This is a genomic window from Flavobacterium sp. 140616W15 (assembly GCF_003668995.1).
Lineage (GTDB): Bacteria > Bacteroidota > Bacteroidia > Flavobacteriales > Flavobacteriaceae > Flavobacterium.
This window is the reverse complement of sequence record NZ_CP033068.1, coordinates 2,768,226-2,825,896: the sequence shown is the minus strand read 5'-3', so window position 1 is coordinate 2,825,896 and position 57,671 is coordinate 2,768,226. Positions and strand designations below refer to the sequence as shown.

Below are 57,671 nucleotides of genomic sequence, written 5' to 3'. Positions count from 1 at the left end.
GTTTGACTAAAAAAGCTAAGCTGATTTTAGAAGAATTAATTCCAAATGTAGGTGAGGGGTTTTATATAGAGCCACCCTTTCATTGTGATTATGGATATAATATTTCTTGTGGTGACAATGTGTATTTTAATGTAAACTGCGTTGTTCTAGATTGCGCTCCAGTTCATATTGGATCAAATGTGTTTTTCGCACCTAATGTTCAAATTTATACTGCTACGCATCCGCTTAACGCCGAATTAAGAAAAACACTCGAAAATGCGTTACCAATTTCTATAGGAGATGATTGCTGGATTGGAGGAAACTCAGTAATATGTCCAGGAGTGACTATTGGAAAAGGTTGTGTAATAGGAGCAGGATCTGTTGTGACAAAAGATATTCCAGATAATTCTCTGGCAGTTGGAAATCCAGCTAAAGTGATTAGAAAATTAAATCTTAAATCTGAAGAATAGAAAATCAATTAATTATCAATACTATATACAATTATATTGCCTTATTATGAAAACTGAAAGAGAAAAAATGATCGCAGGAGAATACTACATTGCAGGCCATCCTGACCTGAGAAAAGACAGAACAAATGCAAAAAAACTATTACATCGCTTAAATATTACTGAGTATCGTGTTACCAAAAAAGCAAGAAAAATAATTGCTGAATTAATTCCTAATACTGGCGAAAATTTTTACATAGAACCGCCTTTTTTTGTGACTATGGCTATAATATTAATTGTGGAGATAACGTTTATTTTAATGTAAATTGTGTTATTTTAGATTGTGCTCCTATAAATATTGGTTCAAATGTGATGTTGGCTCCAAATGTTCAAATTTATACAGCCACCCATCCGCTTGATGCTGAAACAAGAAAAACACTGCACTTTGCAGAAGGAGTTACAATTGGGGATGATTGCTGGATTGGAGGAAACTCGGTAATTTGCCCTGGAGTAACCATTGGAAATGGATGTGTTATTGGTGCTGGCTCGGTTGTTACAAAAGACATTCCTGATAATTCACTTGCAGTTGGAAATCCGGCAAAAGTTATCCGAAAATTAAATCAAGAATCAGAAAATAATAACTAATGCTTTTACTAAATAAAGTCCATCATATTGCCATCATTTGTAGTGATTATGACAAGTCCAAATTGTTTTATACAGAGATTCTAGGTTTAACTATAATCAGAGAAGTTTATCGTGAAGAACGTCAGTCGTATAAGCTTGATTTAGCTTTAAACGGAAATTATGTTATTGAACTATTTTCGTTTCCAAATCCACCAGCACGGACTTCGAGACCAGAAGCAACTGGCTTACGGCATTTGGCTTTTGAAGTTTCGAATTTAGATGAGACTGTATCATTTTTAATATCAAAAAATATTGATTGTGAAGCAATTCGAGTGGATGAATTTACAGATAAACGGTTTACTTTTATAGCAGATCCAGATGATTTACCAATAGAGTTTTACGAAAGGTAATTTTCTTACGTTACTGTTAAAAAAAGCAATATTGCTATAATTTAAAACGATTATGGTTCTATTTCTTTAAATTTGCAAACCACTTATTAAAAGTGAGTTTAAACTTCAAACTTCTGATGAACAAAACGGCGAAAATCAAAAAGAATCATCAATTTATTAAATTTCGAAAATTAGTTATTGTTTCTATTTTAATTGGTTTTCTCTCTGCATTTTTAGGAATTTCTCTCAAGAAAATAACGGAGTATTACGAAGAAATATTTTTTCATCAAGCTACTGTAAATCCAATTTTTTATGTTGTTTTTCCAGTTTTTGGACTTTCGATAATTTATTTTCTTCGTCAATATTTATTCAAGAAAAAAGAAAACAAAGGGATTAAAGAAGTTTTTGAAAGCACGCAATCTAAGTCTAAAAACTTACCGATTTATAAAATTCCATCGCACTTTATTAATGGTTTATTGACAGTTATTTTTGGAGGATCAACAGGGATTGAAGTTTCTACAGTCGTGGCAACTGCAGCTATTGGTTCGGTAGCGCAACAAAAAGAAAATGTTTTTCGTCAGTACAAAACCGAATTAATTTGTGCGGGAGTTGCAGCAGGAGTTACAGCATTATTTAGTAGCCCGATTGCAGGGATTTTATTTGCAATCGAAGTAATTTCAAGAAAAGTAACGAGAGCTTTTTTAATCTCCAATTTAATTGCAGTTTCGATAGCTTTTGGGTTAATAACAGTTTTAAATGAAGGACCATTATTTGCTGTAACAATCACAACTTGGCATTTAAAAGCGATTCCATATTTTATCCTTTTAGGTATTTTGGCAGGAATCAATTCGGTTTATTTGACCCGTTGTGTCTTATTTTTTAAAGGACAGTTCTCTAAAATAGAAACACATTATTATAAAATCATTTTAGGCTCAATTGTATTGAGTGTTTCCTTATTTGTATTTCCACAGCTTTATGGAGAAGGCTATCACGCCATAAATGGAATTTTTAGAAATTCGGCAATTCCGTTAACACTTACATTGACATTAACGTTTATTAGTATTCTGATCTTAAAACCGATTGTTACTTCTATAACTTTAGCTTCTGGTGGCGATGGTGGTGTTTTTGCACCGAGCCTTTTTATAGGAGCCTTTTTAGGATTGCTTTTAGCATCTGTTTTAAATACATTTTTTAATGCACAGGTTATTCCTTTAAATTTTATGGTAATTGGTATGGCTGCTGTTTTAAGTGCTAGTATTCATGCACCATTTACTGCAATCTTCTTAGTTTGCGGACTAACGAATGATTACACATTATTTTTACCAATCTTAGTTGTTTGCTTGATCTCTAAGTACACAGCAAAAATGATTTATCCGCATACTGTTTATACATTTTTACCAAGCATATCAAAATAAATAATTTATGGGTGTTGACAAAATAAAAAGAAGCTACCGCAAAACAAGATACATACTTTACAAAGAAACTTTAATTAATTCTAAGGAGATATTCTGGTCATTTGTAGGCTCATTTGTTGGTATCGGATTAATTGCTTTTGTGCAAACACAACATTTTACAGGTTCAGATTTAGTGTATTTAATCGGATCATTTGGAGCTTCGAGTGTTTTGGTTTATGGAGAAGTTAGAAGCCCGTTTTCGCAACCACGTAACCTTGTTGGCGGTCATGTTATTTCAGCATTTATAGGAGTAACAGTACAGCAATTAGCACCAGATATTATCTGGATTACTGCGCCTTTGGCCGTATCGCTTTCTATTGTTTGTATGCAAATAACCAAAACATTACATCCACCAGGAGGGGCAACCGCACTTATAGCAGTGACTGGCTCTAGCCAGATGAAAGACATGGGATATTGGTATGTTTTCTCACCAGTATTAACAGGAGTTATAATATTACTTGTTGTGGCCCTAATCTTTAATAACCTTACTTCCTATCGTAAATATCCAAGCCACAATAAATACCATAATACGTATCATAAATTCAGAAAAAGATTAAGCAAGAAAATATCTCCAAATAATTAAAAAATAGATGGACGTTGATAACTATTTAGTACTAAATAGTAACAGCAAAATATAACTTCCGTAATTTTGTGAAGCTATGAAATTACGAAGCTTAGATAACGACGATACAACCTTAGAATTTTACATTCCTGATTATTCATCAAAATTAGAAATTCCTTTTTTTGATGTGGGAATTAGTGCTGGATTTCCATCTCCAGCAGATGATTTTATTGAGTTAACAATAGATCTCAATAAAGAATTTATTAAAAACAAAGACACTACTTTTTTGCCAAAGTAAAAGGGCATTCTATGAAAGATGTCGGAATCAATGATGGTGATTTATTGATTATAGATAAAAGTCTAGAACCTCAAAATAATAAAATTGCAGTTTGTCAAGTTGATGGAAAATTTACTGTAAAACGTATTAAAATTGAAAAAGATACGGTTTGGCTTATTGCCGAAAATGAAGATTATGAACCGATAAAGGTAACCTCAGAAAATGAACTTTTAATTTGGGGAATCGTAATTCATTCGATAAAATCGTTTTAATTTTTCTTAGAATGACAAGTTTATGGATTACAATCTTTGTCAAAGTTAAAAACTTTGACAAAGATATATTAGTGAAAATTCGTAGTTAAGAAAAATACATAATCTAGGAATTGTAGAGACGCTCTGCAGTATGTCTAGACACAAACAGAGGTTCTGCAAAAAAAAAAATAATCTCATATAATATAAAATGTTCGCTTTAGTCGATTGTAATAATTTTTATGCCTCTTGCCAAAGGGTATTTGAACCACATTTGATAGGAAAACCAGTAGTTATCCTTTCTAATAATGATGGTTGTGTTATTGCGCGTTCTGATGAAGCTAAATTAGCAGGAGTTCCGATGGGAGCGCCCGCATTTAAATTTGAAGCACTTTTCAAAGAGAAGAATATTTTTGTGTATTCATCTAATTATGCATTGTATGGAGACATGAGTAATCGGGTAATGAATTTGCTTAGAACTTATACTCCCGATATCGAATTATATAGCATCGATGAAGCTTTTTTAAAATTTACTGGTTTTGAATTGTTCGATTTTAATGAGATGGGAATCAGTATTCGAAAAAAAGTTACAAAAGGCACTGGGATCCCTGTAAGTATAGGTTTTGCACCAACAAAAGCTTTGGCTAAAGTAGCTAATAAAATTGCAAGAAAATTTGCCGAAAGAACTCAGAATGTTTACATAATCGATACTGAAGAAAAAAGAATCAAAGCATTAAAGTGGACAAAAATAGAAGATGTTTGGGGAATAGGTAGAAAGCACGCAAAACGCTTGAAACAAAAAAACATCTTAACAGCATATCAATTCACACAATTATCTGATGCTTGGGTACGTAAAGAAATGGCAGTGGTAGGGCTTCGCCTAAAACATGATTTAGAGGGGAAACCAACACTTGATTTAGAAGGGCCTCGAAACAAAAAAATGATTGCAACCACGCGTTCGTTCGAAACTAAATATGCCACTTACGACGAAATTTCAGAACGAGTAAGCACTTTTACAGCTTCGTGTGCTGAGAAATTGAGACGCCAGAACTGTCATTGCAATATGGTAACCGTTTTTATCCAAACGAATTATTTAGCAAATGATCAATCGCAATATTCCCGTAGTATTACTATAAATACAGATTTCCCAACGAATTCAACAATCGAGTTGAATCAAGCAGCTCAAAAGGGATTAAAGGAGATTTATAAAACAGGATATTCATATAAAAGAGCAGGAGTTGTTGTTATGGGCTTAACGCCAAATGATGAAACCCAACTTAATTTATTTAATACATCCAATCCAAAACATCAGCCATTGATGAGTGTTATTGATAAAATGAATTTGAGTTTTGGAGATAACAAAGTTAAATTTGGAGTACAATCATTAGGGCGACAATGGAAAATGAAACAGGATAGATTATCTCCAAAATTTTCAACAAAACTCAAAGACGTTATCACAATTGAAGTGTGATTTTTGTTAGTATAAATTGGGTTTATCTTTGATTGTATAGAAAAAGGGAACGTGGATGACGCAGATTCGCTATCGCGAAAACGCTGATAAATACGGATTTCCTTAAATGAGTCAATCAAAATATAACCATAATATTGTCTTTCTGAGGAACAGCTCGACAATCTAGAGCTACTTTGTTTTAGTTTCTTGCGAAGATTGCTTCGCCAGTTCGCTATCGCTCGTGTCTTCGTTCCTCAGAAAGACAAGTTTGTGAGAAAAAAACCGTTTTTATCCGAGTCTTTACTTTGGTAAATCCGTGTTATCCGCGCTCCATTTTCACAGAACTACATAATTTGATCATTAAAAAAAATATATTGTATCTTTGGTTTTCAAAATTTTAGATGATTTCAAAAACTCACATATTCTTTTTTATTTTCTTGTTTGGTCTCTTTTTGATGCCAATACAAGCAGAAGCGTGTGGTATGAAATCTGAAAAAAAGAAACATACAACCGAAAAATCGCAGACAAAGTCAACTGATGGATGTTGTGGTTCTCAATCCAATAAAAAAGGAAAAGAAGGTTGTGGTGATAAATGCAGCCATTCTAATTGCCGTTGTGTTACGGTTATTTCGGTACTTAGTTCTGAAAAACAAGAGGAAATTACATTGAATTGTTTTAATTTTTCTAATAAGAAACAATTTTTCAATGCTCATGAAGATGCTTTATCTTCAGGTTTTTATACGATTTGGTCTCCGCCAAAAATAAGCTAAAAGTTTTCCGTGACAGCCATAAGTGCGTCTACTAGAAAACGTTAACTTTAGGTATTCAAAAAAAAACAATATTAAATAACGTACAAGAGTTTGCGAACTCTTGTTATATAAATCATAGAAAAATGAAATCAATAAAAACTTTATTGGTAGCAGTCGTTGCATTGCTATCATTCACTGTATGTGATGCAAAAATAAAAAATGCAAAAACTGAAACAGTAAAAATATTTGGTAACTGCGAGATGTGTAAAAAAGTAATTGAAAAGGCAGGGAACTTAAAAAATATTGCCGAAGTAGATTGGAATGAAAATACTAAAATGGCAACGCTTACCTACGATACAACCAAAACAAATAAAGAGGAGATTTTAAAGCGTGTTGCGTTAGCAGGGTATGACAGCAATGAATTTTTAGCACCAAATGATGTTTATGCAAAACTTCCTGAATGCTGTCAATATGAGCGAAATACTAAAAAAATGGCAATGGTTCCTCCTGCAAAGAAAATGAATCATGATATGCATTCAAACCACAATATGACTTCTTCAGATGTTGATTTAAAAGAGAAAGCTTTAAACCCAGTTTTTGAGGCTTATTTTGGAATCAAAGATGCATTGGTAAAAACAGATGGAGCTACAGCTTCGGCGAAAGCTAAAACATTAGTTGCAGCTATAAATGGAGTAAAAATGGAAAGTTTACCAATGGAAGTACATATGGTTTGGATGAAAGTTTTAAAAAGTTTAAAAGAAGATGCCGAACATATTGCTGATACTAAAGACACAACGCATCAAAGAGATCATTTTGGAACATTATCTAAAAACGTATATGCTTTATTAAAAGTTTCAAAAGAAGAAACACCAACCTATTATCAGTTTTGCCCAATGGCAAATAATGGTAAAGGAGCCAACTGGTTGAGTAAAGAAAGTGCTATTAAGAATCCATATTATGGTTCGAAAATGCTGAGCTGTGGAAGTACTGTAGAAACTATCAAATAATGAAGTTATACATTAAAAACATGGTTTGTAGTCGCTGTAAAATGGTTGTGAAGTCGGAGTTGGAAAAACTCGGGCTTCATCCAGTTACAGTAGAATTAGGAGAAGTAGAAATACAAGAAACAGAAATAGATTCTTTAAAAGAGAATTTGGTAGAAGTCTTGCATTCTTTAGGATTTGAACTTATTGGTGATAAAAAAAATAAAATTATCGAGAAAACTAAAGTCTTGATTATCGATTTGGTACATCATAGGAATAATGATCTTACTACCAATTTATCTCATTATTTATCAAATGAATTGCAACACGATTATAACTCGTTAAGCAATCTTTTTACAGAAGTAGAAGGGACAACTATTGAAAAATATTTTATTTCTCAAAAAATAGAAAAGGTAAAAGAGTTGCTTATATACAATGAGCAAAGCTTAAGCGAAATTGCTTTTCAGCTTCAATATAGTAGTGTGGCACATTTGAGTAATCAATTCAAAAAAGTAACTGGATTTTCTCCAAGTTATTATAAACAGTTAAAGAATAAAAAACGCAAACAAATAGAGGATTTGTAAATCTTATAAATCATTACCAAAATTGTACAAGCTTATAAAAGCAATATTTTAGAAATTTGTTAAAATAAAATTCATAAAAAAATAAAGCAATGACTCATACTTATACAATTACAGGAATGACTTGCGATGGATGCCGGACTAAAGTAGAAAAAACATTAAATGCAATCGAAGGAATCGAGGCAAATGTTACTTTGAATCCTCCATTAGCAACGATTACGATGGAAAAGCATATTCCGACGGAAGAACTGCAAGAAGCATTAACTGCGGTTGGAAAGTACACCATTGAAATGAATATGAATCATGGACATGAAAAACCTGCAACGAAATCATGTTGTAGTGCTGACGGACATGATCACAAGCATGATCATAAAAAAGTAGCTATACCGCATAATCATGCTGGAGGTAAGTATTATTGTCCAATGCATTGTGAAGGCGATAAAATGTATGATAAGGCAGGAAATTGCCCAGTATGTGGGATGGATTTAGTACAAGAACCTGCAGCTGTTCAGATTCAGCAATATACATGCCCAATGCATCCGGAAGTCGTAACAAATGGACCTGGTGCGTGTCCAATCTGCGGAATGGATTTAGTACCAATGGAGCCAACCGACACCGAAGAGAATAAGGTATATAAAGAGTTATTGCAAAAAATGAAAATTGCAATACTCTTTACTGTTCCTATCTTTTTTATTGCTATGATTGAGATGATGCACGACAATCCGTTGTTAAAAATAATGGATGTTGGAAAATGGAATTGGGTACAGTTAATTTTCTCGCTTCCAGTGATATTTTACGCAGGTTGGATGTTTTTTGTTCGCGGATGGAAATCAATCGTAACTTGGAATTTAAATATGTTTACCCTTATCGCGATTGGTACGGGAATGGCATTTTTATTTAGTATTGTAGGAATGTTTTTTCCAGAGGTTTTTCCAGAAGAATTTAAATCAGGGCACGGAACAATTCATCTTTATTTTGAAGCAGCAACGGTAATTATTACACTAGTTTTATTAGGGCAATTGTTAGAAGCAAGAGCGCATAGTCAGACTAGTGTAGCGATAAAAGAATTATTGAAATTGGCACCAACAGAAGCAACTCTTGTAATAGATGGAGTTGATAAAGTAATTGCGATTCATGATATTAAAAAAGGAGATTTATTACGAGTAAAACCAGGAGATAAAATTCCTGTAGATGGAAAAATCACAGATGGTGAAAGCACAATAGACGAATCGATGATTACTGGAGAGCCTATTCCTGTAGATAAAAAGATAGGAGATGCGGTATCTTCAGGAACTATTAATGGAAATAAATCATTTGTTATGATTGCTGAGAAAGTAGGTTCAGAAACTTTGCTTTCTCAAATTATACAAATGGTTAATAATGCAAGTCGCTCCAGAGCACCAATTCAAAAACTAGCGGATAGTATTGCTAAATATTTTGTACCAATTGTAGTTGTTATTTCTATACTTACCTTTTTCATTTGGGCAAAATTTGGTCCAGAACCAGCTATGGTTTACGGATTTATTAATGCGATTGCTGTATTGATAATTGCTTGCCCTTGTGCATTAGGTTTAGCTACACCAATGTCTGTTATGGTTGGAGTTGGAAAAGGGGCTCAATCAGGAATTTTGATAAAAAATGCTGAAGCTTTAGAGAACATGAATAAAGTAAATGTTCTAATTACTGATAAAACGGGAACAATCACGGAGGGAAAACCTTCAGTAGAAAAGATTGTTGCGCTACAATATTCAGAGGATGAACTACTACAATACATTGCATCTTTAAATCAATATAGCGAGCATCCTTTGGCAGAAGCCGTAGTAAAATTTGCTAAGACTAAAAATGTTTCTTTGACGAAAGTCGATGATTTTGAAAACGTCGCAGGAAAAGGAGTTATTGGAACTGCTATTGGTAAAAAGGTTGCGTTAGGGAATAAAAAATTAATGGAACAGGTAGGAGCAATTGTTTCTGGCGCTATCGAAGAGAGAATTATTACCGAACAAAAATTAGGAAAAACAGTTTCGTACATCGCAGTAGATAAAAATGTAGTGGGATTTGTAACGATAACTGACGCGATAAAAACGACGAGTGCAGCAGCTATAAAAGAATTAATGCGCCAAGGAGTTGAAGTAATCATGCTTACAGGAGATAATGTAAATACAGCTAAAGCAGTAGCCGACGAGTTGCATTTAACTTCTTTTCAAGCAGGTTGTTTGCCAGAAGACAAATTAAAAGTTATCGAGAAATTACAAGCTGAAGGAAAAATTGTAGCTATGGCAGGTGATGGTATAAATGATGCGCCAGCTTTGGCACAATCGGATATTGGGATTGCGATGGGAACAGGAACAGATGTAGCGATAGAGAGTGCCAAGATAACTTTGGTAAAAGGAGATTTGCAAGGAATTGTAAAAGCAAAAAACCTGAGCCACGCAGTAATGAGCAATATCAAACAAAACCTATTCTTTGCTTTTATTTACAATGTGTTAGGTGTACCTGTCGCTGCGGGAGTTTTATATCCGTTCTTCGGAATATTGCTTTCTCCTATGATTGCAGCTTTGGCAATGAGTTTTAGTTCGGTATCAGTTATTGTGAATGCATTGCGATTAAGAAGTTTAAAACTTTAAAAGCTAAAAGATGAAAATTTATTCAACACTTATATTATTGCTATTCGCGATAAGTACAACCGCACAAAAAATCGTAAGGTATAATTTATATGTAAAAGATACGCTGGTAAATTTTACAGGAAAATCCAAAAGAGCAATTGCTGTTAATGGACAAATTCCGATGCCAACGCTCACTTTTACCGAAGGAGATATTGCCGAAATACATGTGCATAATCAGTTAAAAGAAAGTACATCTTTGCATTGGCACGGTATATTTTTGCCAAATCAGGAAGATGGTGTTCCTTTCCTGACACAAATGCCAATAAAACCTGGAGAGACGTATGTGTATAAATTTCCAGTTATCCAAAATGGAACACATTGGTACCATAGCCATAGCGGAATGCAAGAGCAAATTGGAATGTATGGTTCATTGATAATGAAGAAAAAAACGGATGATCCTGATTTTAGAAAAGGGATTGATGATTTGCCTACAATTCCTGTTATGCTAAGTGAATGGACAGATTATAATCCAGATAATGTGCATAGAATGTTGCACAATGCTTCAGATTGGTTTGCGATTAAAAAAGGAACAACTCAAAGTTATACCGAAGCTATAAAGGCAGGTCATTTTAAAACCAAAGTCAATAACGAATGGAAACGTATGATGGCAATGGATGTAAGTGATGTCTATTATGATGCATTTTTAATTAACGGAAAAAAAGAAAATGAATTTCCGGGACCATTTAAAGCGGGAGATAAAGTACGATTGCGAATTTCTAATGGAGGAGCTTCGTCTTATTTTTGGCTAACATATGCTGGAGGAAAAATTACGGTTGTTGCCAATGATGGAAATGACGTAGTTCCTGTAGAGGTAGACAGACTGATTATTGGAGTATCTGAAACGTATGATGTTGTGGTAACAATCCCAGCTGATGATACAGCATTTGAGTTTTTGACTACGCCAGAAGACCGAACAAAATCGACTTCAATTTATCTAGGAAAGGGAATAAAACAATTAACAAGCCCTTTGCCAAAACTCGATTATTTTGAGGGAATGAAAATGATGAACGGCATGATGAACATGGACGGAACCATGAACGAAATGGGAATGGGGATGAGCTTGCAAAAGATGGATATGAATGCTGTAATGTATCCTGAAATTACAGGAAGTGGATCTAAAGAAATGAAACATACACCCAAAGAATCAATGAAAATGAATGATGGAGAAAAAATGGATCATTCAAACCATAATATGGGAACAGGTTCTGAAGCTATTGTAACATTAAATTACAGCATGCTTAAATCGCCAACGGTAACTACATTACCCAAAGATGCTCCAGTTAGAGAACTACGTTTTGAGTTAACGGGAAACATGAATCGCTATTTGTGGAGTATGGATAATAAAGTATTATCGGAATCGGATAAGATTTTAATAAAAAAAGGAGAAACATTACGAATCGTATTGTACAATAATTCGATGATGCGTCACCCGATGCATTTACACGGGCATGACTTTAGAGTATTAAACGGACAAGGTGAATATGCTCCATTAAAAAATGTATTGGATATTATGCCAATGGAAACAGATACAATTGAGTTTAGCGCTAATGCTGATGGAGATTGGTTTTTTCATTGTCATATTTTATATCATATGATGGCGGGAATGAATCGTGTTTTTAGTTACGAAAATTCAGCACCAAATCCGTTATTACCCAACAAAGAATGGGCATATCGACAATTGCAGAAAGAAAGTAATATGAGCCATCTTATGGCCGAGAATGATTTTGCTACCAATGGGAATGATGGTAGAGCAATGGTACAAAATGCACGTTGGAGTTTTGGTACCGAGTGGAGATTAGGGTATAATGATAAACACGGTTATGAAACCGAAACACACATTGGGCGCTATATAGGAAAAAACCAATGGTTCATGCCGTTTATAGGATTTGATTGGCGTTATAGAAAATTTGGACATGATGAGATCGAAAAAAACGTTTTTGGGCAAAAAAACACCAAAGACAATCGTTCCGTATTAAGTATAGGTGCCGATTATACACTGCCTTGGTTAGTAATCGCTCAAGCTGAGGTTTTTACAGATGGTAATGTCAGATTCCAGCTATCTAGAGAAGATATTCCAATTTCGCCAAGAATACGAATGGCTTTTATGGTAAATACGGATAAAGAATATATGGGAGGCTTAAAATATATTCTAACCAAAAACTCAGGAATTTCTATGCATTACGATAGCGATATGGGTTGGGGATTTGGTTTAACGCTTAATTATTGATTCTTGTGAAATGTAAAATATAAGAAGTGATTAGTTTGTTTAGAATTTAAATAAAAACGACATTCAGAAATTAAGTTTTCTAAATGTCGTTTTTTACTTTAGTAGCTGTAAATACTATAAATTATACAGGTAACTTTTCTTGCGAATAATTTTTCCGTTTTCAGTCTCTTTAAATTGAGGAACAAAAACAATTTCTTTAGGTTTTTGATATTTATCTAGACTATTAAAAATGGAATCGTCGATAGGATGTTTTTCACCTTCGATAACCAAAACTAATTTTTCTCCAAGAGCAGTATCAGGAACGCCAGTAACAAAATAGCGAGCATTAATTTTTCCAGAAAGTTTTCCTTCAATTTGCTCTGGAATCAATTTTATACCACCACTGTTAATAACGTTGTCAATTCTTCCTAAAAAGACAAACTGGTGATCGTTTACAAGTTCAACGATATCATTGGTTACGATCGTTTCATTAGAAATTGTTGGAGCATTAATAACAAGACAATTTCTGTCGTCTTGAGTTATTTTTACATGAGGTAAAACTGTAAAAGCTTTTTCACCAACTTGTTTAGCTGCGATATGTGTAATAGTTTCGGTCATGCCGTAAGTTTCATACACTTTAGTTTTTAGTTTTGATACACTTTCTATGAGCGTTGCATCCATTGCTGCGCCACCTATAATAAGTTTTTTTACATTTTTAAGTGCAGTTAAAGAGTTTTGAACCTGCAAAGGAACCATTGCTACAAAATCGTATTTAGTATTGTTGTTTGTAAGCGGATGGAGGCTAGGCGCAACAAAATCAACATCTAATCCTAGAATTAAACTTCTTACGATCATCATTTTTCCAGCAATATACTGAGTAGGTAAGCAATGTAATGCTTTGTTTCCAGGATGTAAATCAAAGAAATCTCCCGTAGCAAGAGCCGACTCAATCATGGCTTGCTTTTGTAGCTGAATTACTTTTGGAGCTCCAGTTGTTCCCGAAGTCGTTATCTCGATATAAGACTTATTATCAAACCAATCTAAAATAAATTCTCCTATAGCTCTTTCATAGGCTTGACCTTCTTTGACGAAGCTATAGGCTATTTGTGACAAGTCTTCTCCATTAAAATGGTCTCCATTTAATTTGAAGAAATTGTGGACGTTTTTATATGTTATTTTTGACATTTGAGTTTGGTTATAGTTTAATTGTTTTAGACTTAATTTTTAATTGTGATCTCACCAGTTAGTTTTTCTTTCCAATTTGTCCAGTTGTATTTTTTGCTAAAAATAAATAGCATGATAGGATAAATAACAATTACAGGTAAAATAACATCGACACCAGCAGAAGGTTCGGAAATATCTTTAAAAACAGAATGTGTTTGGAATACCGACCAATCCGAGGTGACCAATAGCGCCCCTACTAAATTATTGGCAGCATGAAAACCAAGGGCAAGTTCTATGCCTTCGTCCATTAAAGTGATGATTCCTAAAAATAGGCCCGTGCCAATGTAATAGATCATAATAATATATCCCATTTTAGAAACTTCGGGATTAAAAATATGCATCACTCCAAATATAACAGAAGTCATTAGGAGTGGAAACCATTTGTTTCTAGCCAAATTTGCAAATCCTTGCATTAAATAACCACGAAAAACATATTCTTCAGTACTCGTCTGAATAGGAATTAAAATAGTTGCGATTACAAATAAAATAGCAAATGGAATAGGTTTGAAATTAATTATAAAATCTTCAGGATTCAGATAATAGAACAAAACGGTAAGTATAGCAGTAAAAATGCCCCAAAGTCCAAATGAAAACAAGATACGATTCCAATCGACTTTTTGCCTGGAGGTGGTTACCGATAAAAAAGTTTGATGATGTATATAGCGTACTGCAAAGTAAACTCCTGCCAAAGCAAATACAAATGAAATCAAGATAAGAAATAAGGTTACATTAGATTCAAAAATTGTCATTATTCCAGCTTCGCTAGTCGGATACGGGATTTTATTAACAAGAGTTTCGTATGCTATAGCAAGCGTAAGCGGAATTTGACCAACAAAGGATGCTGTTATTATAAAAACAGAACCTAGTAAATATTTCCAAAATTTATTTTCGTTTTTAACTCCTTGCTCTAGAAACATGTATTTAAATTTAAAATAGTACTTCGATTTATTGCATAAACCTTATTTTTGCTTGCACTAATTTACCTTTTTTTATTCCAAATATCTTTACTTCTTTAAAAAAATAAAAATGATAAAAATATATCACAACCCACGTTGCGGGAAATCAAGAAATTGTCTGGCTTTTATTGAAAACACAAAACAAGACTTTGAGATAATTCCTTACCTTATCGATACGCCTTCATTTGATGCGTTAAAAGAATTGCTTCAAAAATTAAGTTTAAAGCCAATAGAATTAGTTCGAACCAAAGAAAAAATCTGGATAGATAATTTCAAAAATAAAACAATGACTGATGCCGAAATTATTCAGGCAATGGTCGATAATCCTATTTTAATCGAAAGACCAATTGTAGTTAAAGACGGTAAAGCTATCATAGGAAGAGATTTAGAATTGGTAAAGCCTTTTTTAGAAACGTTATAAAGAAGCTTATTAACATATTATTATGATTTTTCATTTTAAACCACCAGTTACATTTGCAGTCTAAAAGCCAAATAGAAACTACCCAAAATGAAAAAGAATCAATTAATCATGCTTGTATTATTTTTTACAAGTATTTTCAGTTTTGCCCAACAACCTGGAGCAGAAAGGCTGAAAGTTAAAGTTACCGGTAAAGTTGTCGAAAAAACAACTAACCAACCACTTGAATATGCTACAATTACTTTGGTGAATACCAAAAATCCCAAAGCACTTGCAGGAGGAATTACCAATAATAAAGGAGAATTTAGTGTAGATGCCACCCCAGGCGTTTATGATATTAAAATTGAGTTTATTTCATTTAAGGTAATCGAAATTAAACAAAAGAAAATTACAGAGAATACCAACCTAGGACAGCTAGCATTATCAGAAGATGCAAATCAGCTAAACGAAGTTGTAATTCGTGCTGAGAAATCTACAGTTGAAATTAAGCTAGACAAAAAAGTATATAACGTAGGTCAGGATATGATTGTAAAGGGCGGAACAGTAAGTGATGTTCTTGATAATGTACCGTCAGTTTCTGTTGATACAGAAGGAAATGTAAGTTTAAGAGGAAGTGATAACATTCGAATTTTAATTGATGGAAGACCATCAAATGCGATAAATGTAGCCGAAGCATTACGACAAATTCCAGCCGATGCAATCGACAAAGTTGAGGTGATTACAAATCCATCAGCGCGTTACGATGCTGAAGGAGGCTCAGGATTAATAAATATTGTTCTTAAAAAGGAAAAAATCAAGGATTTAACGGAACTTTTATTGCTTCAACAGGAATTCCAGAAACCTACGGAGTAAGTGCAAATGCAAATTATAAAACCGAAAAAGTAAATTATTTCACTACAGCTGGTTATAACTACAGAACCAATGAAGGGGGAGGTTTAACTAATTCAGAGTATTTTAACCCTGATGGGACAACTAAAAGTTTTCTAGATGAAACTAGAGATACCGAAAGAATTAGGAAAAATTTCAACGGAAGAGCAGGAGTAGAGTGGATAATTAATCCAACCACTTTTTGGACAAATGCTATAAATTACCAGAAAAATTCAGGAGACGATACAGATTTAATTAATTATAATGAATTTGATGCTAATCGTAATTTTACAAAAGCAACATACCGTTTAAATGATGGTGTTTCGGCTAGTGAAAACGTAGAGTATACATCAAATTTGATAAAGAACTTCAATGATAAAGGACATAAACTTACTGTAGATGCATCGATTTCAAGAAATACGGATGATAATAATAGTATAATCACGGGAAATCGTGGGTTTAACAACACCTTAAATGATCAGGTTCAAAAACAAGTACAATTACAAGCAGATTATGTACTTCCGATAAGTGAAGGAAGTAGATTTGAGGCTGGATATAAAGGAAGCTTTGGTGATCTAAATAATAAATATTTTGTTTTAGATGAGTTAGGTGACAGAATAAATAGTTTATCAAACACTTTAGAATATAAAGAAAATATAAATGCAATATACACACAATTTGGATCGAAAATTAAAGACACAAAATTTTCATACCTTTTAGGATTGCGTTGGGAAGATACTGATATTCAGGTTAATTTGTTAGATACTAAAGAGTTCAATACAAAGAAATACAATAACTTTTTTCCAAGCGCATTTCTTAGTTATGAAATATCAGATCAAAGTAACTTTACAGCTAGTTACAGCAAACGTTTATCAAGACCAAGAGGGCGTTTTATGAACCCAGCTTCAAATTTCTCAAGTAATATTAATATTTTTCAAGGGAATCCAGATTTAGATCCATCACTAACAGATAAATATGATATCGGATATATCAAACGTTGGGATAAAGTAACATTTAATACTTCAGCTTATTTTGAAGATACAAAAGACGTATTTGCGTTTGTGCGATCTCCAACAGGTAGATTTGAAAATGGAATACCAGTTATTTTAAGTAAACCGATTAACTTAGGAAAAGAGCAAAAATTTGGTTTCGAATTTACGCTTAATTACACGCCGTTTAAATGGTGGAGAATAAACAGTAACTTTAATCTTTATAACGTAGAAACTACGGGTGAGCACAGTTATACAGATGCAAACAATGTTGTTGTTACACAAAATCTGGATAACAAAGCAAATTCTTGGTATGCAAGAATCAATTCAAAATTAACTTTACCATATAAAATTGATTGGCAGTTAACAGGAATGTATAACGGAGAACAAAAAACGGCTCAAGGAAAAAACTTGGCTATGTTTGGTATGAATACTGCTTTTAGTAAAGACATTCTTAAAGATAAAGCAACAGTAGCATTTAACATAAGTGATATTTTTAATTCTAGAATAATGAAGTCATATACTTATTTAGAGAATCAAACTTCATATGGAGAAATGCAATTTCGCAAGCGACAATTTAATCTTTCATTTACTTATAGATTCAATAAGCCTAAAAATGAAAGAGAAAAAGGACCTAAAGGAGAGAATAATGATGGCGGAGGAGAATTTCCTGGATAGGCAAATACAGTAGATAAAAAAGGACTCGTGAAAACGGGTCCTTTTTTTTATGAAGTAATCAAATTAATTTTAGATACGTATACTGATGTAAATAATGTGTTGTGCAAGAATCAATTCAAAGTTGATTGTACCACAGAAAATCAATTGGTAGTTAAAAAGAACCTAAGGGGGAGAATAATGATGGCGTATGAGAATTTCTTGGATAAGGAAGTATCATAAATAAAAAAAAGGACTCGTAAAAACGGGCCCTTTTTTTATGTAGTAATCAAATTAATTTTAAATTGATTGCTCTTTCTTTGCTTTTCTTTCTTTGTACATTTCCCATAAAGCTCCACCAATCCAATATTGAACGAAACCTACAAGAAAAAACATTAACCAAAACCCTATAGTTAGAATGGTTAAGAAAAGTAAAAAGCCTAAATACTGTGAAAATTCAAACATGTTTTCCGGAATTTTTGAATGTAGGCACAAATGTAGGCCTAATATTTTTTCTTACCAATAAAAAACTAAATCAATTTTTATAAAATAGTAATTATCCGTATTTTTGAGGTCAATTTAAAATGAATATGCCTAGAATTTACTTCTGGAGCAATTACCAGCTGTTCGTTATATCTTTTTTAGGCTAAAATGCCCTAAAAAAGGATGCCACTTCCATCTGGGCTATAGAATATTATTATCAAACATCAGATTTTTATATAATAACACACATAAATACACTAAAATGAAATTTAGAATAGAAAAAGACACCATGGGAGAGGTGCAAGTTCCAGCAGAAAAATATTGGGGTGCACAAACAGAACGTTCTCGTAATAATTTTAAAATTGGAGCAGCAGCATCAATGCCAAAAGAAATTGTTGAAGGATTTGCTTACTTAAAAAAAGCAGCTGCTTTTGCAAATCATGATTTAGGTGTTTTGCCAGTAGAAAAAAGAGATGCAATTGCTGCAGTATGTGACGAAATATTAGCAGGTAAATTAGATGATCAATTTCCGTTGGTAATTTGGCAAACAGGTTCAGGTACTCAAAGTAACATGAACGTAAACGAAGTAATTGCAAACCGCGCACAAGTTCTTAAAGGATTTGAAATTGGAGAAGGAGAGCAATTCATAAAAGCAAATGATGATGTAAATAAATCACAATCATCAAACGATACTTTTCCAACAGGAATGCACATTGCAGCTTACAAAGCAGTTGTGGAGATTACTATTCCAGGAGTTGAAAAATTAAGAGATACACTTCATGCAAAAGCAGTTGAATATAAAAATGTTGTAAAGATCGGACGTACGCACCTTATGGATGCAACACCGCTTACTTTAGGACAAGAACTTTCAGGATATGCAGCTCAATTAACTTATGGACTAAAAGCAGTTAAAAATACCTTAGCGCACTTATCTGAAGTTGCTTTAGGAGGAACGGCAGTAGGAACAGGTTTAAACACACCAGCTGGATACGATGTAAAAGTAGCTGAGTATATTGCTGAGTTTACAGGACATCCGTTTGTAACAGCAGAAAATAAATTTGAAGCGCTTGCAGCTCACGATGCAATTGTTGAATCTCATGGAGCATTAAAACAATTGGCAGTTTCTTTAAATAAAATTGCTAATGATGTTCGTATGTTAGCTTCAGGACCACGTTCAGGAATTGGAGAAATTATTATTCCAGAAAATGAGCCAGGTTCATCTATTATGCCAGGAAAAGTAAACCCAACACAATGCGAAGCATTAACAATGGTTTGTGCACAGGTTATGGGTAACGATGTGGCTATTTCAGTAGGAGGAATGCAAGGTCATTACGAATTGAATGTTTTTAAACCAGTAATGGCAGCTAACTTCTTGCAATCAGCACGCTTATTAGGAGATGCTTGTGTTTCGTTTGATGAGCATTGTGCACAAGGTATCGAGCCAAACTATAAACGTATTAAAGAATTAGTAGATAATTCATTAATGTTAGTAACAGCTTTAAATACTAAAATTGGATATTACAAATCGGCAGAAATAGCTCAAACAGCACACAAAAACGGAACGACACTTAAAGAAGAAGCTGTTCGTTTAGGATACGTATCAGCAGAAGATTTTGATGCTTGGGTAAAACCAGAAGATATGGTTGGAAGCCTTAAATAATTAATTGTTAATTATGGATTGTTAATTGTTAATGATGCGTAATAAATGAAAAACCCTGCAATGTAGTAACATTGCAGGGTTTTGTTTTTTATGTCATCTATTGTCATCCTGAGCGGAGTCGAAGAGCTTTAATCATCAACAATTAATTGTTAATTATGGATTGTTAATTGTTAATGATGCGTAATAAATGAAAAACCCTGCAATGTAGTAACATTGCAGGGTTTTGTTTTTTATGTCATCTATTGTCATCCTGAGAGGAGTCGAAGAGCTTTAATGATCATTATTGTAATCTTAGCAGGTAGTAATTAATAATTTATTAATCAATAATTACTGTCACCCTGAGCGTAGTCGAAGAGCTTTAATTATCAACAATTAATAATTAAATTACTTTCCATCTACATAATCTTGTAAATAGCTAAAACGTGGCGTTAGCTTACCGTTTTCTGTTATTTTGGCTCTGTGTAAGATTCCATCTTTATCACCGTTAAAAAAGGCAGGAATTACGTGTTCCATAAAAAGTTCCCCAAAACCTTCACTAGCATCTTTTGGAATTTCGCAAGGCAAATTATCTACAGCCATTACCACAATTGCAGCAGGATGAAAAACATCAACCTCTTTGTCTTCACCAGGGAAATAACCATATAAAGGCTCTTCGATAGTCGATGAGCGAAGTGTGCAGGCAATAGGGCCATTTATATCACATGAAATATCGGCAACGACTTTTATTTTACAATCTTTAGACTGAAGCATTTCTCTAGACAAAATCATTGGTGCCGCATTTGCATGAAAGTGCCCAGCAAAATAAACATCAGTTACTCGAGTGAATCTTTCAAAATCAGAAACGTACTCCTGTGGGTGTTCGTAAAAATCGGTATAATCTAAAAGCTGACCATCTTTACGTTTGTTATAATCCAAAACATCAAGTTGAACATAAACTGCTTGAGTATAATTTTTAGTTAGGTAATTGTCAATAGTTACCTCTTTTATTTTAATGGCGTCAAGGATTTCTTTAGCACCGCTACCTACTTTTCCAGTTCCAGTAATAACAAATTTTAAAGGAGGAAGTGTAATGCGTTTTAAATGAGCAATTAAAGCCTCTTTGCCAGATAAAGTTTCTGCTTTAGGCAATTTAAACAATTCAAATTTAATTCCGAATGCACGAATACCATTATATACACCAACAATACCTGCGTATCTTCCAAAGCCAATAAGCCTTTGGTTGTGAGAGTTTACGATAGTTTCATGATCGTATAATTCGATGTTTTTTTCTAAGATTGCTTGTAACAATTTTCGATTATAAGGTTGTTTCTTGATGGTATGAGAAAAAAAGAAATAAGCCTTATCAGGAATTAAATTCTCAATAGGAACTTCTTTTACTCCAAATAATACATCACAATCCGAAACATCATCGGTAACAGTTATACCTAAGCTTTTGTATTGAATATCGGTAAAAATTCGAATATCAGAACTTTCTACAGCTACAGTAGCTTCATGATAAAGTTGTTTCAATCGAGCCAGTTCGTTAGGAGCAAATACAACTCTTCTGTCTGGTGGGTTTTTTCTCTCTTTTATAATTCCAAATTTCATTTATTGGTGTTTAGGTTTGTATAAATATAACTTTATTGGTTAAATTTGTTTTAAATATAACAAATATAGTTAAAGTTTTGTTGTTTTTTTTGAAAAATATCCAAGCCCATTTTATTATGTGCTGATGTTCAATGGACTGATAAAAATCAAGCTTAAAACTGTGTTAAATTATGAGAATTCATCTCAAAAAGGCAAATAAACAAAAGTATTCAATTCTATATATTTGTTTCCCTAGAATCCAACTCATGAATTTCATTAAAAAAGCAAATATAGCACAAATCCTTTTCCTTATTTTAGTTTTAAGCTCTTGTGGAAAAGATAAAAGTTCAAATGCAGCTCTTGCTGAAACTGTAGAAGATACACTCCCTAAGATGAAGCCTTTGCTTCATGAAAAAAAGTTACCTGCCAGCTATGTAGCTACAATAAAAAACAAAGTTGATTCTTTTTATAATAAGAACTGGCCTAATAATTCCATGAATGGAGGATTTTTAGTAGCAAGAAACGGCGAGATTATCTATGAAAAATATGAAGGCTATGCGAATAAAAATCAAAAAACGGAAATAGATAGGAATACACCGTTGCATATAGCATCGGTTAGTAAAGTACTTACTGCAACAGCTGTTTTAAAGTTGGTAAATGCAGGGAAATTTGATTTAGATCAAAAAGTAAATACCATTTTGAAAACATTTCCTTATGAAGATATTACAGTAAGGATGTTATTAAATCACAGAAGTGGAATGCGTAATTATGCTTATTTTACAGATAAGGACAAAACAATTTGGGACAGGCACAATCAATTAACCAATCAGGATATTTTAAATATCATGGCTACAAAAGATATTGGTTTAGAGTATAAACCCAATACTCGTTTTACCTATTGTAATACTAATTATGCGATGTTAGCATTAATTATAGAGAAAATAACAGGACTTAGTTATAAAGAGGCAATGACTCAAATGATTTTTAAGCCTTTGGGAATGACGCATACTTATGTTTTTGATATCGATAAAGACAGAAAAACAGCTGTTCCATCATATAAAGGAAATAATGTTGAAATTGGAATAGATTATCTGGATGCTGTTTATGGGGATAAAAATGTTTATTCAACTCCTCGTGATTTATTAAAATTTGATAGAGCAAGAAATGCTCCTAATTTTTTAAAACCTGAATTGCTAAAACAAGTTTATGAAGGATATAGTAATGAGCGCAAGGGAGAAAAAAATTATGGACTTGGTATTCGAATGATTAATTGGTATTCGGGACAACATTTTTATTTCCATAACGGATGGTGGCATGGAAATACGTCATCTTATATAACGCTTCAAAAAGAAAATGTTACTATCATTGCGTTGTCTAATAAATTTACCCGTAAAACATATGCGGTTCGTAAATTGGCACCCATCTTTGGAGATTATCCTTTTGTTTTTAAAGATCTCGACTAATATATGGGGTATAAATTGAGGAGCTAAAATTAAATCGAATATTTTTTTGAAATTAATTTCGATTGGTGGCTCAAAAAGCGTAATTTTGCAATCTCAATTTTTTATTGAAAAGAAATGGGGTCGACTGGTTTTGACAGCAAGTCGAATTGAACAGTAAGCACGTCGAGCATTGAGACCTTGCTCGTAAATATAAGATCTCAACACTTTTACACGGCGAAAATAACTACGCTTTAGCTGCATAATCCGAATTATAGTACGATTAAGCCACGTTCCTATCAGATAGGAAAGCTGGATTCTCCTTGAAAGCCTTGGTTTGTGGCGGTCAATACAGGGGAACCGTAAAAATAAACCTAGATTTCCATGAGCTTCGGGTGGATTTCGAAATTAAGAAGATAAGTATTGTGTGGCTGTTCCTGGCCGAGCACAATATCGAAAATCTAATCAGGAAATAAGCGTGTAGAAAGCTCTTTAGTTGCTTGTTTGGACCCGAGTTCGATTCTCGGCGACTCCACAAAAAAAGCCTGTAAACTTAATGTTTACAGGCTTTTTTGTTTTTCATAGGGATTCAAAAATTTAATTTTTTGTCCTGTTTTTAATTAAAATATGCATCTGACATAGATTTATATATGCCAGATGCCGTTACAAATCAACCTTCAATTAAATTTTTATTTTACTGTATACGTCATACGGTTTGCTTCACAAAGCCTGAAATAGCCTAAAGCAAAATTATTAGAATCAGTTGTATTGATTATATTTCCTCTAATATTACCAGGTATTGCAGCAAAAGGGTTTGAATTTGTAACCTCTAAAATTAGATTCATATAATTATAAAAGTTCTTAGTAATACCACGATGTGTTATATTAAGTGTTATTCCCGGTTTTAAATCTGAATCTGAAAATTTTTCAGCTAATTCATTTCCATTAGTAAATTCATCACTTGTAGATGTGTATTCTGGAAAAGGAGATAAAACACTTTTATAATCTGTCAGATAGTAATTAGTCTGATCAGCTGGGTCTTTATAATAAAATGCTACTACAATAAGATCAGGTCCTGTTATATCTGGCATAAATTCCTGTTCTATTCTGTCAATTTGCGGCACAGAAACTAATTTTTCAATAGCAGTTAAACTTTGTCCATCGACTTGTGCAAATAATTTATATTCCATATTAATTACAGGAACAAAATTAGTACAGATATATATTCCTGGCTCAGATTCATTAAATGTAAAAACAACTCCATCACTATTTTCGACCCTTACTTGTGCTCCTGAAACCTTTGGTGTAGTGGCACTGTAATAAGGAGCCATTCTGCTTATTTTTATTGTCTGTTTATTGCCGCTAGTTCCTTTTTCCCAAATTATCTCAGCATCGATTACTATTTTAGGTTCTCCAGTTTCTAATTCAAGCTCAACAACCTTGTCACAAGACAGAAAAAGTAAAACAAAAAGAAAACTAAATAAAGTAAATCCTTTACTTTTAAAATTGTATTTTTTTAATCTTAGCATGCTATTAAAATTTAAAATTATAAGAAACACCAGGTACTAATCCGTAAATAGAGAGTTGTTTGGACTCATTAACTCCTGTATTATTATTTTGTGAAAACATCATCGATGCGGCATTTTGTCTGTTATAAAGATTATAAATACTAAATACCCAATAGCTTTGCCATCCTTTCTTTTTATCTGGTTTAGGGGTGTAGGTTGCGCCAATATCCAAATGATGATATGCAGGGAGTCTGCTTGAATTTCTCAACGTATAATTAGGTACATATCTTTCCCCAAATTCATAATATCCGTTAGGATATGTTACTGGCTGACCTGATTGTAAAGTAAAATTAGCATTAAAGGACCATTTAGCGTTGAATTCATAATTTGCAGTAATATTCAGATTATGTAATTTATCATATCCTGATAAATACCAATCACCATTAGCAATACCTGGTTCTTGAGGAGTTCTGCCAGGCGTTCTTTGTTCTGCCTTAGACAAAGTATAAGCAACCCATCCTGTAAAGCGGCCCGTATTTTTTCTGTATAATAGTTCCATACCATACGATCTTGCTTCTCCATTCAGGATATCCTGCTCTATATTATTGTTACCCAATAAATTTGCACCATCGATATAATCGATACGGTTTTTAATTTTTTTATAAAATAATTCCCCCTCAAAAGAGTACTCACGTTCCTTAAAATTTTTGAAAAATCCTACTGCATATTGATCCAGCATTTGTGGTTTTGTAAAAGGACCGCTTGGTGTCCAGATAGTCATAGGCAACGGAGCTCGGGTATTAGACAACATATGGATATATTGCGCCATTCTGTTGTAGCTTGCCTTTACTGAGGTTTCGTCATTAAAAGCATATGATAATGCCAATCTTGGTTCAAGGTTATTAAACTTACTAATGGTTTTTCCTTTTCCGTAGTATGTACTTCCAGTTGGAGTTGCTTCTTCATAAATATGATATAACGGATTGTATACTACTGCTTCTCCATTTTCGTACGTACTGATACTTTCGCCTCCTAAACGATAAAAGGTACTGTAACGAAGTCCATAACGAAGATTCAGCTTTTCTGTAATCTGATTCTCGACATCTAAATATGCAGACGTTTCTAAAGCATATTTTTTATCTAATTGATTGTAATTATACTGCGAATTAACACCATACGGGCGTACAGTTCCTGGATTAAAATCATAATATAAACCATCAATACCATAGTTAAGTTTAAAATTGTCTGATATGGTGTGATTCCAATTGTATTTAAGCCCGTAGTTGGTAATCTTACTGTCCCATTCAAATTTTTGAAATGGTATTTGCAGATTAAATTTATAATCACTGTAAAAAACAGAAAGGTTTGTATTTAACTTTTCAGAAAATTTATGTTTCCAGCTAAACGTTCCCATAGTATTACCGTAGGTACTGGCAAAAAAGTTATTAATATCAAATATATCATTCCCAAGGTAACCAGAAAAAGCAATTGTATTATTGGTTCCTAAACGATAATTAAGTTTGGCATTAATATCATAAAACATTACAGAACTCTTAATATCAGTAAGTTTCAGGAATAAATGCGCATAAGAAGCACGCCCAGCAACAATAAACGAACCAACATCTTTTTTTAAAGGGCCTTGTACTAAAAGCCTACTTGATATAAGACCAATACCTCCGTTTATTTTATACTCATTAAGATCTCCCGTTTGCTGTGTTACATCCAGAACAGAGGAAACGCGTCCTCCAAATTTAGACGGAATTCCACCTTTGTATAAATCTAATCCGCTAACAACGTCTGCATTAAAAATAGAAAAGAAACCAAACATATGAGAATCTCCGTATACTGGAGCACCATCTAAAAGAATCAAATTCTGATCAGCGGCACCACCGCGAACATTAAAACCAGACGAAGCTTCACCAGCATTTGTAACACCAGGTAAAGTCAATAATGATTTTAAAGGATCTGGTTCACCCATTGCCGTAGGCAATCTTTTAATCTCGGCCATCGAAAGCTTATTAACGCTCATCTGAGTGTTTTTCACATCAACTGCCTTACTTGTAGTTATGACTATCTGTTCTAATTCGTGACTGTCTGATTCCATGCTGAAATCAATTTTAGTATCATCAGAAACTGTGACTTGCTTTTTTTTATTCTTGTAGCCTACATAACTAACTAAAACAGTATAAGTTCCGTTGTCTAAATCGATAGTGTACTTTCCATTTTTATCAGTTGTAGCGCCTGTTTCGATTTCTGAGATATAAACATTTGCGCCAATAACAGGTTCCCTGTTCTCATCAATAAGTTGCCCTGTTAGCTTATTTTTTTGGGCTCCTTTTGTAACTTTTTGTTTTACAAAAATATTATTACCCACTACTGAAAACTGAATTGTACCAGTCTTATTAAGTTCATTTATGAGTTGTTTTATCTCAATATTTTTATAAGTCTTTTTATGTGTAAAATATTTTTGACTGATATTAATTTGATCAGTATAGGCGAATTTAAAATCGGTTTGATTCTCAATTTGCTTAAAAAAATCTTTTAAGGTCACAGTTTGGTCTACAGTCACGTTTATGTTTTGGGAGAACACACACCAACTGAATAAAAAAAAGCATGTTGAAATTATATGCTTCATGAATTTTTGTATTTTTGAATATTATTAAATGGATAGTTTTATGCTATCTTAACTATGGGAAGGATGTTTAGTTTCGCGGCTAGGACATCCTTTTCTTTTCTACTGAAAAGTAATCTGTTTTAATTTTTCATTTACTTCAAAGTTTAGGTTATACATTTCTGATATTAATTGGACAATTGTTTTTAAATCTTCTTTTTTATTGATTCGAACTGTAATTCTTTGATTATAGTATTCCTGTGGGATAGTTACTTTATAACCATAATTTGACTCGATATAGGTACTGATTGTGCTCAGTTTTTCATTATCAAAATCTAAAAATCTATTAAATTCAGTTACAGAAGCGATTTCGTTTCCGTAGATGAATTTTTCACCAGGTTTAAGTATCCATTTTTTATCTTGGTTTTTCACACTCATCTCAACGCTTCCTTCATAAAGTTCTACCGCCACTTCTTTTTTAGGATAGCCTTTAACTGTAAAAGCGGTACCTAATACTGTAGTTGTGGTTTCGTTACAAAACACCTGAAAAGGATGTTTTTTATCTTTTTTTACTTTAAAATAAGCTTCTCCACTAATTTCTACTTTTCTATTAACAGCAAAATTAGTAGCATACATAATTTTGGAATTTGGACTCAACTCTACTTTTGTACTATCTGGTAGGGCTACAATTTTAATTATAGAAGTGGTGTTTTCTATCGTATTTTCCACAATTTCAATATTGTTACTTATTGGGTCATTAGTAAAGTACAGACCTACCCCGATAAGAGTAAAAATTAAAATAGCGGCTGCGGCTGCATAATGGCGCCATGAACCAAATTTTTGTTTTTTGGATGGGAATGTCTTCGATTGGAATTGTTCCCAAGAAGCCTCTTTTTCAGAGTCAGAATGAGGAATAGGAGTTTCATTCCATAATTTTTTTAATTCTTCTTCTAATTTCTTTTCGTCCATATCTTTTGTGCGTTAAAGTTTTTGGCAATAAAATCCTTGTTTGTTAAAAACACCATAAACCATTTCTTTAATATCTCTATTAGTTTCGATTCTTAGAATATGGTCACTATTATCCAAATCAAAATTCATTATACAATCAGAAATGATAAACTGCAGAAGTACTACAATGAAGCTTGCATCTTCTTTGGTTGTAACATCTGTTTTATAAGATTCAGTACGCATTTTATGTTTCCGTTTATATCTATAACAAACGAGAACATAAAAGTTCCTAATGCTCTTCTATTTTTTTTCGAATAAATTTACTGGCAAGATAAATATGATTGGCAATCGTTTTTTCAGAAAGATCTGTAATTGATGCAATCTCTTTATAACTAAGGTTTTCCAGTTTGTGTAAAGTGAATATTTTTTGTTGTTGTTCGGGAAGTAGATTTATGAAGTTGTATAATTTTTCTCTTCTTTCTTCAAAAATATCTGTTTCAGTATCTTCTTGCTCCATTTGAAATTCTAGAGGATCAAGCTGAATTAGTTTGTTTTCTCTATTAAGATGATTTATAATGATGTTTTTGCATATTGTAAACAATTGTTTATCAAATAAAACATCTTCATTGAGTAATTCTCTTTTATTATATAATCGTAAAAAAGTCTCCTGAACGAAATCCTGTGGGCTAAGAACAGTAAAATTAAATCGCTTGGCAATGTTTATTAGTTTATCGTAGTAATTTAGATAAGCTTCCTTAAAAGAAGCTTCATTACCTTTTTTTAAACTTAATATAAACTTTTTATTGTCCATAACGTAAATATGATGACTGATTTTAGTTCAATTTTCAAAAAAATATTGAGTTCTAAATTTGACCATTAAGGTTAGCTTATTCAATTTTTAATAAACTTTGCGGTGCAAATAACAGCAATTTTATTTGAAAATTTATTCAAGAGAAAAAGATAGTTATAAAATAGTATACACCAATCTGTAAGATTTGCTTTGTGAGTAGTAGTTGTTTGTACATTATTTATTTGTTGGAAAACTAAAAAAGGATATAATATTTATAAGCAAACAGTTGGTTTTGGGTAGGTAATATCTGAGGAAGTTTTTATTATTAACAAAAAATCCTGTAAACAATGTTTACAGGATTTTTTTGTTTTGCTAATGTCGTGAGTGATTTGTAGGGTTTTATTATTGAGGAGTGTATCGAATAGTATTCTTTATCTTCATATTTAAACCAATAGGCAATCGTAATTAATGCAATTTTTGATGTTGTTAGTATTAAACTACTGTAACTTCAACTGCATTTTTGCCTTTCTTTCCGTCAACTATTTCAAATTGAACAGAGTCATTTTCACTAATTTGCTCTTTTAAGCCTGATGCATGAACAAATACGTCTTGTCCTGTACCTTCTTCTGTAATGAATCCAAATCCTTTTGCTTCATTGTAAAATTTTACTACTCCTGTTTTCATAATTTATATTAAATTTATTAGTAAATGTAGTCGAAAAATAAATTTAACTTATTGATTATTAGTTTTTATTTTAAAAAATAATTCTATATATTTTAACGTTTCGTTAAGGATTGATAAAGTTAGTGTCCAATTTGGTTAGTTATGCGATAATATAAGAGAGAGATCTAGCCGAGATCGTAGTGGCATCCTTTTTATCTTCCTTTTTTTGGAGATAAAAAGATAAAGCGGAGAGCTGGAAAATGCTCCAAAAAATAAAACCACCCGAAATGAGTGGTTTTGATCTTCTAAGAAATATTTTATTAAACAGTTTGGTCATCTATTGTTGCGGCAGGTGCATTGTTTTTTACCGATTCGATTCCGTTATCTCTTGCTGAGACGCTTTCATACATTTCGCTAGTTCCAATAATCTGACCATTGGTAGCTTTTAGATTAAAATAAGGCTTTCCGTTAGTTGATGTTTTTCTGTCAAATTTTGAATCATCTTGCGAATTGGTTCTTACTGATTCGATTCCGTTTAAACAGCCTGCTTTTGCTGAATATCCTTCGCTTGCAAGAATTGTTTGTCCGTTGTTAGCTTTTAAATTAAATTGAAACTCTCCGTTTGTTCTTTTTGTGATAACAAATTTTCCCATTCTAAATATTGGTTAAGGTTAAAAATAGTTTTTAATAGTTGTTTTATTTCATAAAAATACAAAAGAAAAATATTAGAAGATAGTGGGAAACAGTAAAATGTTTAAATAAATAATTTTAAAAAAAAACGAGAACTTAATTTTTAATTAGGTTCTCGTTTTTTATATGATAAAATTGTTTTCTAGAATTTAAATCCTAAGCTAATATTTGAAACAGCAGTTTTTACTTTTAAATTAGAAGCATCAATATCTGTAACACCTGCTAAATATCTATAGTCTAGTGTGAATTTCCATAAATCAACACCAACTCCACCAAGGAGACTGTTGTTGTTTTTTACAACGTCGATATAGTTTAAATTGTTGTTTCTGTCTATATTTGAGTAGTTTTTCCAGTTGTAACCGCCAAATATTCTAACATTTCCGAGTTTACCTAAAGGAACAATTTTGTAACCTACAATTAATGTCGCTTCAGTTCCAGATAATTTATAATCTGTATTAGCGATACCAGATTCAGATACAGTAAATTTAGATTGTGCATATCCAAATTCAGCTTGTCCATAAAGCATTAATAAATTTACTCTTGCAAAACCACCAAAACCTATTGAATTACCTGAACTATCAGAATTGTAATCATTTGTTGAGATTGAAGTTATGTTAGAAGAAACGATAGGACCGAATTGTAGTAATTGGGCAAATGAATTTGCACTGATACATAATAGTGTGATTAAAAAAAGCTTTTTCATAGGGAGGGTTATTTAGGGGGTATACTATTTAGCAATTAAAATTAATTATTATATGTCAGAATCGAAAGACATATCTTCTTTATTTTTTTATTGATTTTATTGGTGTTGCCATTATTTCTTTGAATTTTAATAGAATAAGATTTCTTTAGGTGGATTTTAAAAAGAGAAATATATTATGGAATCGGATTTTAGTATAGGTTAATTCTGTAAAAAAAAATAAGCAAAAGAATAGGTTTACTTGAGGGGGTGTATTGTTATGAGAGGGTTAAAATAATTAATTCTAAATTTGAATCCTTAGCCAATTAAAAAAGTAATTATGACAATCAAAGAAATTCCTGCCTCTGAAACATGGGCAATTCGGCATAAAGTAATGTGGCCAGCAATGTCTTTAGAATTTGTACAATTAAAAGAAGATGATTTAGGTATTCATTTTGGAGTATATAATGAATCCAAACTAGTTGCGATTGTTTCTTGTTTTGAAGATAATAACGAAATGCAATTTAGAAAATTAGCTACTTTGACAGAAGAGCAAGGAAAAGGTTTTGCAACAATACTGCTAAATTATGTTTTTCAACAAGCTAAGGATAAGGGAGTAAAGCGTATTTGGTGCAATGCTAGAGTAAACAAAAAATCTTTTTATGAGAAATTTGGATTAGTAGATACAGAGAATACTTTTTTTAAATCGGGGCAAGAGTTTACAATAATGGAGCTGCGTTTTTAAAATTAGATTCTAAAATCAAGAATAGTATATCTGGTTCATATATAGTTGTTTAATGATTTTTGAATGCTATTTGTGTATATTAAAGCTTAAATTTCTGTGAGTTATAAATTTTTATTAATAAATTATCATTTATACTTCACTAAAAAAACTATTTTTGGATTCTGTATAAATTAAGATTGAAATGCATAAAAATCAGCACATAATACTATTTTTTTTATTTTTTATTTTTTTAGGATGGAGTGGAAGTGCTCAAGAAAAATCGCGATATCCTAAAAACGAATTTAGAGGAGTTTGGATTGCTACCGTTGTTAATATTGACTGGCCGAAAAGTAAAGTTGATAATGTTGAAAAGCAAAAAGCAGATTATCTTGAAATTTTAGAGACTTATAAAAAATTGAATTTTAATGCAGTAATTGTACAGATCCGAAGTGTGGGTGATGCTATTTACCCTACAAAGTTAGCTCCTTGGTCGCGTTATTTGACCGGAAAAGAAGGACAGGAACCAAAACCATATTATGATGTTTTAGCTTGGATGATCGAGCAAGCGCATAACAGAGGATTTGAGTTTCATGCTTGGATGAATCCATACAGAGCAACATTTGACTTAAAAAAAGATAGTTTATACTCTAACCATGACGTTATTAAACATCCAGAATGGATGATTGAATACGGAGGTAAATTATATTACGATCCTGCTTTGCCAGAAGTACAGGAGCATTTAACAACTATTGTAGAAGAAGTTGTTGAGAATTACGATATCGATGCGATACATTTTGATGATTATTTTTATCCTTATACTATTCCCGGAAAACAATTTAACGATACAGCCTCTTATAAAAAATATGGTAGTGGACTTAGTTTAGCCGATTGGCGTAGAGCAAACGTAAGTAATTTTGTTCAAACTATTTCGACTACAATAAAGAGCTGTAAACCTTGGGTACAATTTGGCATTAGCCCTTTTGGCGTTTGGCGTAATAAATCAAAAGACCCTAAAGGTTCAGATACTCAATCAACGTCTAATTATGATGATTTATATGCAGATCCTATTCTATGGATGGATCAGAAATGGATTGATTACATTATACCTCAATTGTATTGGAGTATGAATAATCCGAGAGCTAATTATTCGAAACTGGTAAAATGGTGGTCCGAGAATTCTAATAACACAGCTATCTATATTGGGCACAGTCCATATAAGATTAGAGCTGATAGTGATAAAAGCTGGAATCTTGCAACCGAAATACCAAATCAGGTTGATTATGCCAGAAGTTTTAAGAATGTAACAGGAAGTGCTTATTTTAGTGCCAAATTATTGATTAATAAAAATCAAGATGTCGTACGTCTTTTAGCCGAAAACCAATATAAATATCCAGCACTTCCATCTGCAGTTCCTAATCTTAAAAAGATTGTTGTTGATGTTCCTGTGGTAAATGAATTTGCAAAAGACAGTATAAATTATTCATTTAATGTTAAATATCCGTTGAATACTAAGGTGCGTTACGTTGTTGTTTATGGTGCAGAAAGTGAGGCAAAAATTGATATTAATGATCCATCTCAAATTATTGATAAATTGACAGTTCACGAAATAGATGGTTCTATTTACTTTGTTCTTTCAGAAAAAACAATGAAAAAATACAAAGCGTGTGCAATCACTTTTATTGATTACTATGCAAACGAAAGTACTCCAACTAGTATCGATTTAAAAAAAGGATTTAAAGTAAACGTAGCTGAAATAACAGATGAAAACAGAAAATAATAAACCTTGGTTGTGGATTCCATTATTGAATTTTGCATCAGGCTTTCCTTATATAGTAATTATTTCAGTTTCGGTACTGATGTACAAAAATCTAGGAATTACCAATGAAGACATTGGTCTTTATACTAGTTTGTTATATCTGCCTTGGGTTATTAAACCTTTGTGGAGTCCTTTTATCGATTTGCACGGTACAAAGCGAAAATGGTTTTTGGCAATGCAATTCGTTATCTCAATTGCTTTTTTAATTGTAGGACTTACTATTCCCCTGAATAATTTCTTCATACTAACTTTAGCTATATTTTGGGTTGCCGCATTTGCTTCGGCTTCTAATGATATTGCCAGCGATGGATTCTATTTGTTAGTTTTACCAAAAGAGCAACAATCTTTTTTCTTAGGAATTAGAAGTACGTTTTACAGAATCTCAATGCTTGCCGGAAATGGATTAATCGTGCTTTTGGCAGGATATCTGGAGCATAAATTTGGAGATAATCGAAAAGCATGGTCATATACCATGATTTTTGTGGGATTGCTAATGGCTCTTATTACAGCATATAATTATTTTTCTACACCTAAAACAGAAAATACTACTCCAGGAACAGCCAAAGAAATTGCAAATCAAAGTTTTGCTTCCGTTTTTGCAAGTTTCTTTAGAAAGAAACAAATTGTTTTAGTACTTACTTTTATCTTGTTATTTCGATTAGGAGAATCACAACTAATGAAAATGCTAACTCCGTTTTTAGTAGATCCGATAAAATATGAATTAGTCGAATCAGGTTCTGATGAAAGTCAGGCGAAAGCATTAGCGGTTTATAATTCAAAAGTTGCCAAAGGAGATAAATTATCTGATTCAGAGTTACAATTACTGTATTCAAAATTGCCAATATCGGCAGAAATGGCAAATGCTAAAAAACCTTTACTAGAAGTTGAAAATAAAGATCCAAAAGAATATAAGAATCTAAACAAAGCTAGAATAAACTTTGTAAATCAATTGGTTTCAACTAAAGGAACTCAAAAAGAGGTTTTAAAAGGAGGAATGGGACTTGATACAGAAGATATTGGTCTAATTTATGGAACCTTCGGATTAATTGCTTTAATGCTTGGAGGAGTTTTAGGAGGAATTGCAATATCGAGACATGGTCTTACTAAATGGATGCTTCCGATGATTCTAACCATGCACTTGCCAATTATTGGATTTATCTTGTTGTCTTACTTTCACCCTTCATCAGTATTTTATATTTATGCAGTGGTAATTGTAGAGCAGTTTGGTTATGGTTTTGGTTTTGCAGCCTTTATGATGTATTTAATTTATGTTGCCGAAGGGGAATCAAAAACTTCACATTATGCCATTGCTACAGGATTTATGGCTTTGGGAATGATGTTGCCTGGAATGGTAAGTGGATATATTCAGGAATATTTAGGATATGGAAATTTCTTTATTTGGGTATTTTTAGCCACAATTCCAGGAGTAATTCTTTCCAGATTTTTAATTTTCCCACAAGATTTCGGTAAGAAGATAGAATAAGATTTAATTAGAATATAACGCCCATGGAAATCAATGAAAACATCCAGGTTGAACGAAACCTGAAAGCAATTGAATTTGAAAAAGCAGGAGAGATTGAGAAAGCAATTGCGTTATACGAAGAAAATAGTAATGAAGGTTTTAAAGGAAATCACTCTTATGACCGACTGGCTACTATTTATAAAAATCAAAATGATGTCGATAATGAAATTCGAATATTAGAAAAAGCAATTTTAATTTACGAAGTAATTACACTTGAAGATAGAATAGAAGGAATGCCTAAACTCTTTCGATTTAAAAACAGACTTGAAAAAGCCTTGCATACTAAAAGTCAGCTAGCCAAGCAAAAGAAGGCTAAACTTAAGTAAAAATAATTTTTTATAGTATCTGGTATTATGATTACATTAAAAAGAACAAATTCAGAAGATATCGACTTTATAAACTTGGTGGTTTTATTAAATCAGGATTTAAAAATTAGAGATGGAGCCGATCATGATTTTTATAATCAGTTTAATGGTATAGACACAATAAAGCATGCAATAGTACTTTATGAAGGCGAAGTAGCAATTGGCTGTGGCGCTTTTAGAGAAAAGGAAAATGATGTTGCCGAAATCAAACGTATGTTTGTGCATCCTGATTATCGTAAAAGAGGAATCGCATCAGCTGTTTTAAAGGAGTTAGAATTATGGGCAGCTGAAGTAAAATATAAATATACCATTTTAGAAACAGGAGTTAACCAGCCAGAAGCAATTGCTTTATATCAAAAACAAGAATATGTTATAATTTCAAATTATCCACCTTATGATGTGATGGATAATAGTGTATGCATGAAAAAAAAGCTATAACCAAATGAATAAAATACCACAAACAGTAGAACAAAAAGTAGGACAGTTTTTTTTTCCTGCAGTTTTTATAAACGATACCGAAGAAAATATTCAGGAAACCGAACGTTTAATTCGAGAATATAATATTGGCGGACTTACTTTTTTTCATAGTCGTGCAAGTGCAGCCACAAATTACGAAGGCAATAAAAAAATTGTCTTCAATGATGATAGTTACAAACAGTTAAAAGAGCGTATCGAACGATTCCAGAAATGTGCAACAACTCCGCTTTTAATTAGTATCGATGCGGAATGGGGATTAGCAATGCGTGTTGAAAAAACGCCACAATATCCTTATGCAATTACACTAGGTGCTTTACCAGAAAGTGAATCAGATTTGGTTTACGAAGTAGGGAAACAAATAGGTTTGGATTTAAAATCGGCTGGAATTCAATATAATCTTTCGCCATTGGCGGATATTAATAATAATCCTAACAATCCAGTTATTGGTTACCGTTCTTTTGGAGAGAATAAAGAAAAGGTAGCGCATTTTGCATTAGAATATTTAAGAGGAATGTCGGATGTAGGTGTTTTAGGTTGTTTGAAACATTTTCCGGGACACGGAAATACCAATGTCGATTCGCATTTAGGATTACCTGTTTTAAAAGAAACTCTGGAAGAATTACTAGAAAACGAATTATACCCATTTATAAAAGGTATCGAAGATAATGTCGATTCGATTATGATTGGTCACCTAGCAGTTCCAGCTTTAAATTCAGGAAAAGATACTTCAGCTACCTTATCAAAATCAATTATTCAAACTTTGTTGCGTGAGCAATTAGGTTATGATGGTTTAGTTATTTCGGATGCCTTAAATATGCATAGCGTATCTAAACTGTATGATGTAAAAGGGCAATTAGAATGGGAAGCTTTTAATGCAGGAAATGATGTATTGTGTTTTGCAGAAAATGTACCAGAAGGAATTCAGACGATTATAGAAAAGGCATCGCCAGCACGTATAGAAGAGAGCTTTAATAGAATATGGAAATGTAAAGAAAAAGCAGGAATTCTTAATCAAGCAGCAATAAGTTCAGGAGTTTTAGACTTTGAAAGAACTGCACTATTAAATGATAAAATTGCTCAAAAGAGTATCACCAAACTAATTGATAACTCCAATTCTGAAATTGTTTTTGAGGCACATAAAAATAATACACTTGCAAAATTAAGTTTGTATAAAACAGAAGATAATGATTTCTTCAAAGCACTAAATACACAATTAGCAAGTCCAGAGTTTGCAATTAAAGCAGGAGATACTACTGTTATTACTACTGTCGAAAAAGATTTGGATGTCTTTGATATAATCATCATTTCTTTGTTTGTGCCAAAAGCAAAGCCACTTAATAATTTCGATATCGAAGAGTCGGTTTTAGAACTATTAGGTAAATTATTAAAGTCAAAAAAATGTATCCTGTATGTTTTTGGTAATCCATATGTTTTACCAATTATTCCAAATGCGAAACACGCTTTAGGGCTTGTAGAGGTGTATCAGGATTTTGTAGAATTTCAAAAAAATGCAGCAATTCAAATTATTGAAAATAAAAACTGTGTCGGAGAATTACCTGTAAATATTGACTTACAATAAGTTACGGGTTTTAAAAAGTTTCGTATAGGTAAAGGTTATTGATCGATAAATTTTTATAATCACATCCTATTGCTTCTAGGTTGATTTATGCACTATTTTTGCACCAAATAAATAATTAACTTAAAAAGCGAAAGATATGTCTTTAGTAGGAAAAAAATTCCCAAGTATTGCAGTAGATGCTATCTCAGAAATGGGAGATAATTTGAAAATCAATATTTTTGAAGAAGCAGTAAACAATAACAAAAAAGTACTTTTGTTTTGGTATCCAAAAGATTTTACTTTTGTATGTCCAACAGAATTACATGCTTTTCAAGCTGCATTACCAGAATTTGAAAAAAGAAATACAATTGTAATAGGAGCTTCATGTGATACAAACGAAGTACACTTTGCTTGGTTAAACACTCCAAAAAACAATGGTGGAATCGAAGGTGTAACTTACCCAATCTTGGCTGATACAAACCGTAACTTATCTAACATTTTAGGAATTTTAGATATTGATTCTACAGAGTACAGCGAAGAAACAGATTCAGTTATCATCGAAGGTTCTAATGTAACTTTCAGAGCTACTTACCTAATTGATGAAACTGGAAAAATTTTCCACGAAAGTGTAAACGATATGCCATTAGGTCGTAACGTAAACGAATACTTACGTATGGTTGATGCTTACACACATATCCAAGAAAAAGGAGAAGTTTGTCCTGCAAACTGGGAAGCTGGAAAAGAAGCAATGAGCGCAGACAGATTAAGTACAGCTGAGTACTTAAGCGCAAACTAATTTTTTTTAAGGTTCTAAGGTTCAGAGTTGCAAAGTCTCTAAGATTTAAACTCGAACACAATAGAATCTTAATAAATTACAATCTCTAAATAAAAAGTCACAAGGTTCTAAGGTCTAAAACTTAGTACCTTAGAACCTTTGCGACTTAGAACCTTTAAAAAACAAAAGATATGTTAATCGAATTAAATGAAGATACTTTAGCAGATTTAGTTGCTAAAAATGAGAAAGTTGTCGTGCAATATTCAGCTTCATGGTGTGGAAATTGTCGTATAATGAAGCCGAAATTCAAAAAACTTGCGACAGAAAAAGAAGATTTGACTTTTGTTTTAGTTGATGCCGAAAATTCACCAGAATCAAGAAAATTAGCAAATGTTACTAATTTACCAACATTTGCCACTTTCGTAAATGGTAAACTGGTTAATGAGACACAAACTAATAAACAAGAAGTTTTAATCGAGTTAGTAAACGAAATTGCTTAAATAAGATGGGTTAGACTGGCTTATACTTTTAGACCTCTGATAAAGTTGTCTAAAATTTTCAAGAAAGTCTAAAAGGTCTAAGAATGTCTAAAAATCTAAGAAGTCTAAAATATGAAATTACCAGTAATAAAACAATTAACGCAGTTTATAGAAGAAAATGATCAGGATTACATCATTGAAACTATTGAGGTTTTGGAAGCAATGACCGAAATTCCATCTTTAAAAGATGAAGAATTAGATGTAATTGGTGAATTAATTTCTAATATGTACGGTGCATTAGAAGTGCATAAAATGGTAGTTCAGGGAACTGATAAAAAAGAAGCTTTAAATACGTTTATGAAACGTGTTTTGGGGTCAATCGATAAATAGTTGATTTAGCTTAAATAGTTAGAAAAACAATGGTTATCTAAAAACGCATTCTTTACGGGGTGCGTTTTTTTTATGGATATAACTAAGCTTTGGGCGAGCCACCATTAAAAAAAGGGGCAAATCATGCAAGTCTACATGCGCCCCTTTTCCTAATGCTGTCGGGCTGTTTGCGCTACTTCGGTAGCCAGCGGCCATCCCTCTCGCGGGGGAGAAAGAGAATAGAAGAAAGAGAATAGAAGAAAGAGAATAGAGGAGAGAGAATAGAGTAAAGAATAAAGAGAATAGGTTACATCTAGAATTGAGGATATACGGTTAAATAAAATTAGTAATGATATCGTAACTGTAGAGACGCACCGCAGTGCGTCTCCACAATCATAATCTACAAAGCTTCGGTGCAACCTTTGTCAAAGTTCAAAACTTTGAGGAAGGTGTCTTCATGCAAAGAGAAAAAACTTTGTAAAAAATGTCCCTTTGTATAGACAAACTCACGATAGGAAACAATCTCTAAACCGATAACAAATTCTTTTAGATTCAAATTTTAATCATTACTTTTGAACCTCATAAAAAAACAAACATCATGGCATCAATAACATTAGGAGGAAATCCAATTCATACTTCAGGCGAATTACCAAAAGTTGGTTCGCAACTAGCTGATTTTAAGTTAGTACAAAACGACCTTTCGGTTGCTACATTGAGCAATTTTGCAGGAAAAAAATTGGTTTTAAATATATTCCCAAGTATCGATACTGGAACTTGCGCAACTTCAGTTAGAAAATTTAACGAAAATGCAAGTAATCTTGATAATACTACAGTATTATGTATTTCTAGAGATTTACCTTTTGCTCAAAAACGTTTTTGTGGTGCTGAAGGATTAGAAAATGTAGTTAATTTATCAGATTTCCAAGCAGGAGCTTTTGGGAAAGCTAACGGATTAGAAATTGTTGACGGACCATTAACAGGATTGCACTCAAGAGTAATTATTGTTGTTGATGAAAATGGTAAAGTTACCCATACAGAACAGGTTGCAGAAATTGCAAACGAACCTAATTACGAAGCGGCACTAGCTGCACTATAAATTCTAGAGATGGAGTTTAAAAAAGATAATACTTTTTTAAAAGGAAGATTAAAAAGCGTTACTTATGCTTACAAAGGTGCTATAAAGTTAATAAGCACGGAGCATAGCGTTATGGTACAATTTTCGTTAGGAGTTATAATGACTATTGCAGGTTTTTATTTCCAAATAACAAGTACCGAATGGCTTTTTCAAATTTTAGCAATAGGATTAGTATTAAGTGTGGAAGGATTAAATACGGCTGTAGAAAAAGTAGCCGATTTCATTCATCCAAATTATCATGAAAGAATTGGTTTTATCAAAGATATTGCTGCGGGCGCAGTATTTTTTGCTGCAATGACCGCAATAGCAATCGGATTAACAATATATATACCATATATTAAAAATATATAAGCGATTAGCACCCAAAATAAGAATGGCAAAAACAACAAAAAAAGAAACGGTAGACAATAAAAATAAATCAAAATCAGGGGCAATTACGTCTTGGAAAATGACCAAGCAACATAATATTGTTTTGGGATGCCTTTTGGTATTATTTTCAGTTGCATTATTAGTTGCTTTTATTTCCTTTTATATCTATGGACAAACAGATCAGAGTGCTTTATCGGCGCTTACAGATCGAAGCGAACCTGTGCAAAATTGGCTCGGTAAATTCGGAGCTTATCTAGCAGATTTATTGGTTTATCAAGGATTTGGTTTAGCGGCGTTTATATTTGTTCGTCTGTTTTTCTTAACAGGAATGTTTTTGATATTGGAGCTTTCTACAAAAAAGCTAAAGAATATCTGGTTTTGGGATCTATTTGTGATAATAATAATATCGGTATTGTTTGGCTTTTTTGCCACATCGGCTCCTGAATTGGGAGGGACGATAGGGTATGAGTTAAATTTGTTTTTACAAGATTATATTGGTAAAACAGGAACTTTATTGAGCTTGCTTTTTGGATTGATTATTTATTTGATTTTTAAAATGAAAATATCTCCAGACAAGATTCAGTCGTTCTTTGATAATACAAAAAGAGAAATTCGCTCTGATTTGAATGCAACATCTTCTTTAAATAAAGAGAAAGGCGCTTATAATTTAGAAGAGTTTGCGATTAAAGAAAATGAAGAATTAGATGATATTCATTTAAAAACACCAGATTCACAATTCGAAATTAATAAAGAGGCACTTAAGCCAACTATTACTCATTCATCCGAAATTAATTTGGATCCGGCTTTAAAGCCAATAAAAATGGATATTGCTCCTGCATCAAAAGAAATTGTGTCACACACAGAGTCTTTTGTAATAGAGCAAGCTCCAGAAGAAGATATAATCGAAGAAAATTTGGCTTCGCGACTTGTTGCCGATTTTGGATTGTTTGATCCTACCTTGGATTTGTCTAATTATAAGTTTCCTACAATCGACTTATTAAAAGAATATTCTACTGGTGGAATTACAATTAATCAGGAGGAATTAGAAGAGAATAAAAATAAAATTGTAGATACACTTCGAAATTATAAAATCGAAATTGCACAAATTAAAGCTACGGTAGGTCCATCGGTTACACTGTATGAGATTGTGCCAGAAGCAGGTATTCGTATTTCGAAAATTAAAAGTCTTGAAGATGATATTGCTTTGTCATTATCAGCATTAGGAATTCGTATTATTGCACCAATTCCAGGAAAAGGAACTATTGGTATTGAGGTTCCAAATAAGAACCCAACGATGGTTTCGATGAAAAGTGTTATTGGTTCGGCTAAATTTCAAGAAGCTGAAATGGAATTGCCAATTGCTTTGGGTAAAACAATTTCGAATGAAACATTTGTTGTTGATTTAGCAAAAATGCCTCACTTATTAATGGCAGGAGCTACGGGACAAGGAAAGTCGGTAGGATTAAATGCTGTTTTAACTTCTTTATTGTACAAGAAACATCCAGCCGAAGTGAAATTCGTTTTGGTGGATCCTAAAAAAGTAGAGTTAACATTATTTAATAAAATAGAAAGACATTATCTGGCTAAACTTCCAGATATTGACGATGCTATTATTACTGATAATGCAAAAGTTGTAAATACATTAAATTCGCTTTGTGTTGAAATGGATAACCGTTATTCTTTATTAAAAGATGCGATGGTTCGAAATATCAAAGAATACAATGATAAATTTAAAGGAAGAAAATTAAATCCAGAAGCAGGTCACCGATTTTTACCTTATATTATTTTGGTGGTCGATGAGTTTGCCGATTTAATTATGACTGCAGGAAAAGAAGTTGAAGTTCCTATTGCTCGTTTGGCGCAACTAGCGCGTGCAATTGGTATACATTTAATTATTGCAACTCAAAGACCTTCGGTAAACGTAATTACGGGTTTAATAAAAGCGAATTTCCCTGCGAGAATCGCCTTTAGGGTTACTTCAAAAATAGATTCGCGTACTATTTTGGACACTCAAGGAGCGGATCAATTAATTGGACGTGGAGATTTATTGTATTCAAACGGTAATGATGTTATTCGTGTACAATGTGCATTTGTTGATACACCAGAAGTAGAAAAAATTACTGATTTTATAGGTTCGCAAAAAGCATATGCAACAGCTTATTTGCTTCCAGAGGTTGTTGGTGAAGAAAGTGGCATTAATCTTGATGTGGATATTTCTGAAAGAGATACTTTATTTAGAGAAGCTGCGGAGATAATTGTTAATGCGCAACAAGGTTCGGCTTCGTTATTACAAAGAAAATTAAAACTAGGCTACAACCGTGCTGGTCGATTGATAGATCAATTAGAAGCAGCGGGGATTGTTGGTCCTTTTGAAGGTAGTAAGGCTAGAAGTGTAAATATTTTAGATTTAAGTTCTCTTGATCAATTTTTTAACAATGAACAAAATTAATTAAATCATGAAATCAACAATTCTAAACTTCAAAAAAAGCAATGTAAATAACCTGACTAAAAAGGTTTTTCAAATTGTTTTTTTATTCCTTGTTACTTTTTCTGCTCAGGCTCAAGATAAAAAAGCCAAAGAATTATTGGATCAAGTTACAGCAAAGGTAAAAAGCTATGATAATATTGTAATTGATTTTAAATACAGTCTGAATAATAGTAAAGAGAATATTAATCAGGATAGTAAAGGAAATGTTACCATAAAAGGAAATCAGTTTGTATTAAATTTTATGGGAGTTACGAAGATTTTTGATGGTCAAAAAACATACACAATCGTTCCAGAAGATGAAGAAATTACTATTTCTAAAGTCAATGAGAAAGATGATAATGCGATTACGCCTTCAAAAATGTTGACTTTCTTTAACTCGGGTTATAAATATACAATGGATATTGTTCAGAATGTAAAAGGAAGAAAAATCCAGTACATTAAATTAATTCCAACAAGTGCTAAGGATCAGCGCAAAGAAATCCTTTTAGGGATTGATGTGCAAACAAAGCATATTTATAATTTAATCGAAATGGGAAAGAACGGAACAAAAACTACATTAACCGTTAATTCTTTTAAAACCAATCAGCCATTATCAAAAAATCAGTTTACCTTTGTGCAAAGTAAATATCCAAATTACTATATCAATAAACTAGATTAATTACGGGTTGAAAATATTAGACAAATACTTATTAAAGACTTTCCTTCTTACATTTGCTACGGTATTTGTAATTCTATTTTTTATATTCATTCTTCAAACCGTTTGGCTCTTTATAGCCGAATTGGCGGGTAAAGATTTGGATTTAATTTTAGTTATTAAATTCTTATTGTTCTCGATGCCTCGAATTATTCCGTTGGTATTGCCATTATCTGTTTTATTGGCTTCGATTATGACTTTTGGGAATTTAGCCGAAAACTATGAATTTGCAGCAATGAAAGCATCAGGGATTTCGCTACAGCGAGCCATGAGAGGTTTGTTTGTATTCATATGTTTTTTGAGTATAGTAGCGTTTCTTTTTGCAAACAATGTTATTCCTTACGCTGAATATAAGTTTATAAACTTCAGGAAAAGTATTGCACAAGCTAAGCCTGCAATGGCAATTGCTGAAGGGCAATTTAGTGATGTGGGCTTTTATAATATTAAGGTAAATAAAAAATCAGGTACAAACGGAAATCATCTTACAGGGGTTACTATTCACGAAAAGGCAAATAATAGCGGTGAAAATAAAACGGTTATTAAATCTAAAACTGGTGAATTAATAAGTAATGATAAGTCTAGTATTCTTCAGTTGGTACTTAATGATGGGTATTATTACCAAGATGTAACACCAAAGAAATACGAAGATAGAAGCAAGATGCCTTTCATAAAAGGAGCATTTAAAAAACAAATTATTAACATAGATTTATCTGAACTAAATAAAGTAGAGGATAATCAAGATGTTGGTAATACAAACGGAATGCTAAATGCTAGCGAATTACGTTATACTTTGGATTCATTGACTAAAAATCTAAATACTGAAATTCTTTCTTTTTCAGAAAACATAAATCAAAAAGTAGGAATTGCAAAAGGACTACCAGCTGTTAAGCTTGATAAAAAGAAAAAGCCATTGCCAAATGATCTTTTATCGCTTTATAATAATGAAAAAAAGGTAGAAATACTTAAAGTAGCAAATAGTAATCTTACAAGTACAATGTATTCTATTGATGCTACAAAAAATGAATTAAAAGAAAAACAACGAAATATTAATCGACACCTGATGGCGCTTTACGAGAAATACGTAATTGCTTTTGCTTGTTTTTTAATGTTTTTTATTGGTGCACCACTTGGCGCAATTATTAGAAAAGGTGGACTAGGATTGCCAATAGTTTTTGCAGTTTTGATATTTATTACATTCCACTTTATCAATACCTTCGGAAAAAGAATTTCACAAGAAGACGGGATGACTCCTTTTATGGGGGCATGGATGTCTACTTTTATACTTACGCCATTAGCTGTTTTATTAACATATCGCGCTACAAACGATATTGGGTTAATAAGTATGGATGCTATTTTGACGCCATTAAATAAGTTATTTAAAAAATTCTCTGAGAAGTTTATTCCTTCTCAAAACAAAACCTAACTATGTCAACAAATAAAATACAACTTAATACTATTGAAGAGGCTATTGAAGCTATTCGTCAAGGTGAAGTAATTATTGTAGTAGATGATGAAGATCGTGAAAATGAAGGTGATTTTCTTGCTGCAGCAGAAAAAGTAACTCCTGAAATGATTAATTTCATGGCAACACATGGACGTGGATTAATTTGTGCGCCATTAACAGAAAGTCGTTGTAAGGAGTTGGATTTAAAACCGATGGTTACTAATAATACCGATCATATGGAAACTGCTTTTACAGTTTCTATTGATTTAAAAGGAAATGGAGTTACTACTGGGATTTCTGCTTCTGATAGATCGCAAACTGTATTGGCGTTGACAGATCCAAATACAAAACCTCATGAGCTAGCAAGGCCAGGTCATATTTTCCCATTGGTAGCAAAACAAGGTGGAGTATTAAGAAGAACAGGGCATACAGAAGCGGCTATAGATTTTGCAAGATTAGCTGGATTTAAACCAGCAGGTGTAATTTGTGAGATTTTAAATGAAGACGGAACAATGTCTCGTTTGCCACAACTTGTAGAAGTTGCAAAGAGATTTAACTTGAAGTTGGTTTCTATTGAAGATTTAGTTGCTTATAGAATGCAACATGATAGCTTAATTGTTAAGAAAGAAGATTTTGACATAGAGACTCGTTTCGGGACTTTCCGTTTAAGAGCGTATGAGCAAACTACCAATAAACAAATTCATATTGCATTAACAAAAGGGAATTGGAGTTTAGGAGAATCAATCCTTACAAGAATTAATTCTTCACAGGTAAATAATGATTTATTAGGTACATTGACTAATAATCCTGAGCAACAATTAGACGATATGTTCAAGGTGATTAATGAGAACGGAAAAGGAGCAGTGTTGTTTATTAATCAAGATATGCAAGCTGTAAATTTATTGAGCCGTATCACAGAGCTTAAAATGTTGCAAGCTCAAGGAGTGATGAAAGCGCCAAAAGTGATTATCGATAGTAAAGATTATGGTATCGGAGCACAAATTTTACATGATATTGATATTTCTAAAATCCGATTAGTGTCTAATACAGAACAAACAAAACGTGTTGGTATGATAGGTTACGGACTTGAAATAACAGAATACGTTAGCTACTAAGTAATATGGGAATATTTGAAGAAAGAGTTATAAAGTCTGAAACGCGTATTTTTAAAGCAGTTTTTCCGAGTACAACGAATCATTATGATACTTTATTTGGAGGAACAGCACTTCATCTTATGGACGAAGTTGCATTTATATGCGCTACCAGATTTAGCCGAAAGAAAGTAGTAACGATATCTACAGGGCAAATTGATTTTAAAAAAGCAATTCCAGCAGGAACTTTAATCGAATTAGTGGCTAAAGTTATTAGTGTAGGAAGAACAAGTTGTAAAATTCATGTCGATATTTTTATGGAACAAATGTATTCAGAACTTCGTGAAACGGTAGTTTCAGGGACTTTTTCGTTTGTTGCAGTTGATGAAAATAAAAAACCAGTGGCGATTTTGGATAATCCAGAATAATAAAAACGATTTTTTTTGTTCTCGTAAATACTGATAATTAGATACTTGAAAAACGAGTAAATAATAATGAAAAAAAAGCCTTAAAAAAGTTTTTATAATCGAAAAAGCGTCCTATATTTGCACTCGCAATCAGATAACGAAAGCGACATACTGGAGAAATGGCAGAGCGGTCGAATGCGGCAGTCTTGAAAACTGTTGACTGTCACAGGTCCGGGGGTTCGAATCCCTCTTTCTCCGCCAGTATTTAAACCCGAAACGTAAGTTTCGGGTTTCTTTTTTTATAGCATTATTTTATTTTCAAATTGGTTGAAAAAAGTTTTTATAATTCAAAAAAGCATCTTATATTTGCACTCGCAATCAGATAACGAAAGCGACATACTGGAGAAATGGCAGAGCGGTCGAATGCGGCAGTCTTGAAAACTGTTGACTGTAACAGGTCCGGGGGTTCGAATCCCTCTTTCTCCGCGGAAAGCACCTCATTGAGGTGCTTTTTACATTTAGGTACTTTCCTAACTTTAAAAAAATTACTTACGAGTTATTTTTACTTTTTTTTATTCGCATTTTCAATATCTATTATCTTTTACATTTAAGCATAAAGCAAGATATTTACAAGGGTATATAAAACATACAAAATGTATTTTACAGATCAGATTCTGTTTTTTAGGAGTATTTTGTTACCTTTAACTCTTATAGATTATTTTAATTTTGAAACTATGGCACACACAAATAGCAACCAGAAAATACACCAAGGCAGAAATATAAAACGTTTCAGAGAAATGCTAGGCATAAAGCAAGAGGTACTTGCGTATGAACTTGGTGACGACTGGAACCAAAAGAAAATATCTCTACTAGAACAAAAGGAAGCTATAGAAACCAAGATATTGAGACAAGTAGCTCAAATTCTTAAAATACCTGTTGAAGCTATTGAGAATTTTGACGAAGAACAAGTAATTAATATCATTGGTAATACAATTACAAATAATGATAATGGTTCCGTAGTAAATACTTATCCTGTTTTTCATCCTGTTGAAACTATTTTAAAGCTTCATGACGAAAAAATTGCCCTATATGAGCGTATGCTTAAAGAAAAAGAGGATATGATGTTGAGATTAGAAAAAATGTTTGATAAAAAATAAATATATCGATAAGTGTAGTGGTTCATGAATATATGATCTGACCGCGCCGTTAGACACAAATAGAGTCGATTAATGTTCGTTTGTGTTATATGGACTGTAAATACTTAGTAGGCTGGTTACGTTTTTGGAAAGCCTGTTATCGTTATATCGTATGCTGGCCCCAGCCTGAAGCCCTAGAAGCAGATTGTAAGATAATACTACTTTTGTAGTAAGATATGTTCCATTGAGAAATGACAATGCATTGATGAATATGCTGTTTTCCAATTCAGATTGCTATATGGGTAAACTTAGAGCAGAAGATATAATTTTAAGAGATTAGATAAAAAAAACTTAAAGAGCTTAGGGGAAAAGTAAGTCAAAATAAATCTGGTCTAGCAAATGATATTGAGATAGATAGACAAAATTTTCACGCTTGGGAAAAATTAGATATTACAAGAGGAATATCTATTTACTCTATTGGCAGAATCTGTACCGCTTTTGGAATAACACTTAAAGATTTTTTTGACAGCGATATCTTTAAGTAAATCAATTGAAATGTTCGTCTTTTGTACTTACTCAAATTGTTTTAAATAATTAAATTATCTTCAGAATAAAAATTATTTAGTAATTCCTGAATTTCATTATTTATCATTTCAACTTTTTCATATTGAATTGGCTTATTTTCTCGACTTACAAATTCTTCTTTTGTAATAAAATTGCTTATCGGAGTATCAAAACAGTGTTGACTTCCCCAATAATCACTAGCATACCTTATTTCATTCCCTGCACCAAAACCACTTTTTATACCATATCCACAAATAGAATTTGCTAATGAAAAATCAAGTTCACTATTTAATTTGTTTCTTTTATTATCAAAATAAGAAGCAATGCCATTACCATCATAATGCGAGAGTAAAACATTATACTTTTCCGCTTGTAATGTTTTTAAAAATAGCCAGCATTTTAAATGTAGATTAGCTGAGTAGTTAGCTGATGATATGACAAAATTATCTTTTACAAAATTCTTTCTCAGCCTGTGCTTAATTTCATTTAATAAATTTTCCTTTTCAATACTAAAAAGAGTAATAAAGTCTGAAATTTTTAAATATTTTAGATAAGCAGTATCATTGTTGCTTTTCCAAGAAAACCAAGTTCCAAGCATACCTGAAGTCCTATCAATATGTCCGATCCTAACATCTTCTTCCACTAATACTCGATAAAATCTAATATAATTGGAAAGTATTGGATTCCCCATTGCTTCCTTCTCATTATAACTATTATACAACAATTCAAAATTATCATAAATAGCTTTTAAATTTCCATAACTATTTTCTCTACTTGTATTCGCTTCCCAAAGAGGTGAAAGATTTCCCATTAGATCAATATGGTCCTCCCATTTTTCAATTTCAGACTTATATTGCTTTTTCAATGAATTTTTAAATTGTTCATCCTCCGTAAACCATTCTTTTAGTTCAACATTTGAAATACTCTTAAATTCAATTGTTCCATTTGATTTTGTTTTAAAAACCAAAACCTCTTCTTCAGCTTTGGAAAATTCTATAATTTGTATGATATGCCTCCAGTCCACATTATTTCCTCTTCTGCGTTTTTCATCAAAATGGTTTTTTCTGATTCTTCTGGTAAACTCATAAAACAAATTAGCTTCTGGGAATTTCTCCAAATACGCAATCAACGGTAAAACGACATGCAAATCAGCATTTCGAAACCAAGAAACAGATATTGATTCATTTTTTATTGTTTTCAAAACACTTACAAATTTTTCATCTTTACTTAAATTAATTAGTTTCTGAAAAGCTTTAAAATACTTATGAATGGTAATTGTCTGAATGCTTTCTTCCCATCTTTCTGTTTCCGGGTTTTCTTCGTTTTCTTCGTCCGTTTTTGGCTTTTTTGTAAATAATTCACGAGGATTTAAAGGATATCCAGTTTTGTTTTTCCAACTTTTTTCTTGCAAAAGACGAACTTGCCAATACCAAATAAAAAACTGATTTATACTATCGTCAGAAGTTGCTTCCTCTTTCGTTTTGTTCTGCCAAAACCATTCTTCTCGTTCCTCCCATTCATCTGAAGTTATTTTTCGTTTTTGTTCATCAACAATATTCCCTATAATAATTGGCTTCAGGTTTTCACTTGCAGATAATGGCTCACCTGTTGTATTTATAATAACAAAAGTTTCTTCTCCCTGCATTCTGTTCCCCATATCATAGTATAACAGTTGGAGTTTATTCAAAATGAAGTATCCAAATTGTTTAAAATTAATTTCTATGGATTTATCAAATACATCTTCTATAGTTGCTATAGCCGATAACATACTTTTAATACTTGAATCCAGGTTATAATCTGAGAAAAACCAAGGTGAATTTTCTATCATAGAAAACGAGATCTGATTTTCTGATTTCAAAAAATATTCACAAACCAAATCACTCAAAAAATAAAGAGTGCTTTCTCTGACCGCATATTGAAGATAAGGGCTTCTATCGCTATTTAGCTCCTCAGCTGAAATAAGGTTATTTTGAAAGTGATTCTCCGTTTTACGATTGACAATTCCCAAAATCAGAAACAAAGTCGTAATCCGTTGCTGCCCGTCACAAAGTTGGATGTGATATTTTGGACTTTCATAACCATAAATCAGCCCCAAGGTCAAATCTTTTGCTGCGTTTTCTTTATAGGATTCTATAAGGCTTTCTAAAAATCCAGAAACTAATTCGGTGTATTTATCGACATCCTTATTCCAAGCCCTATCTCCCCAACAGTAATCTCTTTGTAAATCTGGAATGATGATTTTGTGATTGCTTGAAAAGATTTGTGACAATGTATATTCTTTACCACTTTGTAATGTATTATTCTGAAATGCCATAATCTTTTTTAAAACGTGTTAGAAATTTATTTTGATTATCTTCTATATCATCTTTTATCCAACTCGATTTAGCAAAAACAGCTATTGAATGAAGTAAATTTCGACTTTTAAATCCCTCATTTACATTAAAATATATATCTTTTTTTTTGTCAAATGGTTTATCATTGAATTTTGAATTTTCATTTTTATCTAAAAGAACAAGATTTCCAATGCTATGTTCAGTACAATCTTTCAAAAGACTTCTATCTAACCATTGCTTTTCATACGGTTTATCATTTAAAAGATTATTGTTCCCATCATAATATAAGATTTTCTCTAAATCATTTTCATTAACCTTCTTTGAATGAAAAACTTTAGACTTAGGATGTATATGTTCTAATGATTTATTTCCATAGATACTAAAATCAAATTTCCTTCCTTTTCCACTAAACAGTTTGTTGTCTTCTTCTACATTTAATCTTAATAATTGCTTAAGGGCAATATCATAGAAATTATTATAGAGAAATCTATCAGACAAATTATTCATCACTATAAGGGCTTTTTGTTCTTTTCTTTCCTCATCTTCTCCCAATTCTTTTTCTTTTGTTATTTCTTTGTGAGTAGCACCAACTAGTCGCCATTGAGCGTAGCTTTTTAGCTTATCATTTTCTGCTTTATTCAAAAAGAAGAAATTAATAATATCAAAAACATCAGATAATCCAGAAGAACATAGTAAAGACAACTTTAAATAATTATGACTTTTAGGTTCTTTAAAGATATCTTCAAAGGATTTTTGTAAATCGCGTAATTTCTTAAAAATTTGAATAGCTGACATACTATTCAATAATTCTTTAAATTGAATGAAGGTGGTATCAGCATGTATAGATTGGCCTTTGTAAAAATAAAATTGCAGTAAAAAACCTAAAGGTTTTTCAGTATTAAAGAAAACTTGAACTTCTTTTTGATTCCACCAATACAACCATTTATCCCATTCTCGCGCATATCTGCTTCTTTTTGCATTTGTTTCCCAATCGATAGAAATAATATTTTTTAACTCACTTAAATTTTCATCAATAGATGTGGAAATCGATTTTTGATTAATTAATGGAATAGAAATTTGCCTGAGAATTTCAGATTTAATTAGTTCTTCCTGAAGCATAGTTGCTTTTGCTCCATTCATCATTGTAAAAGTTTTTGTTGCTTTTTCTTTACTGATAGTTATATACAGAACGTTAACTTTTTCGAGCAAAAATTGAGTGAATAAATCTTTTTCAATATTACCTAACTTATTTTCAATTTGTTCAATTGCTTTCTTGAAATAAAAAATATCTTGGTTTGAATTTTTTGAATCAAAATTTTTATAATCAAATTCAGTTTCTTTTAGTTTTGATATAAACTCTTTAGGCTTTTCTCTTACATCATATTTTAGAGTGATTTTATTAAAAAAATCAACTTCCAAAAACCAAAGTATTAAGTATAATGTTGTGGTTCGCTGTTGTCCATCAATCAGAATAATTTGATCATCCTCTTCACTGACTGTAACGCCTTGCAAAAAATAATTTTGCTCTTTCATAGCATTAATTAGATCATCGCATAGTTTTTCAACAGCAGATAAATCGTCGTTATTTTTTACAGACCATTTATATCCTCGTTGATAATTAGGAACTACAAAATTTTGATTTCCTGAGGCAAAATATTCTCTTATACTTTTAAATGTTGTTTTATTCATTTTTACAGATTCTTAAGTAAATGTAAGATAAAAGAATTCAGTATAAAACTTTAAATAAAACAGAGATCTCTTGATCTTATTTTTAAATAATAAAACCAAGAGACCCTGATTAAGAGTTTTGGAATGTAGATATGATTTCAAAATACAAATATACGTAATTAAACGTAAAATTATTTTTCGAATTATTTTCTTACAAATGGTATTTATTTAAAAATAACACGAATAAAAAACTACCTAATAATATATATATAAAACATTGAAAAATAGTACATTATATTTAAATAATTACTTTTGTAATCATTGTACTTTAAATATTATTTGCAATACGAGTTGTTTATCTAAAAAAACATCCTACCTTTGTAATCTAATTACTGGGAATAAAAAAAACCAGATACTACTCCAATAGTTTCTGGTTTTGATAAATTTTAATTGTTGACTAACAAAAATCCGTACTATGCTTAAAGTACAAATAGAGACTGGTCACCTCCATGATTTTGAATATTATAGTCTTTTTACGTTTTGCAAAACTATGCAATCTAATGATTTTATGCAAGTTTTCATTGATTATAATATTCCATTAAGCGATTTAGATAATATTAAATTATAAAATTTAAGCTAATGGCAAACACAATTTTAGCAGTTTTAGGTATGGCTGCAGGTAAGGTTATTGTAAAAAAAGCAACAGAGTCGTTGCTAGATAACAAAAATTATTTATATACCTATTTACAATCCAATTTTACAAAAATCAAACATGAAGATGTTAGGTTTTCAATAAGTTATTTAATCAGGATTAAGATTCCCGGTACTTCAAAATTTTTATTAGTTCGTGGTCATCGTATCAAAGACCAACTTCAACCTGTTGGAGGTGTTTACAAAAAAATGAACAGCTTTTCAGAATTTGAGAAATGGGGATATAAAGAAGACTGTTCTTCGAAAGGAATAAAATCTGATGATGTGAGCCAGAATGACCTACGCTTTAGAGTCAAAGGTAAATATACTTTGGATGTTATCAAATGGTTTGAATCAAGAAAAAACCGTGAAACCACCTATGAACGCGAGTTTAATGAAGAACTTATTAATGACCTTGGATTTGATCCAAACATCTTTTACACTAAATCTTTTAGAGAAGTACAAAAAGTGATGAAGGTATTTGGTTATAGTCCCCATCATCAGTGTTATGAAGTATTGATTTATGACATTGTAGAGTTTCTTCCAAATTCAGAGCAAGAAGTAGAGTTAAAAAAACTACTAGAAAATCCTCGCAAATTGAATGATGACTTTATGATAGTTGACATCAGCGAAATCGAAAAACAGTTAGTAATGGAAAATGAAGAGCAAATTGCTAAAATTGGAGCACATGTTAAATACCTAATCAATGAAAAATAATATGAAAAAATATACTGAACAAGAATATAAAAAAGATGAGCTTTTAGCTATCATAGCAGCAAACCTTGAGTTAGATGCAACTCGAAAACAACAAATGGAATCTGCATACAGGGCTGTAAATACTGTACTGTCAAAGGATGAAGATTTTTTTAAAGACCTCACAATTAATGTATATGCACAAGGCTCTTTATTAATAGGTACCACGATTAAACCCCTTCCGGGCAAAGAATTTGATTTAGATATTGTTCTTCACATTGAGAGCTCATATTTAAACCACACACCTGCAGAGATTTATGATGAATTATATCGTGTATTAAGTAATCATGATACATATAAAACACTCTTAAAGAAAAAAAATCGTTGTGTACGCATTGATTACAATAGCGATTTTCATATGGATATTTTGCCAGGATGCATGATTTCTTTAAACAACAATAGATTAATGATTCCTGAGGATAACCGTAGAATTTCTTGGTCACGTACCCATCCTAAAGGATATGGTGAATGGTTTAAAGAAATTGCGGAAAGAAACAAATCTAGTTTCTTACTTCAGGAACGATATAATTTAATGTTGGAAGCGAAAATAGAAACAGAGGATTTACCTTTGGATATCTATTTGAAAACTCCTCTACAGCGTACTGTTCAAATTGTAAAGCGATACCGTGATTTATATTATCAAAACAGAGATACTTCAAAAGAACCTGCAGTATCAAGTATTGTTTTGACCACTTTATTGGCACAATGTCATGAAGGTAATTTTTCAATTCAGGAGGCTTTAAAAAATGCAGTGCTTAAGTTGAAAAAATTAGCGAATGATTATAAATTTAGAAAAATAAAATTTGCAGTTTATAATCCGGTAGATAATCATGAAGATGCGGACAAAAGAGAAAATTTTACCGATTCTTGGGAGGATAAACATTATGAAAGTTTTGTAGGTTTTGTTGAAGATTTTGATAAAAAACTAAATGCTTTTATTGGCGCTGATACTAATGAAAATAATTACAAGGACTTGTTTGGTAATGGCTATTACAAAGAAAATGTACAAAGGTTAGTTGAGTTAGAAGAAAGATTAAAAGGAAAACCTATGTTAACGAATTTGCTAGCAGGTGCAGCTTATACAGATTCGAATGGCCATATTAACGGTTCTACAGGAGTTAAAAATGCTACACATAGATTTTATGCTCAGTCCTAAAGAACGAGCCCAAAAATTTTGGGCTGGTTTTTTGTACAAAACCTTAATTGAATGTGAAAGAGAATTCAAATGGTTAAGATTTGAACTAAAAGGGAAAAGTATTGAAGGTAAGGGAAGTTTAGAATTGAATAACAGAAAATATGATTTTACAATATTTTGTTCTCCTTTTTTACCAGGTCGCTTTGAACGTATAAGAGTTGAAACTAAAAATCTTAAAAAAAGTTTTGATACGCATTTTAATGCTGATGGTACACTTTGCTTATATCATCCAATTAAAGATTTAAATGGCAAACCATATATGGAATTAATAGATGTAATCCCATGGATTTCAGAATGGGTATATTATTATGATAAATATCTTGAGCATAAAGTTTGGATAGGACCAGAACATCCTCATAATTTGAATTAAATTTGAAAGCTCTTTGCGTAGAGCAAAGAGCTTTTTTATAATAAATAATGAAATGAAAACATCTTGTAAATTAACAGAAATTGTGAATATCCGGTCAGGAATGGTAGTCTCTAAAACAGCTAATAACGACGAAACGCTCCTGTCAGATGCATACGTGAGAATGATTGGTACTTCGGATTTTGATGATGATGGTTTTTTAAGACATGATCTTGAACCCAATGTTTTGTTCAAAACGTCTATAGAAAAAAACTTCTTGCAGTACGGAGAGGTAGTATTTAATGCTAAGGGCAGACGGTTTTTTGCTAGTTTATTCAAAAACGAATATGATCACACCATTGCAAGTGCTACTTTTCTAGTTTTAACTTTAAATAGTGAAGCTGTTTTACCTGAATTCCTAGTATGGTACCTGAATCATACAGAAACCTTAAAAGTGTTTGATTCTAAAATGGTGACTCAGGTAATGCCTTCGATTACTAAACAAGAATTAGGAGACTTGGAAATTATTATTCCTACTTTTGAAACGCAAAAACAAATTGTAGCATTAGACCTCCTTAAAAAACAACATATAAAACTTCAAAAAGAATTAATCACCTTAGAAGAAAATTACATCAACGCAATAACATATAAAAAACTTAAAAATGAGTAATAAAGTTAGTCAAAAAGACATCAACAATATCGTTTGGAAGGCCTGTGATACTTTCCGTGGAGCCATAGATCCGTCCCAATACAAAGATTATATTTTAACTATGTTGTTTTTAAAATATGTTACAGATGTGTACAATGAGAAAAAAGAAGAATATACTATAAAATATGATGGCAATGAAGAGCGTGTGAAAAGAGCATTAGAGCGTGAACGTTTTGTAGTTCCAGATGAATCGAGTTTTGATTATTTATACGAAAACCGTAGCAATCCTAAGATCGGCGAAAAGATCAACCATGCTTTGGCAGAGTTAGAAGAAGCTAATAGGGAAAAACTTGGCGGACATGATGGATCTAATATTTTTAGAAATATCGATTTCAATAGCTCAAATTTGGGCGATGAAAAAGGAAAAGTAGCTAGATTACGTAATTTGCTAAATGATTTTAAACCTCTAAACCTTTCGTCTTCTCATCTTGAAAATAACGATGTTATTGGTGGTGCATACGAATTTTTAATTTCCAATTTTGCTTCCGATTCAGGTAAAAAAGCAGGAGAGTTTTTTACCCCAGCTGAGGTATCAACATTATTAGCCAAATTAACAAAATCACAACCAGGTTCTCGTATATACGATCCTACATGCGGGTCTGGATCACTTTTAATTAAAGCAGGGCGTCAAGTAGGTGATAATAATTTTTCACTCTATGGACAAGAAGCAAATGGTAGCACTTGGGCATTAGCTGTAATGAACATGTATTTACATGGTTACGACAGTGCTATTATTCGTTGGGGCGATACTCTTAGAAACCCGAAACATAAAGAGGGAGATGCACTTATGTTATTTGATACCGTAGTAGCCAATCCTCCTTTTTCTTTAGACAAATGGGGAGCAGAAGATTTAGCAACCGATAAATACAACCGTTTTTGGAGAGGGTTGCCTCCTAAATCCAAAGGAGACTGGGCTTTTATCACTCACATGTTAGAGTCTCTGAATACTTCTGGTAAAGCCGGTGTAGTGGTACCACATGGAGTATTGTTTAGAGGTGCTGCCGAAGGAAAAATTCGTACGAAAACCTTAGAAGAAGACTTAATTGAAGCCGTAATAGGCTTGCCTTCTAATTTATTCTTTGGTACAGGTATTCCTGCAGCGATCATAATTTTTAATAAGCAGAAACTAAATAAACAAAAAGTTCTGTTTATAGATGCCAGTAAGAATTTTAATTCAGGCAAAAACCAAAATATTTTAGGCGAAAATCATATCCAACATATTGTAGAGGTTTATACATTGTTTCACGATCAACTGATGGACAAAGGTGTGATTGAAGATAAATTTGCCTACATAGCAGAGTTGGCTGAAATAACAGAAAATGATTTTAACCTAAATATTCCTCGCTATGTAGACACATACGAAGAGGAGCCAGAAATTGATTTAACAGCGACCCAAATTCTTATTACAGAACTAGAAAAAGAACTAGCAGCTGTAAAAGAAGAAATGAAAAAATACCTTAATTTCTTTTAACAATGGCAGAAAAACAAATTATAAAAAGTAGCTTTTATGGTGCTATTCCATTGGATTGGAATTCTTTAACATTTCAGGATTGCATTTCAGGATTTAGCTCAGGAAGTACACCTAGTCGCTTAATTCCTCAGTATTTTAATGGAAACATAAATTGGATAACAAGTGGTGAATTGAACTATAATGTGATAAATATAACAAAGGAAAGAGTTACTTCACAGGCAATTAAAAATAGTAATTTAAAGATTTTAGATTCGGGAACATTTTTAATAGCTATTACTGGCTTAGAGGCCGAAAAGGTGAGAGGTGCATGTGGAATCGTTGGACAAAAATCTGTTTC

The 57,671-nt window shown here is 32.2% G+C and carries 52 protein-coding genes, 2 tRNA genes, 1 other RNA gene and 3 pseudogenes (2 of these 58 cut by a window edge); 44 read left to right on the top strand and 14 right to left on the bottom strand.

Annotation, left to right across the window (positions count from 1 at the left end):
* The 12 genes and pseudogenes from EAG11_RS12060 to EAG11_RS12005 all read left to right on the top strand — a co-directional run.
* Positions 1-449 carry the 3' portion of a sugar O-acetyltransferase gene (locus tag EAG11_RS12060; protein WP_129539397.1) on the top strand. The gene continues 121 nt to the left of window position 1, outside the view, so only the last 449 of its 570 coding nucleotides appear in the window; its start codon lies beyond the left edge, outside the window; its stop codon occupies positions 447-449.
* Positions 450-495: 46 nt separating this feature from the next.
* Positions 496-1,070, top strand: a pseudogene (locus EAG11_RS12055) (sugar O-acetyltransferase).
* The gene (locus EAG11_RS12050; protein ID WP_129539396.1) at positions 1,070-1,459 is read left to right on the top strand and encodes a VOC family protein; all 390 of its coding nucleotides are present in this window, start codon (positions 1,070-1,072) and stop codon (positions 1,457-1,459) included. The pseudogene EAG11_RS12055 and the gene EAG11_RS12050 overlap by 1 nt, the downstream one beginning before the upstream one ends.
* Before the next feature lie 116 nt (positions 1,460-1,575).
* The gene (locus tag EAG11_RS12045; RefSeq protein WP_129539395.1) at positions 1,576-2,853 is read left to right on the top strand and encodes a chloride channel protein; all 1,278 of its coding nucleotides are present in this window, start codon (positions 1,576-1,578) and stop codon (positions 2,851-2,853) included.
* Positions 2,854-2,860: 7 nt separating this feature from the next.
* Complete coding sequence (locus EAG11_RS12040; RefSeq protein ID WP_129539394.1) at positions 2,861-3,475, top strand: HPP family protein; 615 nt, start codon at positions 2,861-2,863, stop codon at positions 3,473-3,475.
* Between the two features lie 76 nt (positions 3,476-3,551).
* Positions 3,552-4,003: pseudogene (locus EAG11_RS12035) on the top strand (LexA family protein).
* A 187-nt stretch (positions 4,004-4,190) separates the two neighbouring features.
* Positions 4,191-5,450, top strand: a complete 1,260-nt coding sequence (locus tag EAG11_RS12030) for a Y-family DNA polymerase (RefSeq protein ID WP_129539393.1) — start codon at positions 4,191-4,193, stop codon at positions 5,448-5,450.
* 461 nt (positions 5,451-5,911) lie between these two features.
* Positions 5,912-6,199, top strand: coding sequence for a hypothetical protein (locus EAG11_RS12025; RefSeq protein WP_164998702.1), 288 nt, complete (start codon positions 5,912-5,914; stop codon positions 6,197-6,199).
* 122 nt (positions 6,200-6,321) lie between these two features.
* The gene (locus EAG11_RS12020; protein WP_129539391.1) at positions 6,322-7,185 is read left to right on the top strand and encodes a DUF3347 domain-containing protein; all 864 of its coding nucleotides are present in this window, start codon (positions 6,322-6,324) and stop codon (positions 7,183-7,185) included.
* Entirely contained in the window at positions 7,185-7,745 is a 561-nt protein-coding gene (locus EAG11_RS12015) for a helix-turn-helix domain-containing protein (RefSeq protein ID WP_129539390.1), read from the top strand. The genes EAG11_RS12020 and EAG11_RS12015 overlap by 1 nt, the downstream gene beginning before the upstream one ends.
* 89 nt (positions 7,746-7,834) lie before the next feature.
* Entirely contained in the window at positions 7,835-10,366 is a 2,532-nt protein-coding gene (locus EAG11_RS12010; RefSeq protein WP_129539389.1) for a heavy metal translocating P-type ATPase, read from the top strand.
* A 10-nt stretch (positions 10,367-10,376) separates the two neighbouring features.
* Complete coding sequence (locus tag EAG11_RS12005; protein ID WP_129539388.1) at positions 10,377-12,632, top strand: multicopper oxidase domain-containing protein; 2,256 nt, start codon at positions 10,377-10,379, stop codon at positions 12,630-12,632.
* Positions 12,633-12,746: 114 nt separating this feature from the next.
* On the opposite strand, the gene EAG11_RS12000 is transcribed toward EAG11_RS12005, so the two are convergent.
* Both EAG11_RS12000 and EAG11_RS11995 read right to left on the bottom strand, forming a co-directional pair.
* A complete protein-coding gene (locus EAG11_RS12000; protein WP_129539387.1) occupies positions 12,747-13,796 on the bottom strand; it encodes an AMP-binding protein in 1,050 nt (349 codons plus the stop codon).
* Between the two features lie 32 nt (positions 13,797-13,828).
* Positions 13,829-14,752, bottom strand: a complete 924-nt coding sequence (locus EAG11_RS11995; protein ID WP_129539386.1) for a CPBP family intramembrane glutamic endopeptidase — start codon at positions 14,750-14,752, stop codon at positions 13,829-13,831.
* Between the two features lie 109 nt (positions 14,753-14,861).
* Between EAG11_RS11995 and arsC the strand changes: the two genes are divergently transcribed.
* Both arsC and EAG11_RS11985 read left to right on the top strand, forming a co-directional pair.
* A complete protein-coding gene (gene arsC, locus EAG11_RS11990) occupies positions 14,862-15,212 on the top strand; it encodes an arsenate reductase (glutaredoxin) (protein ID WP_129539385.1) in 351 nt (116 codons plus the stop codon).
* Positions 15,213-15,299: 87 nt separating this feature from the next.
* Positions 15,300-17,743: pseudogene (locus tag EAG11_RS11985) on the top strand (TonB-dependent receptor domain-containing protein).
* Between the two features lie 276 nt (positions 17,744-18,019).
* Here the strand turns inward: EAG11_RS11985 and EAG11_RS11980 are convergent.
* Positions 18,020-18,184, bottom strand: coding sequence for a hypothetical protein (locus EAG11_RS11980; RefSeq protein WP_035621077.1), 165 nt, complete (start codon positions 18,182-18,184; stop codon positions 18,020-18,022).
* A 280-nt stretch (positions 18,185-18,464) separates the two neighbouring features.
* Here EAG11_RS11980 and fumC point away from each other — a divergent pair, with 280 nt between their 5' ends.
* Complete coding sequence (gene fumC, locus EAG11_RS11975) at positions 18,465-19,862, top strand: class II fumarate hydratase (RefSeq protein ID WP_129539384.1); 1,398 nt, start codon at positions 18,465-18,467, stop codon at positions 19,860-19,862.
* Between the two features lie 384 nt (positions 19,863-20,246).
* On the opposite strand, the gene EAG11_RS11970 is transcribed toward fumC, so the two are convergent.
* Positions 20,247-21,449, bottom strand: a complete 1,203-nt coding sequence (locus tag EAG11_RS11970) for an NAD(P)-dependent oxidoreductase (protein WP_129539383.1) — start codon at positions 21,447-21,449, stop codon at positions 20,247-20,249.
* 245 nt (positions 21,450-21,694) lie between these two features.
* Between EAG11_RS11970 and EAG11_RS11965 the strand changes: the two genes are divergently transcribed.
* Complete coding sequence (locus EAG11_RS11965) at positions 21,695-22,891, top strand: serine hydrolase (RefSeq protein ID WP_129539382.1); 1,197 nt, start codon at positions 21,695-21,697, stop codon at positions 22,889-22,891.
* Between the two features lie 116 nt (positions 22,892-23,007).
* Positions 23,008-23,405: a transfer-messenger RNA gene (ssrA, locus tag EAG11_RS11960) on the top strand.
* 151 nt (positions 23,406-23,556) lie between these two features.
* Here the strand turns inward: ssrA and EAG11_RS11955 are convergent.
* The 8 genes from EAG11_RS11955 to EAG11_RS11920 form a co-directional block, all read right to left on the bottom strand.
* Positions 23,557-24,396 carry a DUF4249 domain-containing protein gene (locus EAG11_RS11955; protein WP_129539381.1) on the bottom strand — a complete coding sequence of 280 codons (840 nt, stop codon included), beginning with the start codon at positions 24,394-24,396 and terminating at the stop codon, positions 23,557-23,559.
* Positions 24,397-24,400: 4 nt separating this feature from the next.
* Entirely contained in the window at positions 24,401-27,010 is a 2,610-nt protein-coding gene (locus EAG11_RS11950; protein WP_129539380.1) for a TonB-dependent receptor, read from the bottom strand.
* A 99-nt stretch (positions 27,011-27,109) separates the two neighbouring features.
* The gene (locus EAG11_RS11945; protein WP_129539379.1) at positions 27,110-27,955 is read right to left on the bottom strand and encodes a FecR family protein; all 846 of its coding nucleotides are present in this window, start codon (positions 27,953-27,955) and stop codon (positions 27,110-27,112) included.
* 12 nt (positions 27,956-27,967) lie between these two features.
* A complete protein-coding gene (locus tag EAG11_RS11940; protein WP_035628035.1) occupies positions 27,968-28,177 on the bottom strand; it encodes a hypothetical protein in 210 nt (69 codons plus the stop codon).
* 46 nt (positions 28,178-28,223) lie between these two features.
* On the bottom strand, positions 28,224-28,745 hold the full coding sequence (locus EAG11_RS11935; RefSeq protein ID WP_129539378.1) for an RNA polymerase sigma factor: 522 nt from the start codon (positions 28,743-28,745) through the stop codon (positions 28,224-28,226).
* Between the two features lie 471 nt (positions 28,746-29,216).
* Complete coding sequence (locus EAG11_RS11930) at positions 29,217-29,408, bottom strand: cold-shock protein (RefSeq protein WP_129539377.1); 192 nt, start codon at positions 29,406-29,408, stop codon at positions 29,217-29,219.
* Positions 29,409-29,707: 299 nt separating this feature from the next.
* Positions 29,708-30,040: a YegP family protein gene (locus EAG11_RS11925; protein ID WP_129539376.1), complete on the bottom strand. Its 333-nt coding sequence runs from the start codon at positions 30,038-30,040 to the stop codon at positions 29,708-29,710.
* Between the two features lie 179 nt (positions 30,041-30,219).
* A complete protein-coding gene (locus tag EAG11_RS11920) occupies positions 30,220-30,780 on the bottom strand; it encodes an outer membrane beta-barrel protein (protein WP_129539375.1) in 561 nt (186 codons plus the stop codon).
* Between the two features lie 316 nt (positions 30,781-31,096).
* On the opposite strand from EAG11_RS11920, the gene EAG11_RS11915 reads away from it, so the two are divergent.
* The 20 genes from EAG11_RS11915 (at position 31,097) to EAG11_RS22845 (ending at position 48,150) form a co-directional block, all read left to right on the top strand.
* Positions 31,097-31,501: a GNAT family N-acetyltransferase gene (locus tag EAG11_RS11915; RefSeq protein WP_129539374.1), complete on the top strand. Its 405-nt coding sequence runs from the start codon at positions 31,097-31,099 to the stop codon at positions 31,499-31,501.
* Positions 31,502-31,682: 181 nt separating this feature from the next.
* Positions 31,683-33,257 (top strand): glycoside hydrolase family 10 protein, encoded by a 1,575-nt coding sequence (locus EAG11_RS11910; RefSeq protein WP_129539373.1) that lies wholly within the window; start codon positions 31,683-31,685, stop codon positions 33,255-33,257.
* Entirely contained in the window at positions 33,241-34,779 is a 1,539-nt protein-coding gene (locus tag EAG11_RS11905; RefSeq protein ID WP_129539372.1) for an MFS transporter, read from the top strand. The genes EAG11_RS11910 and EAG11_RS11905 overlap by 17 nt, the downstream gene beginning before the upstream one ends.
* 23 nt (positions 34,780-34,802) lie before the next feature.
* A complete protein-coding gene (locus EAG11_RS11900; protein ID WP_129539371.1) occupies positions 34,803-35,144 on the top strand; it encodes a hypothetical protein in 342 nt (113 codons plus the stop codon).
* Positions 35,145-35,171: 27 nt separating this feature from the next.
* Complete coding sequence (locus EAG11_RS11895) at positions 35,172-35,621, top strand: GNAT family N-acetyltransferase (protein WP_129539370.1); 450 nt, start codon at positions 35,172-35,174, stop codon at positions 35,619-35,621.
* Positions 35,622-35,625: 4 nt separating this feature from the next.
* Positions 35,626-37,239 (top strand): glycoside hydrolase family 3 protein, encoded by a 1,614-nt coding sequence (locus EAG11_RS11890; RefSeq protein ID WP_129539369.1) that lies wholly within the window; start codon positions 35,626-35,628, stop codon positions 37,237-37,239.
* 136 nt (positions 37,240-37,375) lie between these two features.
* Entirely contained in the window at positions 37,376-38,014 is a 639-nt protein-coding gene (locus tag EAG11_RS11885) for a peroxiredoxin (RefSeq protein WP_129539368.1), read from the top strand.
* Positions 38,015-38,184: 170 nt separating this feature from the next.
* Positions 38,185-38,493, top strand: coding sequence for a co-chaperone YbbN (locus EAG11_RS11880; protein WP_129539367.1), 309 nt, complete (start codon positions 38,185-38,187; stop codon positions 38,491-38,493).
* 111 nt (positions 38,494-38,604) lie between these two features.
* On the top strand, positions 38,605-38,862 hold the full coding sequence (locus EAG11_RS11875) for a hypothetical protein (RefSeq protein ID WP_035621165.1): 258 nt from the start codon (positions 38,605-38,607) through the stop codon (positions 38,860-38,862).
* Between the two features lie 577 nt (positions 38,863-39,439).
* A complete protein-coding gene (gene tpx / locus EAG11_RS11870) occupies positions 39,440-39,937 on the top strand; it encodes a thiol peroxidase (RefSeq protein ID WP_129539366.1) in 498 nt (165 codons plus the stop codon).
* 9 nt (positions 39,938-39,946) lie between these two features.
* Entirely contained in the window at positions 39,947-40,327 is a 381-nt protein-coding gene (locus EAG11_RS11865; protein ID WP_129539365.1) for a diacylglycerol kinase, read from the top strand.
* Positions 40,328-40,349: 22 nt separating this feature from the next.
* Positions 40,350-42,794, top strand: a complete 2,445-nt coding sequence (locus tag EAG11_RS11860) for a DNA translocase FtsK (protein WP_129539364.1) — start codon at positions 40,350-40,352, stop codon at positions 42,792-42,794.
* Between the two features lie 7 nt (positions 42,795-42,801).
* Positions 42,802-43,491, top strand: coding sequence for an outer membrane lipoprotein carrier protein LolA (locus tag EAG11_RS11855; RefSeq protein ID WP_129539363.1), 690 nt, complete (start codon positions 42,802-42,804; stop codon positions 43,489-43,491).
* 7 nt (positions 43,492-43,498) lie between these two features.
* Entirely contained in the window at positions 43,499-44,950 is a 1,452-nt protein-coding gene (locus EAG11_RS11850; RefSeq protein WP_129539362.1) for an LptF/LptG family permease, read from the top strand.
* A 2-nt stretch (positions 44,951-44,952) separates the two neighbouring features.
* On the top strand, positions 44,953-46,086 hold the full coding sequence (gene ribB / locus EAG11_RS11845) for a 3,4-dihydroxy-2-butanone-4-phosphate synthase (protein ID WP_129539361.1): 1,134 nt from the start codon (positions 44,953-44,955) through the stop codon (positions 46,084-46,086).
* 5 nt (positions 46,087-46,091) lie between these two features.
* Positions 46,092-46,490 carry an acyl-CoA thioesterase gene (locus EAG11_RS11840; protein ID WP_129539360.1) on the top strand — a complete coding sequence of 133 codons (399 nt, stop codon included), beginning with the start codon at positions 46,092-46,094 and terminating at the stop codon, positions 46,488-46,490.
* Positions 46,491-46,642: 152 nt separating this feature from the next.
* A tRNA-Ser gene (locus EAG11_RS11835) sits at positions 46,643-46,730 on the top strand.
* A gap of 140 nt (positions 46,731-46,870) precedes the next feature.
* Positions 46,871-46,955 (top strand) — tRNA-Ser (locus EAG11_RS11830).
* 248 nt (positions 46,956-47,203) lie between these two features.
* Positions 47,204-47,626, top strand: a complete 423-nt coding sequence (locus EAG11_RS11825) for a helix-turn-helix transcriptional regulator (RefSeq protein ID WP_129539359.1) — start codon at positions 47,204-47,206, stop codon at positions 47,624-47,626.
* 383 nt (positions 47,627-48,009) lie between these two features.
* Positions 48,010-48,150 carry a hypothetical protein gene (locus EAG11_RS22845; protein WP_371414642.1) on the top strand — a complete coding sequence of 47 codons (141 nt, stop codon included), beginning with the start codon at positions 48,010-48,012 and terminating at the stop codon, positions 48,148-48,150.
* A gap of 41 nt (positions 48,151-48,191) precedes the next feature.
* On the opposite strand, the gene EAG11_RS11820 is transcribed toward EAG11_RS22845, so the two are convergent.
* Together EAG11_RS11820 and EAG11_RS11815 are read right to left on the bottom strand one after the other, a co-directional pair.
* A complete protein-coding gene (locus EAG11_RS11820) occupies positions 48,192-50,483 on the bottom strand; it encodes a DUF262 domain-containing protein (protein WP_129539358.1) in 2,292 nt (763 codons plus the stop codon).
* The gene (locus tag EAG11_RS11815; RefSeq protein WP_129539357.1) at positions 50,467-52,191 is read right to left on the bottom strand and encodes a DUF262 domain-containing protein; all 1,725 of its coding nucleotides are present in this window, start codon (positions 52,189-52,191) and stop codon (positions 50,467-50,469) included. The genes EAG11_RS11820 and EAG11_RS11815 overlap by 17 nt, the downstream gene beginning before the upstream one ends.
* A gap of 454 nt (positions 52,192-52,645) precedes the next feature.
* Here EAG11_RS11815 and EAG11_RS21760 point away from each other — a divergent pair, with 454 nt between their 5' ends.
* The 7 genes in view from EAG11_RS21760 to EAG11_RS11785 are tightly spaced (at most 52 nt apart) and all read left to right on the top strand, a layout consistent with a single transcriptional unit that may run on beyond the window.
* A complete protein-coding gene (locus EAG11_RS21760) occupies positions 52,646-52,798 on the top strand; it encodes a hypothetical protein (RefSeq protein WP_164998701.1) in 153 nt (50 codons plus the stop codon).
* Between the two features lie 11 nt (positions 52,799-52,809).
* Positions 52,810-53,577, top strand: coding sequence for an HU-CCDC81 and SPOR domain-containing protein (locus tag EAG11_RS11810; RefSeq protein WP_129539356.1), 768 nt, complete (start codon positions 52,810-52,812; stop codon positions 53,575-53,577).
* Positions 53,567-54,769, top strand: coding sequence for a nucleotidyltransferase (locus EAG11_RS11805; RefSeq protein WP_129539355.1), 1,203 nt, complete (start codon positions 53,567-53,569; stop codon positions 54,767-54,769). Before EAG11_RS11810 ends, EAG11_RS11805 begins: the two co-directional genes overlap by 11 nt.
* The gene (locus EAG11_RS11800) at positions 54,738-55,178 is read left to right on the top strand and encodes a hypothetical protein (protein ID WP_129539354.1); all 441 of its coding nucleotides are present in this window, start codon (positions 54,738-54,740) and stop codon (positions 55,176-55,178) included. Before EAG11_RS11805 ends, EAG11_RS11800 begins: the two co-directional genes overlap by 32 nt.
* A gap of 52 nt (positions 55,179-55,230) precedes the next feature.
* Entirely contained in the window at positions 55,231-55,824 is a 594-nt protein-coding gene (locus EAG11_RS11795; protein ID WP_129539353.1) for a restriction endonuclease subunit S, read from the top strand.
* Positions 55,817-57,334 carry a type I restriction-modification system subunit M gene (locus EAG11_RS11790; RefSeq protein WP_129539352.1) on the top strand — a complete coding sequence of 506 codons (1,518 nt, stop codon included), beginning with the start codon at positions 55,817-55,819 and terminating at the stop codon, positions 57,332-57,334. The genes EAG11_RS11795 and EAG11_RS11790 overlap by 8 nt, the downstream gene beginning before the upstream one ends.
* A gap of 2 nt (positions 57,335-57,336) precedes the next feature.
* Positions 57,337-57,671, top strand: partial view of a restriction endonuclease subunit S gene (locus tag EAG11_RS11785; protein ID WP_129539351.1) — the beginning only. It continues 910 nt past the right edge of the window; 335 of the gene's 1,245 nt are visible here — the first part of the coding sequence; it begins with the start codon at positions 57,337-57,339; the stop codon falls past the right edge of the window.

What these genes read in the sequence shown, in the direction of transcription:
- EAG11_RS12050 (WP_129539396.1), top strand. Translation starts at nt 1,070, where the DNA reads ATGCTTTTACTAAATAAAGTCCATCATATTGCCATCATTTGTAGTGAT.
- EAG11_RS12045 (WP_129539395.1), top strand. Translation starts at nt 1,576, where the DNA reads ATGAACAAAACGGCGAAAATCAAAAAGAATCATCAATTTATTAAATTT.
- EAG11_RS12040 (WP_129539394.1), top strand. Translation starts at nt 2,861, where the DNA reads ATGGGTGTTGACAAAATAAAAAGAAGCTACCGCAAAACAAGATACATA.
- EAG11_RS12030 (WP_129539393.1), top strand. Translation starts at nt 4,191, where the DNA reads ATGTTCGCTTTAGTCGATTGTAATAATTTTTATGCCTCTTGCCAAAGG.
- EAG11_RS12025 (WP_164998702.1), top strand. Translation starts at nt 5,912, where the DNA reads ATGAAATCTGAAAAAAAGAAACATACAACCGAAAAATCGCAGACAAAG.
- EAG11_RS12020 (WP_129539391.1), top strand. Translation starts at nt 6,322, where the DNA reads ATGAAATCAATAAAAACTTTATTGGTAGCAGTCGTTGCATTGCTATCA.
- EAG11_RS12015 (WP_129539390.1), top strand. Translation starts at nt 7,185, where the DNA reads ATGAAGTTATACATTAAAAACATGGTTTGTAGTCGCTGTAAAATGGTT.
- EAG11_RS12010 (WP_129539389.1), top strand. Translation starts at nt 7,835, where the DNA reads ATGACTCATACTTATACAATTACAGGAATGACTTGCGATGGATGCCGG.
- EAG11_RS12005 (WP_129539388.1), top strand. Translation starts at nt 10,377, where the DNA reads ATGAAAATTTATTCAACACTTATATTATTGCTATTCGCGATAAGTACA.
- EAG11_RS12000 (WP_129539387.1), bottom strand. Translation starts at nt 13,796, where the DNA reads ATGTCAAAAATAACATATAAAAACGTCCACAATTTCTTCAAATTAAAT.
- EAG11_RS11995 (WP_129539386.1), bottom strand. Translation starts at nt 14,752, where the DNA reads ATGTTTCTAGAGCAAGGAGTTAAAAACGAAAATAAATTTTGGAAATAT.
- arsC (WP_129539385.1), top strand. Translation starts at nt 14,862, where the DNA reads ATGATAAAAATATATCACAACCCACGTTGCGGGAAATCAAGAAATTGT.
- EAG11_RS11980 (WP_035621077.1), bottom strand. Translation starts at nt 18,184, where the DNA reads ATGTTTGAATTTTCACAGTATTTAGGCTTTTTACTTTTCTTAACCATT.
- fumC (WP_129539384.1), top strand. Translation starts at nt 18,465, where the DNA reads ATGAAATTTAGAATAGAAAAAGACACCATGGGAGAGGTGCAAGTTCCA.
- EAG11_RS11970 (WP_129539383.1), bottom strand. Translation starts at nt 21,449, where the DNA reads ATGAAATTTGGAATTATAAAAGAGAGAAAAAACCCACCAGACAGAAGA.
- EAG11_RS11965 (WP_129539382.1), top strand. Translation starts at nt 21,695, where the DNA reads ATGAATTTCATTAAAAAAGCAAATATAGCACAAATCCTTTTCCTTATT.
- EAG11_RS11955 (WP_129539381.1), bottom strand. Translation starts at nt 24,396, where the DNA reads ATGCTAAGATTAAAAAAATACAATTTTAAAAGTAAAGGATTTACTTTA.
- EAG11_RS11950 (WP_129539380.1), bottom strand. Translation starts at nt 27,010, where the DNA reads ATGAAGCATATAATTTCAACATGCTTTTTTTTATTCAGTTGGTGTGTG.
- EAG11_RS11945 (WP_129539379.1), bottom strand. Translation starts at nt 27,955, where the DNA reads ATGGACGAAAAGAAATTAGAAGAAGAATTAAAAAAATTATGGAATGAA.
- EAG11_RS11940 (WP_035628035.1), bottom strand. Translation starts at nt 28,177, where the DNA reads ATGCGTACTGAATCTTATAAAACAGATGTTACAACCAAAGAAGATGCA.
- EAG11_RS11935 (WP_129539378.1), bottom strand. Translation starts at nt 28,745, where the DNA reads ATGGACAATAAAAAGTTTATATTAAGTTTAAAAAAAGGTAATGAAGCT.
- EAG11_RS11930 (WP_129539377.1), bottom strand. Translation starts at nt 29,408, where the DNA reads ATGAAAACAGGAGTAGTAAAATTTTACAATGAAGCAAAAGGATTTGGA.
- EAG11_RS11925 (WP_129539376.1), bottom strand. Translation starts at nt 30,040, where the DNA reads ATGGGAAAATTTGTTATCACAAAAAGAACAAACGGAGAGTTTCAATTT.
- EAG11_RS11920 (WP_129539375.1), bottom strand. Translation starts at nt 30,780, where the DNA reads ATGAAAAAGCTTTTTTTAATCACACTATTATGTATCAGTGCAAATTCA.
- EAG11_RS11915 (WP_129539374.1), top strand. Translation starts at nt 31,097, where the DNA reads ATGACAATCAAAGAAATTCCTGCCTCTGAAACATGGGCAATTCGGCAT.
- EAG11_RS11910 (WP_129539373.1), top strand. Translation starts at nt 31,683, where the DNA reads ATGCATAAAAATCAGCACATAATACTATTTTTTTTATTTTTTATTTTT.
- EAG11_RS11905 (WP_129539372.1), top strand. Translation starts at nt 33,241, where the DNA reads ATGAAAACAGAAAATAATAAACCTTGGTTGTGGATTCCATTATTGAAT.
- EAG11_RS11900 (WP_129539371.1), top strand. Translation starts at nt 34,803, where the DNA reads ATGGAAATCAATGAAAACATCCAGGTTGAACGAAACCTGAAAGCAATT.
- EAG11_RS11895 (WP_129539370.1), top strand. Translation starts at nt 35,172, where the DNA reads ATGATTACATTAAAAAGAACAAATTCAGAAGATATCGACTTTATAAAC.
- EAG11_RS11890 (WP_129539369.1), top strand. Translation starts at nt 35,626, where the DNA reads ATGAATAAAATACCACAAACAGTAGAACAAAAAGTAGGACAGTTTTTT.
- EAG11_RS11885 (WP_129539368.1), top strand. Translation starts at nt 37,376, where the DNA reads ATGTCTTTAGTAGGAAAAAAATTCCCAAGTATTGCAGTAGATGCTATC.
- EAG11_RS11880 (WP_129539367.1), top strand. Translation starts at nt 38,185, where the DNA reads ATGTTAATCGAATTAAATGAAGATACTTTAGCAGATTTAGTTGCTAAA.
- EAG11_RS11875 (WP_035621165.1), top strand. Translation starts at nt 38,605, where the DNA reads ATGAAATTACCAGTAATAAAACAATTAACGCAGTTTATAGAAGAAAAT.
- tpx (WP_129539366.1), top strand. Translation starts at nt 39,440, where the DNA reads ATGGCATCAATAACATTAGGAGGAAATCCAATTCATACTTCAGGCGAA.
- EAG11_RS11865 (WP_129539365.1), top strand. Translation starts at nt 39,947, where the DNA reads ATGGAGTTTAAAAAAGATAATACTTTTTTAAAAGGAAGATTAAAAAGC.
- EAG11_RS11860 (WP_129539364.1), top strand. Translation starts at nt 40,350, where the DNA reads ATGGCAAAAACAACAAAAAAAGAAACGGTAGACAATAAAAATAAATCA.
- EAG11_RS11855 (WP_129539363.1), top strand. Translation starts at nt 42,802, where the DNA reads ATGAAATCAACAATTCTAAACTTCAAAAAAAGCAATGTAAATAACCTG.
- ribB (WP_129539361.1), top strand. Translation starts at nt 44,953, where the DNA reads ATGTCAACAAATAAAATACAACTTAATACTATTGAAGAGGCTATTGAA.
- EAG11_RS11840 (WP_129539360.1), top strand. Translation starts at nt 46,092, where the DNA reads ATGGGAATATTTGAAGAAAGAGTTATAAAGTCTGAAACGCGTATTTTT.
- EAG11_RS11825 (WP_129539359.1), top strand. Translation starts at nt 47,204, where the DNA reads ATGGCACACACAAATAGCAACCAGAAAATACACCAAGGCAGAAATATA.
- EAG11_RS11820 (WP_129539358.1), bottom strand. Translation starts at nt 50,483, where the DNA reads ATGGCATTTCAGAATAATACATTACAAAGTGGTAAAGAATATACATTG.
- EAG11_RS11815 (WP_129539357.1), bottom strand. Translation starts at nt 52,191, where the DNA reads ATGAATAAAACAACATTTAAAAGTATAAGAGAATATTTTGCCTCAGGA.
- EAG11_RS21760 (WP_164998701.1), top strand. Translation starts at nt 52,646, where the DNA reads ATGCTTAAAGTACAAATAGAGACTGGTCACCTCCATGATTTTGAATAT.
- EAG11_RS11810 (WP_129539356.1), top strand. Translation starts at nt 52,810, where the DNA reads ATGGCAAACACAATTTTAGCAGTTTTAGGTATGGCTGCAGGTAAGGTT.
- EAG11_RS11805 (WP_129539355.1), top strand. Translation starts at nt 53,567, where the DNA reads ATGAAAAATAATATGAAAAAATATACTGAACAAGAATATAAAAAAGAT.
- EAG11_RS11800 (WP_129539354.1), top strand. Translation starts at nt 54,738, where the DNA reads ATGCTACACATAGATTTTATGCTCAGTCCTAAAGAACGAGCCCAAAAA.
- EAG11_RS11795 (WP_129539353.1), top strand. Translation starts at nt 55,231, where the DNA reads ATGAAAACATCTTGTAAATTAACAGAAATTGTGAATATCCGGTCAGGA.
- EAG11_RS11790 (WP_129539352.1), top strand. Translation starts at nt 55,817, where the DNA reads ATGAGTAATAAAGTTAGTCAAAAAGACATCAACAATATCGTTTGGAAG.